Genomic DNA, 57,671 nt, shown 5'->3' on the forward strand with positions numbered 1-57,671 from the left:
CCTCCGGAGCTCCTCCCACATCGCAAAACTCGCCGCCGCCGCGAGGCCCCCGAGCAACGTGGCCCGCGCCTCCTCCGGCGCCGCCTCGATCTCGCGCCGGAAGACCGCGCCGATCGCCGCCCTGTGCAGCCGCGTAGCCTCGCGGAGCTGGCCCGCGACGAACGCCGAGTCGTGCGCGAAATGCAGGCCGGCGCGGCGCACGGGCGCGATCTGCTCGTGAAACCGTCCCAGCCCCTCGGCCACGCTCCGCGCCCGCTCCGCCGCCGTCCCCTCCTCGGAGAGCTTCGGCCAGATCGCCATGACCGTCTCCATGCGGCGCCGAACCGCGCACGAGAGCAGGTCGTCGAGGTCCGCGAAATGGTTGAAGAGCGCCCGCCGCGAGACCCCCGCGCGCTCGGCGATCTGCTCGGCCGAGGGCCGCAAGACGCCCTCCGAGAGCAGCCCGAGCAGCGCCTCCACGATCGCCTCCCGCGTACGCTCGGCGCGCGCGTGACGCCCATCGGTCTGCGTCTGCGGAAGTGCGGCCGCGCGTCTCACGAGGGCGACTCTACCTATCTGCACTCTGAGTGCAACATCTATTTTGCACGGCGAGTGCAGATTGTCCCGTGTTAGAGGGCTCGCATGCCCGACGTCCACCTCGAACGCGACGGCGCCGTCGCCACGCTCGTCCTCGACGATACGCGCCGAAAAAACGCCATGAGCCCCGAGCTCGGAGACGCCCTCGCCGCGCGGGTGCGGGAGGTCGCGCGAGACGCCTCGGTGCGCGCCGTCGTGCTCTCGGGCGCGGGGGACGCGTTCTCCGCGGGCGGCGACCTCGCCATGCTCGAGCGCCTGCGCGCCGCGAGCTTCGCGGAGGCGCGGGCCTTCATGCTCGGGTTTTACGCCCGGTATCTGTCGATCACGGAGCTCGACGTCCCCGTGGTCGCGGCCGTGCGGGGGCCGGCGATCGGCGCGGGGCTCTGCGTCGCGCTCGCCTGTGACCTCGTGATCGTCGACGAGGACAGCCGGCTCGCCCTGAATTTCGCCTCGCTCGGCCTGCACCCCGGCATGGGCGCGACGTACCTCGCGCCGCGACGCGCGGGCCCCGAGCGCGCCGCCGAGCTCCTCCTCACCGGACGCCGCTTCACGGGCCGCGACGCCGCCGCGTGGGGCATGGCCCTCGAAGCGGTCCCCGCCGAACACGTGCGCCCCCGCGCCGCGGAGCTCGCGGCCCAGATCGCCGGAAACGCCCCGCTCGTGGTCCGCGCGCTGAAAAAATCCCTCGGCCTCGACCGCGCCGCGCTCGCCGCTGCCCTCGACCGCGAGGCCTACGAGCAGGCCGTGAGTTATGCGAGCGAGGACCTCGGCGAGGGGTTACGCGCCGCGAGCGAGAAACGAAGACCCGCCTTTTCGGGCCGCTGATTCCGGCTTCTCCACGCGATTCGCCCCCGCACCGCAGGGACGGCCGCGGTCTTGCATGGCCCTTTGGCAATGCCACCGGACGGAACAGCGGTTCCGCTCCATTCGACAAGGGGGGACGATATCATGAAACGTACGCTGGGAGCGGCCCTCGCCGCGCTCGCGGGCGCCGTCATCGCGCTCGGCTCGGGCGAGGCGGCAGCCATGAACCTCTCCATCGACGACGCGACGATCGACGAGGTCGGCGACCTTTCGCTCGACATCTCCGAGATCTTCATGCCCCCGCGCACCGAGGTCCGGTACATCGGATATGCCCGCGCCGTGGCCACGTTCGTGTGCGTCAATCAGCGAGGCCGGCCCCTCGGAGGCCTCCACAACGAGCGCCGGGTGATCATGCCCATCGACGACGAGCTGCTCGCCCGCGCCGATTTTCGCGGCAATGTGCGCGCGACGCTCACGCTGAGCATCCAGGACCACATCCCCGAAATCAACTGCCCGGCCCGCACCTACGCGCAGCTCGCCCGCATCGTGTACACGAACATCCTCGTCCAGCGCCCGGGCGTGTTCACCACGGGGCGCGACGTCGCGCGGGAGTTCATTCCCACCGTGCGGCTCCGCCTCGACCGCGGGCGCTGACGATCCTCTTCAACGTGGCCGCGCGCCCGGGCGGGCGGCGGGCACGCGCATGCTGGCCCGCAGCGCGGCCCGCAGGTCCGGCCACGTGCGCGCGCCCCCGAGGTCGGCCGAGAGCGCGACGAGGATCTGCGCCACCCTCGGCTGCATCCCGGAGAGCGCGCCGTGCGCGCCGAGCAACTGCACCGCGCGCAGGATCCGCACGAGGTGCTCGGCCGCGGCGGCGTCCACCTCCTCCACGGCCGTGAGGTCGATGATCACGTGCTGGCTCTGCGTCCGCACCACGGCCTCGAGCAACCCTTGCATGATCCGCTCGGCGCGCTGATCGTCGAGCACGCCCACCACGGGCAGCGTCAAGACGCCGTCCCAGACCTCGATGATCGGGAGCGAGAGGTGCTGAATTTGCTCCTTTTGCTCCTCGATCACGCGCAGCTTCTCCTCGAGCTCCTGGACCGCCACCATCCGCGCGGTCACGTCGGTGACGAACCCCTCGAGCGCGACGATGGCCCCCGACGCGTCGTACACGCCGCGGCCGTGCTCCTCCATCCACCGCACCTCGCCCGATTTCTGGATGAAGCGATACTTGAGCTTGTAAGGCGCGCGCGCGTCGAGCGCGGCCTCCATCTCGGACCACACGCGCGCGCTGTCCTCCGCGTGCACGAGATCGGCGACGGAGACCGCGTTCTCGGCGAGCATCTCGTCGACCGTGTACCCGGTGATGAGCTCGCAGCCCGCGCTCGTGAACTCCATGGTCCACCGCGCGTCGTTGCGGCACCGATACACCATGCCCGGCAGGTTACCGAGCAACGTGCCGAGGAACCGCTCCCGCTCCCGCGCCTCCGCCTCGGCGCGCCAGAGCGCCGTCACGTCGTGCGCGACCACCCGGAACAGCCGCTCCTCGGGGAACGAGACGCCGCGCCATTCGAGCCAGCGTAGCTCCCCCTCGGGGCGCGTGATCGGCAGCGCGAAGGAGAGCACGTCCTCCGTCGCCCCGCGGGCGAGCGCGGCCAGGGCCTCCGCGCGGGCCTCGGGCGCGAAGAGCACCGCGAGCCCCGCGGCCCGGAGCTCGTCCTCGCCGCGCCCGACGGCCTGGCAAAACGCCCCGTTGGCGGAGAGGATCGCGCCGTCGAAATCAACGTCGAGGCACGGAGCGGACTGGAACCGAAAAAAACGGTCGGCGAGCGGATCTCGATTCGTCGTCATGGAAAACGCTGGTGGCTCCGACGGTCATCGAACCGCGCTGGTGACGTAAGGTCAAGAGCGACGATACAAAATGCGACGGCCCCAAAAGCGTCAACCGCGTAACGCTGCCATTGCGACGCCCGGGAGACGGCCCCACCCGGGTCTCGCGTAATACCGCAGGAGCCGCTCCGCCGTGACGGCCATGTTGCGGTGGTCGTAGAAGTACGGCGGCCGCGGGAACGTCGTCAGCGGGCCGCGGAGCACGGCCTTCTCGATGCGGCCGAGCATCACCGTGTTGTGGACGAAGCCCATGCCGCTCTTCACGTCGGCGAGGGTCACGCTCGGGTGCCCGCCCCAGGGCGCGGTGACCGTCCCGTAGACCAGGGCGGGCCAGTGATTCACCGCGACCGCCCCATAACGGAGCTCGTCGATGGCGCGCTCGAGGGCGGCGCCCACGGCGGGGTCGTCCTCGAGAATACTCGGACAAACGATCGACGCCGAGAGCGTGCCCCAGAGCGTGTCGTTGCAGAAGCGCGTCGCCGCGGCGAGGAACTCGGCCGGATCGTCCGAGCCGACCGACACCTCGCTCACGATGCCGCAGAAGGGCTCGGTGGAGAAGAGCGGCTCGTCCACGTTTGCGGCGTCGAGCCCGGTGATCAGCGTCCAGGGCAGGGCACCTTCGCCCGTCTCGCCCACGAACCGCACGAGATCGTGCCCCTTCACGAGCGCGGCGTGCCGCTCCTCGGCGCCCGGGTAATACGCCTTCCGCGGGCGCGCCTCGCCGAGGGCCCGCTGCAATTTGTCGAGGAACAGGTCCCGCTGCGCCCAGCCGCGGGCGAGCACCAGCATCTTGGCCGCGTTGCAGTTGAACGAGGCGTTGTTGACGATCTGCGTGGCCACGCTGCGCGCCTGGAACCAGAGCTCGTCCTCGGCGTAGAGGTAAGGCACGACGAGGACGGGGCTCACGTTGCCGAGCTCCGAGGTGATGGGCTTCTTCAGGACGGGATCGTTCGCGGCGCGCCGGGTCTCCTGCTCCGCCCCCGGCTTGCCCCACACGATGACGTCGTGCGTCCGCTGCGAGCCCGTCACGTGCACGTGCGAGACCATCCGATGCGCGGCGAGGTAGCTGCCGACCTCCGGCCCGCCGTGCACGATCCGGACGAAGCCCCGCGAGACGAGCGGCGCGAGCATGTCCTCCAGGATCGGACCGAGGTAGGCGTTCACCGGGCTCGTCTTCAGGATCACGACGCGCCCCTCGTTGAAGAGCGTGTGCAGGGTATCCATCGGCCCGATGCTCGCGACGTTGCCGGCGCCGAGCACGAGCGAGACGCCACCCTCGGGGTCGGCTTGCCGGTAAAACGTGGCCTGTTCGGCGCGGACGTCGCGGGGACGAACGCCACGCTCGAGGTGGACGTCGCAGGTGAAGCCCGAGAGAAGCGCGCCGTCCGAGCCTCGCATGGGGAAGACGCGGACCTTGGCGCGGCCGTCCTCGCGCTCGCGGACGGCGCGGAAGGGCAGCCTGGGCGCGCCGCGCGCAGCGATCTGGTCGAGGGCGTCGGCGAGGGCGGCGACGTTACTCGCGATGGTGCAGGGGCCGGCGAGCCACTCCTCGCCGGCGAGGGGGGCGGCGGGGTCGATGCCTTTTTCGAGGCAGCTCGCCTGGACCATTCGCAGGGCGGCGGCCTCGACGCGCGGCAGGACCTCTTCGCGGAGGATGCGGGCCTTGTCGCGCGGGGGCATCCGGGCGAAGGGGCGGGCGTTATCGCCGAGCTCGGCGAGGGCGCGGTCGAGATCGTTGTGGCTGGGCTCCACGCGGGGCGGAGGGAGGTCTTCGGCGACGCTGACGCTCATGGGGGGTCGGGAGGGTAGCCCAGGCGGCGCCGGGATTCGACCCGAACATGCCTGAGCGCGCTCGTCCCCGTGGCGCGCGGGGCTTTGCTCCGGTACATTCGCGGACGATGGCACGTCGTACTTCGCCCTGGATCTTGCTTGCCACGTTCGCCACGGCGCTCAGCGTGACCGAGACCGCGCCCGCGCAGCAGCCTGCGCCTCCCGCGACGGCGGCGCCCACCGCGGCCCCGCCCGCGCCGCCGCCGCCGCAGGCGCAGCCGCCGCAGCCGGGACAACCGCCGCCGCAGGCGCAGCCGCCGCAGGGCACGCCGCCGCAGCAGCCCGCGTATCCCCCGCAGCAGCCGGGGTATCCGCAGCAGCAACCGGGATATCCGCAGCAATACCCGCAGGGGTATCCGCAGCAACAGCCGGGTTACCCGCAGCAGCAACCTGGATATCCGCAACAATATCCGCAGGGGTATCCGCAGCAACAGCCGGGCTACCCGCAGCAGCAACCGGGCTACCCGGAGCAGCAGCCGGGTTACCCGCAGCAGCAGCCGGGTTACCCGCAGCAGCAGCCGGGGTATCCGCAGCAGCAGCCGGGGTATCCGCAACAATATCCGCAGGGGTACCCGCAGGGATATCCGCAGGGGTACCCGCAGGGGTATCCGCCGCCGCCCGGGTATCCTGCGGTCGCGGGCGCGGGCACGGGTCCGACGCCGCCGCCGCCGCCGCCGCCTCCGAAATGCTGCCGCTGGTCGGCCCGGGTGAACCCGTTCGACCTTCTCTTCCGGCGCCTGAGCTTCGAGGCGGAGGTGGCCGTGTGGGGCCCGATCGCGCTGCAGATCTCTCCGACGTGGATCTGGGGTTCACCGACGGAGAACCTCGACGCGAGCGGCTGGGCGCTGGCGGGCAACGTGGGCGTCTACTTCGAGGGCAAAGCGCTACGTGGCTTCTGGCTGAAGGGCCACGTGGGTTACGAGAGCTTCGACGCGACGGTGACGCACCCGCAGCTCTCGAACGTGACCGCGACGCAAAACGTGAGCTCGATGATCCTGGGCGCGATGATCGGCAATACGACGATCTTCACGCGCGACGGCGGCTTCTCGCTCTCCGGCGGCATCGGCATCGGCGTGGCCTTGGCCGACCCGGTGACGATCATCGCCGAATCGAAGGACCCACGGTTCCAGAGCGTCGGGGTGACGTTTTACGATAAAGAAGGGGCGATCCAGATTTTGGGGACGTTTGGGCTCGGGGTGACGTTCTGATCAGGGTGGGGTGAAGTCGGGCATGTTCGAGACTTTGCTCGGCTCCATCCCGTAGGCTCGACCCACCTTGTACGGGAGAAATTCGAGGCCCCAGAGCTCGTGCGACGCTGGGGCTTTCCAGCCTTCTGGGATCATGGTCTCGTAGGTCGCGCGTGCCATCGCGAGGCCGTCGAGGAGCGCCTCGATGAAATCCTCCCCGACGCCATGACGAACGGGCTCGTTTTCGGCTGAGTCGAACGCGAAAGCGCATCTCCACGTCCCGTCATCCGCGCGGACGGGCTCATACACGGTGAGGACGAGCTCGCGCACGCCGTCGGTCTCATCGGGTTGGCCGAGGGTTCGGGTCGCGAGGACCAAAAGGTCGCCGGGATTCGGCTCGACCGGAGGGAGAGCGGGAGGCTGGTACGACGCCGGCTTCTCGACGAATTGTGGCAAACCGGCGTGGCTCATCCCGCGCCAGCTCGACCGGTCCTCCGTGGGATGCTCGATGTAGCTGCGAGCGACCGTGAGGCAAGCGAGGAGCGCCTGGATGGAATCGACGCCCCGCGCGTGGAGGGTCTTCTGGTTGGGGGGCGGGCTGAATTGAAAGGCGCACTCCCAGTCATCCTGGTCGGTCTTGCGTGGGGCGAAGACGGTCAGGGAGACGTCCTTCACGACGCCGCTGTCGTCGCGGTACTGGAGGATGCGGGTGGCCAGGACGTCCATTCGGACCTCACTCCGCGTACGGAATCTTCTTCATGCAATCGGCGAGCTTCCTGCTGCACTCCGCGTAGCAGCGAGCGCCGAGCTTCCCCCTCGTGCACCAATCACGACATGCCTCGAACAACGTCTCGCACTCCTGCACGCGACGCTCGCGCTCCTCCTCGCTGATTCTGTTCGTCTGGATGGTGTCGCTCCCGCAGAGCCCAGGCTCATTCGTCCCGGCATCGGTCGTCGTCAAGGACGCCTGCTGGACGTCGATCGTCGACGAGGCGATGCCGAGCGAGCTGTACAGAAAAAGCGCACCGAGCCCCAAGATCAGCTTGGCCATGATCTCCCTCGCTGCTGCGCTCTCCGGTGCGCAGCGGTGGCACGCTAAAGGGAGGGATGGCCGAAGTCTAGAAAGTAACACGCTGTCGTCGTTCGACAGGTAGACGCGCGGTTCCGGCGTTGAGACTCGTGACGGCCTACTTCTTCCTGTCCCGAGCTTTACCGTTGACGCTTGCATCCATCTCGATTTCGCCCTCACCAAGCCGGATCTTGTTTACGCGGGTCAAGAAAGTCGCAAAGTCATCGACAGGATGTTTGACGGAGTCCCCCGATTGGAGGTCGAACAGATTCTTCGTCATGACCTGAATTACCGCATCGGGAACCGTCCCCTGCTTCTCATCCTGGTACTCGAATAACATCTCTGCGAACCAACTTGCGCGAGCCATGTCGAACTGGAGCACTTGATTTCGCGTCTCCAGATCGGCGTGTCGAGCCAGCCATGCGTTCGAGAAGCGCATGAAGTACAGCGCATTGAGCGCAAAAATCAGTATGCCGCTGGAGAACGGCGCAAGCGCCAGGAACCCGAGCTCTCCGTGCTTGAGCATCAGATAAACACCGAAGCCCGCGAGAGATGCCCCAAAGAGCGCAACGACGCCGCAGACAATGCGAATCGGCCAGATCTTGCCACTCGTCTCCCTCGAAAGCTCCACTTTCTTTTGCTCGCCGAGCGCCTTCTTGAGCTCCTGAAAGATCTCTCTACGAACGTGTGTACTGCGACGGTCGTCGAGTTTTTTCTTCTCCGCCTCGAACGCGGCACGCTCGTCTTGCAGCTTCGTTCGTTCGGTGTCGATCTCGGCGTGAGCCTTAGCTCGTTCCTCGTGTATCTCTGCGTGCAGCCTTGTCCGCTCCGACGCGATCTCTTCGCGCAGCTTCGCATGCTCGGCATGAACCTTCTCGGTGACTTGCTTGTCGATGGCCGCAACACTGGCGAGGAAGTGCTCGAGTCCCTCCTTCGTCGCGGCCCGGAGATCGATTGCCGAGTCGGTAAGGCGCCGTGTCACTTCCGACAAGAGTTCATGCGGAGCTGCCTGCCGGATTGCCACATCCGTCTGGAGCCGCTTTGCTGATGGAACAGCTTGATAGTGGGTCCCCACATTGTCAATCATGGCCATCATCTGCGTTATATCGCGAACTTGACCATGCAATGTCACCTTATCGTACAACGCCTCCCGCGCCAGAGTAAACACCAATTCGTTGTGACTAGATGCCAGGTAAATGACAGTGGTCTTCAGTTCACCGAGAGAAGACGTTTGCAACCACCCCAGTTGCACACGCAACCTTTCGAGCCCCAAGACAGCCTTTACATCATTCGGCTTGACGTTCTGTACGGGAACTTCAGCAACGCCTGCCGATGTGGTGATCGAAATCCGACTGATCCCATGCACGTGTGGGAGTCCGAGCGCAACACGAATCGCTTTCTCGATAGCCTCGCTGGCGGATTGTTTTTCTATGTAGAGTTCCACGGTTCAACGCCCCTTCGCCCCAACGGCGGCCTTCTACCCCACGGATACACGCAGCCGCACGGTTTGCCAAGTTCAGTCGGGACCGGGGGCCCGACGATGAACTTCCCGTCCCCCTCCGGCTCGACCACCTCATCGCCAAGGCTCCCCCATCTTCCCCCTTCCCCCCGCCCGCCCCCTGTGTTAAGCGCCCCCACATGTCCCCCTCCCCCCTCGACCCCGCCATTTACGCCCGCGCCCCGGTCATGACCGTGGAAGGTGCGATCACCTTGTCCCGCGTCGTCGCGGACGCCTGTCCCAAGACCATGTCTTCCTCCGTGAAGAAGGGCGCCAAGCGCCTCGTCGATACCGCCGAGGCTGCGCAGGTCGCATATACGGCGCGCAAGAAGGCGCTCACCCGGGGAAGCGACGAGGATTCGCGGCCCGTCGACCGAGCCGGGGACAATTCATGGAGCGCGCTGCGCGCTCGCATCCAGGCGTATACGCTGCTCCCCGAGGCCACCTATCCCGACGCGCGGCGCGCGGCCGATATCCTCGCCGAGCTCTTCGGCGAGGCCGGGCTCTCGTTCTTGACCGAGTCCTATCCCGAGCAATATGCCATCGCCGAGTCCGTCCTCCGGCGCATCGACGGCGAGGGGTTCGCGACCGATATCGAGCGGATCGCGGGCAAGGAGTTCCTCGACAACGTGCGCACGCAGCACGTCGCTTATGGCAAGATGGTCGCGAGCATGCTCCAGCGCGAGGCCGCGCTCGCCGAGGACCTCGGCGCGCACGTGCGGGCCATGGGCGAGGCGCTCGTCGATTACGCGACGAGGGTGCTCGCCACGGTGGAGCGAGATGAACCGGAGACGATCACGCGGGCCCGCAAGGCGCTACGCCCGATCGACGCGTTCCGGGAGGCCACGCAGAAGCGACCTTCGGGTGGAAACGCGATCGAACAGGCCGAAGGGTCTCCCGAGAACGGCTGAAACCGGGTTCGCGGAGGCCGATCGGCCTGTCCGAAGGCCCTTGCGAGGCGCGCGAAGAGGCCGGGAGGCCTTCGAAACAGCGGTTCAACGGCGTTTTCGGAGGCCGGGAGGTCTCGACGGCGCGGGTTCGAGGGCCTCTCAGGAAGCCTCCCGGCCTAGAAAGCACGGCTTCGAAGGCGTCGCGGAAGGCCAGGAGGGCTCCGGAACGAGGTTGGAAGGGGACACGAAGAGGCCGATCGGTCTGTTTCGAGGTGGTTTCAACCTGATCCGGGAGGTCGTTGGGCTTTCCGGATCACACTTTCAGGGGGGTACTCATGACCCATCACGACCCGACATCGCCACCGACAGACCTCCTCTGGCTTCGCCGCCTCTTCACGGCCTTCGCCCTGCTCGGCCTCTACCTCGCCGTCCGCGCCTTCCGATCCCCTGACCAATGGCCCGCGGGCCCGCACTTCGACATGCTGTACACCCTCGTGCTCCTGCCGCTCGTCGGGGGTGCGTGCGTGGCGGCGTATCGAGGTCACTTCCGCACGTTCATCCTGCTCGCCCTCGCAGATCGAGCGATCAGCGCCTTCGGCGCGCTCTTGTATTTCCTCAGAATGGCCCTGCCCAGCTCGATGTTCCATTCGAGCAAGCACCCCGATTACCTCGCCTGGAACCTCCTCGGCGCCTCCCTCTCGGCGGCCCTCCTCGTCTACCTGTCCCGCAAATACCCGCCGGACGTCCAGGCCCTCTCGACCCGAGCCCGCGTGCCCGGCGCCCTCCGCCTGCTCCAAGGGGGATTCCTCCTCGGGGCCGCGGCCATCACGATCGATATCGCGCCCGACCTCGGGAGGCACGTGACCGAGGAGAGTCCGCACGGGCATTCATGTCACTGGTTCTTCGCCCAGGCGCTGGTGATGGCTCTGCTGGCCTCTGCCTTCGTGGCGGGCATGCGGAGAAAGTGGGCGACCTTCGTCTCGCTCGGCTTCGTCGGCTCGACGCTCACGGCCTTCTACAACATCACCCACCTGATCATGGACAGCTTCCAGGACGAGATGCTGGGCACGGCGTACGACCCGGTCTACCTCTCCCGCAACCTGCCCGTCTTCGCCTTCGCGCTCTTCTCCGTCGTCTACCTCGCCCGCCGCTTCCCGCCCCGCCTGCCCTCGGCCTGACCTCTCAAAACAGAATCCGCCCCCCCGAAATCCGCACCCCCGTCGATTTCGGCGTCGCTTGCACCAGCTTGATCTCCGTCTTGTTCAGCAGCACGAGCGTGATCCCCGTCGCCACCAGCGCCGCGCCCACGCCGAGCGTGACGAATCCGCCTGTCGTGAGGGACTTGTTTTCCCCCTGCGTCACCTTTCCCTCCCCCGATAACGTCGCGCCGTCGGCACCGTAGCCGATGCCCAGCATGATCGCCCCGCCGATCATCGCCGCGCCGCCGAAGCCGCCGAACAAGAAGCCGAGCTGCCGGCCCAGGAAGCTCCCGCCGTCCACGTGCGCCACCACGTCGCCGCCCACGTCCGACAGGAAGAAGCTCCGCGACGGCACCATTCCGTCGCCGCCAAAGAAAAAGACCCGCTTCTGACGGCCGTCCACGATTTGATCACAAGGCGCCTCGCACGCCGTCCGCACGAGGATCCCCTCGCCCTCCCGGTCCGAGACCACCCCGTCGATCCGTAACAGCTTCACCCCCGGCCGGTCGGCCTCGATGTGTATCCGCGGCGTGCCTTTGCCGGGCGCCTCCACGGCCGGCTCTTTCGCCGGCTCCGCGGCCGGCGGCGTCCCCTCGGGTTTGGCGATGGCCGACGGCGGCGCCGTGGGCTCGGCGGCCTCGGGCACCTGCGGGTCCGGCGGCGCTTCTTGCCCCGGCACGGGTGGCGTGGGCGGCGCGCCCGGCGGCTGGGTCGGGCCGTCCTGCGGGCCCGGGATGGCCTGGGCAAACGCCGGCGCCACGAACGCATGAACGACGAGGACCGAGACGAGGCAGAACGAACGCATGGGGCTCTCCGATACCGGCGAAGGCCGCCCCCCGCAAGAGGAAATATGCGCCCTACCGCCGCCACTTCCGGCCGAACAGGAATCGTATCGCGCCGGGCGCCCGGCGCCGCCAGCTCTTTTCGTCGTGGGCGCCTCGCTTTGCTGCGACGAACTTCAGCGAAGACGCGTCATAACCACGCCGGGCGAATGTCTCCGCCAGCCGCTCGGCCGCTCGGAGCAGGCCACCGCCCGCCTCCTGCGCGCCCGCGTCGAGGTAGATGCGCGAGGCGCGCGGCCGCGGGTGCCCGTCGAGCCAGCCGAAAAGCGCACCTTGCCCGATCTGCAACGACGGCGACATGCTCATCACCAGGCCGAATCGATCGGGCGCGCGGTGGTGCACGTAAAGCGCCGCGAGCCCGCCCATCGAGCTGCCGCCCACGCCCGTGTCGAGAGGATCCGTCGAGACGCCGAAGTGGTGCTCGATATGCGGGCCGAGCCCGCCCCGCATCCAGTCGAGCAAGAGCTCGAGCCGCCCCGCCCCGCCGTGCGTCGGGAAGGGCGAGAGCTCGTCGATGCGCTCGTGCCCGCCATGATCGATGCCCACGATCACCGGCACCCGCTCGCCCCGCGCCGCGAGCCGCCCCGCCACCTCGTGCAGGTGCCAGCCGCCGGCGAACGAAGGTTCGTCGTGGAAGAGGTTCTGCCCGTCGAAGAGGTAAAACACGGGCGGCTTCGCCGTCCCCCGTCGCGGCGGGACGTATACGCGCACATGACGCGCCGAGAGGCCGGGGACGTGGAACGGACCGAGCAGATGCACGACGGGTTCGGACATGGGGGAGGTCGCGCGTGTTGTCCCACATTTCTGGCGGTCTTGCGAGGTCATACGCATGCATGGTAAAACCCGCAATGATGACCCACGAGATCGAGAGCTTGATTCGCGAGGCCGGGCTGCTGGAGGGCCTCGGGCAGGACGCGGCGGACGCCCTGCTCGAGCGGACCGTCGTCCAGCGCTACGAATCGGGCGCGCAGATCGTGCGGGAGGGCGAGATCGGGGACGCGGCGTTCGTCCTCGTGGAGGGTATTTGCCAGGTCTTCGGCGCGAGGCCGGGCGGGGGCGTCATCCGCCTGGCGCGCCTCGAGCCGGGGGCGCTCTTCGGCGAGCAGGCCCTGCTCGGCCGGGCGGGCGGGCGCAGGGCGGCCACCGTACGCGCGACGGGACCCGTCGCGGTGGCGCGTATCGCCGCCCAGGATTTCCGTAATGCCCTGCCGCCCGACCACCCCCGCCGCGAGGCCCTCGTGCGCCTCGGCGAGGAGCAGCTCCGCGATCGGCTCGTGCAGCAATCGAGCCTCTTCCGCACATTACGCGCCCTCGGCGGCGAACACGGCGGCCTCGACGCCGAGCTCGTCACCTACGAGCGCGGCGAGGCGCTCTTTTATCAGGGCGAGCCCGCCGACGCCGTGTACGTCGTCGTCTCCGGCGCCGTCGGCGTGTATGTCGACAAGGACGGGCGCCCGCAGCTCCTCACCCGCGTCGAGGCCGGCCATTGTGTCGGCGAGCGAGGCCTCCTGCGCCGCGAGTCCCGCGCGGCCACCGCCGTCGTCGAGGATCCGGTCACGGCCTTTCGAATCCCGGGGGATCGATTCCTCGCCCTCCTCGAGCGGTCGCCCGAGCTCCGCGAATACCTCGACAGCCTGGAGAGCGTCTACGAGCTGCCCCACCGCGGCTTCGTCACCATCTTCGCGGGCAGGTTCCTCGGCAAACCCTGCATCACCTCCCTCTACCACCTGCCCCGCGGCCGCCACGCCCTCGCCTCCCACGTCCCCGGCGAGGAGCTGCACCACCTCACCGTCAGCGAGCCGGGGCTCGAAGGCCCGCACGACGAGCGCGGCAAACACAGGTTCGTCGACGCGCGCCGCGGGCTCGAGCGCGAGATCGTGGTCACGCCCGACGACGGCCGCATCCTCTCGTTCACCGCCCGCGGCGACTGGGTCGATCTCCCGAAGCTTTATGCCCTCGCCCTCGAAGGTGGCTCCCTCTCGCCCTGGCAATGCGCCGCGTTCTCCGAGACGGGCTCCATCGACCTCGAATCACCGCCCTCGCTCGTGCCCGACGACGAGATCGTCTGCACCTGCCTGCGCGTGCGCAGGCGCGACCTGCGCCGCGCCATCCTCGCCGGCTGCAATACACCCGAGGCGATCCGCGACAAGACCCGCGCCGGCAGCGCGTGCGGCGCGTGCCTTCCCCGCATCGCCGACATGCTCGGCAAGAGCGCCTGGACCGCGGCCGAGATCGTCTCCACCGTCGACGTTTGCCCCGGCGTACGCGCCTTCCGCCTCGTCCCCCGGGGCGGCGCGCCGATCCCCGCCGAGCCCGGCCAGCACATCGTCATCCAGGCCGAGATCGACGGGCGCTTCATCGAGCGACCCTATACCCTCTCGGCGCCCACCACGAGCGGCCATTACGAGATCACCGTCAAGCGCCTCCAGGGCGGCGTGTTCACGACCTGGCTCTTCGAGCGCCGCCCCGAGGACGCCCTCATCCGCGTCTCCGCGCCCGGGGGCCATTTCACCCTGCCGCGGAACGATCGCCCCGTCGTCTACCTCGTCGCCGGCATCGGCGTCACGCCCGCGATCGCCGCGGTCCGGGCGATCCGCGAGGAGGGCGCGAGCCGCCGCGTCCACGTCGATTATTCGGCCCACAGCCCCGCGTCGGCTCCTTATGCCGACGAGCTCCACGCGCTCGCCGCCGCTTGCCCGAACGTCACGGCGCGTATTCGTTTCACCGAGGTCTGGGGCCGGCTCGGAAAGGACGAGCTCGCCTCGCTCGTCGAGGCCCACCCCGACGCCGAGTGGTTCCTCTGCGGCCCGATCCCTTATCTGCGCGCGATGAGCCAGCTCCTGCTCGAGCAAGGCGTGCTCGACACGCACCTGCACATCGAGGAGTTCATCGCGGGCAGCGTCGTCGTCGCCCAGCCCGGCCGCAGGCCCTCGTTGCTCGCGCCTCCGATGAGCGCTCCGCCCGTCCCCCTCTCACCCTCGTTCCCCACGAGCCTACTCCCGAAGGCCCCGCCGCCCGTCGCCATCACGTATGCCCCGAGCTCGCCCGCGCGCCCGGCCGCGCCCGCCGCCGCGGAGAAGCCACGCGCCGAGGGGGGTTGTCCCTTCGCGCACGGCACGCACCGCGAGGATGGCCTCGGCGTCATTCCGCCGATCGTCGCCGGGCAGGACAGCAGCGTCGCCGAGGAGGCGCGCGCCTACCTCGCCCAGTTTTACCGGGAAAAGGGGGCGCCTCGGGCCTTCGCGGTGCGGTGGGTCGAGGTCGCGGCCGAGCTCGAGCGCACGGGCACCTACGTCCAGACCTACGACGAGCTCTCCTTCGGCGCCAAGCTCGCCTGGCGCAACTCCACCCGCTGCGTCGGCCGCCTCTTCTGGTCCGGCCTCGAGGTGCGCGACATGCGCCACCTGAAGGACGAAGACGAGATCCTCTCGGCCCTGGTCGAGCACATCGAGCTCGCCACGCACGGGGGAAACCTGCGCGCCATGATGACCGTGCTCGCCCCCGCGGACCGCGCCGGCGAGGGGCCACGCGTGTGGAATGGCCAGCTCCTGCGATATGCGGGCTACCCGAACCCCGACGGCACCGTGACGGGGGATCCGATGAACGTCGAGCTCACCAGGAAGGCGCTCGAGCTCGGCTGGAAAGGCGGACCACGCACGCGCTTCGACCTCCTGCCGCTGATCGTAAAACTCCCCGGGCGGGCGCCTCGGTGGAAGGAGATCCCGCGGCGTGTCGTGCGGGAGGTGCCGCTCGTGCACCCCGACCTCCCCTGGTTCGCCTCCCTCGGCTTGAAATGGTACGCGCTGCCGGCCGTCGCCGAGCTCCTGCTCGACCTCGGCGGCGTGAAGTACACGGCCGCGCCTTTCAACGGCTGGTACATGGCGACCGAGATCGGCGCCCGCAACTTCAGCGATCCGCATCGGTACAACATGCTGCCGGTGATCGCCGACAGGCTCGGCCTCGACACCCAGCGCGCCTCTTCCTTGTGGCGGGATCGGGCGCAGGTCGAGCTCACGCGCGCCGTCGTGCACTCGTTCGAACGCGCGGGCGTCAAGATCGTCGACCACCACACGGCCTCGGAGGACTTCCTGCAGTTCGCGCAGGCCGAAGAGGGCGTGGGGCGCTGCGTGCACATGCGCTGGAGCTGGATCGTCCCGCCCATCGGCAGCAGCGCGACGTCCGTCTTCCACATGGACGAGGACCACCACCCCGACATCTCGCTCAAGCCGAACCTCTTCTATCAGCCGAAGCCGTGGGCGACGCCGGCCTGATCCTCCGCCCTCGCGTAGGCACGATTCCCACGCGGACACGTGTCATCTCGCTGGCGGCGCATACAAACCGGCAAGGTTTTGACGCGGATGCGGGCAGCCCTACGAAAATGCCAATGCCATGGCTCCGTTTTTCCGTCGGATTGTTGCTTTCGCGTGTCGAGACACACTATGCAAAACATAAAAAATCGGTAGTCTGTCTGCTGAGTATCTGCACCGGGGAGGTCAGCGTCCATGGCACCGCACGTCCTGCTCGTCGATGACAGCACCACGGTCCGCATGGTCATCGCCGCAGAGCTGCGCGAGGCCGGTTTTCGGGTCACGCCCGTGCCCACGCTGGACGCCGCGCGGCGCGCGTTCGCGCAGTACCGCGAGCGAGACCCTTTCCAGCTCGCCATCCTCGACGTGGTCCTGCCCGACGGCGACGGGATCGACCTGCTCCGCGAAATTCGCCAGGATCCGACGCTCGAGCGCCTGCCCGTCATGATCCTCTCGGGCGACGCGCGGTTCGGCTCCCGCCTGCGCGGGCTCGGCGTGGGCGCCGACGACTTCCTCGGCAAACCCCACTCGAAATCGTACCTCGTGAGCCGCGCCCACCTCCTCACCGGCAACACCCAGGCCCCGGCCGCCTCCCGCGCCTTTCGCGTGCTGCTCGTCGACGCCGACGCCGCCCTCCGCGAGGACCTCGCCAAGATCCTCCGCATCGGCCACGGCTGCGACGTCATCTCGCTCGACAGCGTCGATCAGGCCGCCCAGCTCCTCGAGGTCGAGGGCGCCAGCGTCGACGGATCCGTCGTCGACCGCCGGTGTTTCCTCCGCGTCCTCGGCCTCCTGCGCGGCAAGCAGCCGAACGGCGTGCCCATGATCGTGCTCGACGATTCCCCCTCGGCCACCTGGCCCCCCGCGACCACGGCGAAGCGGAATTCGGCCGTCGCCTCGGCCCTGGTCATGCCCCGCACGATCGACCCGGCCACCGTGGCCGAGGTCATGGCGCGCAGGCTGGTCGAGGAGGCCCCTCCGTCCGTCTCGTCGAGCGGCAAGCTCCCGATCGACACCATTGACGCTGTGCGTCGGCTCGCGCGAGGGGCCTGATCACTCACATCAAAATGACAGAAAGCTGAAACTCCCGGGTGGAGCCCCCGGGTAGCCTTCGTTGCCTTGTCCAAGTCCACCCTCGATCCGACCGCGCTCGACCTCGAGCTCGAAGTGGCGCCTTTCTCCTCGGTGCCCGCGCCCCCACGTCCGGCCCGGCCCGAGAACCTGTCGCGCAGCCTCTTCCACGTCGCCTCCGCGCTGCTCGCGCTCTTCATGCTCCGGATGGTCCCCAGCCGAGGGTGGCTGATCGCCGTGAGCGCCTCGCTCTGCGCGTGGGCCTGGTCCTGCGAGATCGCCCGGCGCCTGAGCCCGGCCGTCAACGAGTGGCTGATGCGGCTCTTCTCGAAGGTCGCCCACCCCCAGGAGCGACACCGGGTCAACTCGTCCACCTGGTACCTCACGGCCCTGCTCGGCCTGTCGATCTTCGCGCCGCTCCAGGCGGCCGAGCTCGGCGTCGTGGTCCTCGGCCTCGCCGACCCGGCGGCCGGCTTCATCGGCCGGCGCATCGGCCGCACCAAGATCCTCGCCAACCGCTCGCTCGAGGGCACGCTCGGCTTCTTCGCCGTCGGCACGCTCGCCGCGGTCGCGACCCTCGCCGTCTTCCACGGCCTGCCCCTGCCCGCGATGTTGCTCATCGCCTCCGCGGGCGCGGCCGCGGGCGCCGTCGCCGAGCTCGTCTCTTCCCGCCTCGACGACAACTTCACCATCCCGGTCACGGTCGCGGTCGCCGCCTCCATCGCGGGCGCGTTTGCCCCCGTGTCCTGATCTATCCTGGGCGCCTCATGCGCCCGCCCCTCTGCCTGCTCGCCTTCCTCTCTTGCCTCGCCGCGTGTGGCGACGAGGCTCCCCGCGGCGCCCCGCCTCCCGCGCCCGACGCGGGCCCGGATGCCGGCGCCTCCACGTGGCGCAGCGCGCTCTACCCCGAGGACTGGACGCCCTCCCTCACGGACCCCGAGGGCCACTTCCTCCACGACTTCTCCTACGCCGGCTACCACCACGGCGAAGCCCCGCCCGGCCCTCCCGCCGCCGCCCCGACCTTCGACGTCGTCACGCGTGGCGCCGACCCCAGCGGCCAGACCGACGCGACCTTGGCCGTACAAGCCACCATCGACGAGGCCGCGGCCGCGGGCGGCGGGATCGTCTCCTTCCCCGAGGGCCTCTATCGGATCGACGACAAGCTCGTGGTCTCCTCGTCCGGCGTGGTCCTGCGCGGCGCGGGCTCCACGAAGACGCGGCTCCATTTCACGCGGTCCGCGGGCATGAGCCACGACGCCCACCTCGCCTTCGTGGGCAAGGCCGAGCCGGACCTCGACCTCGCGCTCTCCGCGGATGTTCTGGCCCGCGCCGACGTCGTGGAGGTCGAGGACGCCGGCGACCTCGCGCCCGGCGACGACGTCCTGCTCGGCTGGGTGATCACGCCCGCCTTCATCGAGGAGCACAGCATGACGGGCACGTGGGAGGCCTTCAACGACACCTGGCAGCCCTTCTTTCGCAGGACCGTCCGCGCCGTCGACAAGGCCGCGGCCCCGCACCGGATCACGCTCGACGTCCCATTACGTTATCCCGCCAAACTCCGGGACCAGGCGAGCCTCCGCCGCGTCGCGGGCCTCTTGCGCGAGTGCGGCGTCGAATCTCTCGGCGTGTCGAACGCCGTCTCCTGGGCCGAGGCCTGGGCCGAGACGCAGGTGCACGCAATCGACCTCCGCCGCGTCGTCGATTGCTGGATCGAGGACGTCGCCTCGTTCCCCTCGCCCGCCGCGCCCGCCGAGGGCCCGGGCGGCGGCGCGCACCTCGCCTCGGGCGGTATCCTCGTCGAGGAGGCTTCGCGCGTCACCGTGCGGGGCGTCTCGCTCGGCCTCGCGCAGAACCGCGGCGGCGGCGGCAATGGTTACCTCTTCGAGATCCGCCGCTCGAGCGAGATCCTCGTCGCGGACAGCGAAGGCGACGGCGGCCGGCACAACTTCATCCAGAACTGGGGCTTCGGCACGACCGGCTGCGTCTTTTTGCGTATCGTGAGCAAGAACGGCGAGTCGCTCACCGACATGAACGACGCCTCGGGCTTCACGGGTTTGTCCGAATTCCACCACTCGCTCGCGACGGCCAACCTCGTCGACGCCTCGACCTTCGACGACGGCTTCTCCATCGTGAACCGCAACCACGAGAGCACGGGCGCCGGTCACACGGGCACCGAGAACGTGCTCTGGAACAACCGCGGCAAGGGCGCGCTCCGATCGCTCCAGTTCGGCGCGGGTTACGTGATCGGGACCGAGGGGCTCTACGTGACCACCGAGTCGCCGCTGCCGATGGCCGCGGGCACGCAGCCCGTCGACCGGGTCGAGGGGCTGGACGAGGGCGACACGCTCGAGCCGCCCTCGCTTTATGAAGATCAGCTCTTCCGCCGCCGCGCGCCGTGAGGCTCGAGCAGCGCGCGCAGGCTCGAGACGAGCTCCGCGTCGAAGGCATTCTTGGCGAGCGCGCCGTGCGCGCCGGACGCCTCCGCGAGCCGCGCGAGCGGTCCTGGCTCCATGTTGCTGCAGAGGAGCACGCGGGTCCTGCCCATCCCGGCCGCGTCGCGGATCATGCGGAGGACGAGCGGCCCGTCGAGCTTCGGCATATTGACGTCCAGCACGACGACGTCGCATCGCATATCGCGAATGGCCTGAAGGCAACCGAAGGGCCCTCGGTGGAAGCGCACGGCGAAGCCGGCCTCCTCCAGCCGTCGAGCCGCGACCATCCCGAACGTTGTGTCGTCATCGATGACGAGGACTCGAACTCGCTCCAAGGCCTTTCCTCCTGATTCCCGTCGTGGTGCCGAAGCCCACAACGGCATCGTCGTACGCCTGCGCGTCCTGGCCGCGAAAGCAGAGCCGACCCGAATGGTCCACGTTACACGTTCGGCGTCGGATTGAAAGTGAGAACATCCCCGAACATCGTGTCGGGAGTGTGTCGAATCCCGCTCGTTTCATCGGGATTCCCGAGGGATCGACCATTACTCGAGCTCCCGGCCACACCGACTCGCAGCGACGGCAGATCGAACGTGTCGCCCGACAGAAATGGTCAGCGACGAAAAACCCTGCAACAGGTTCCTCGTTCTCCTCGTTCGGCGACCCTCCCAGCAGACCTCGCGACGCAAGGGTTGCACGCGCCACGCATGGCTTGCGCGAAGGGGCTCGACAAGCAGGACCGGGGACCTGTATACGTCTTGGCAAAACTCTTGCCAGGCGCCGCAACCATGACCACGTCCCTCCTCGTCTCGACGCTGATGAAATCCCCCGTGCTGTCGGTCGCTCCCGACACGCTGGTCGATGAGGCCTACCTCTTGCTCGCGTCGCGACGCATCTCGTCGGCGCCCGTCGTCGACGCGGCGGGCAAGGCGCTCGGCGTGGTGTCGTTGACCGATCTCCTGCGCATCGGGCGGCTGCAGCCGGCCTCGCTCGCCGGCATCCAGCCGATCGACCTGCCCACCGAGCCCGTCTCGGACCACATGCACAAGGGCGTGATCACGGTCTCGCCGAACGCGCCCGTGACCGCGGCGGCGCGGGCGATGGCCGAGGAGCACGTGCATCGGGTCTACGTCGAGCAGGACGGCAAGCTCGTCGGCGTGTTCAGCATCGAGGAGGTGCTCTCCGCCGTGCGCGCGTTGCGCCTCGAAGGGCCGATCGGCGAGGTGATGACGAAGCCCGTGATCTCGCTCCCCGTCACGGCCACGATCGCCGACGCGACGTCGCGGCTCGACCGCGCCCAGGTGACGGGCCTCGTCATCCTCGACGAGTACAAGCACCCGGTCGGCGTCTTCACGCAGGTCGAGGCGCTCGCGGCGCGTAGCCTCGCGCCCGAGACGAAGGTCGAGGACGTGATGAACTACGCGATCCTGACCCAGCACGTGAAGACGCCGCTCTACCGCGCGGCGGCGCACGCCTACGAGTCACGCGCCCGCCGCGTGCTCGTGCTGGAGAACGGTGACCTCGTCGGTCTGATCACCGGCCTCGATTTCGCGCGGGTGCTCGCCGCGACCGCCTGATTCAATAAGGCTTCTGCCCGACGTAGTTCCCCGGCGGGTCGTAGTTACAAACCCAGTACTCCCAGTCCCCGCCCCCGAACGGCGAGCCCGTGCTGCATTTCGCCATCCCGCAGCCGAGCTTCGTCGTATTCGCCCACACGACCTGGGTGTAATGGCCACACACGGCCGAACACTCGTTCGACGCGTAAATGTAGTCCGCCTCCTCGGATACCCAGTTCGAGACCACCTGCGCCGCGGTCGAGCCGCCGGAGCTGGCATAGAGGTTCTCGCCGTACTCGTTATCGCTGTGCTCCCACACGCATTTTTCGGCGTAACCTTGGGCGACGGCCGCGATTTCGGGCGACCAGACGAGGGGCGGCAAAGGCTCGGGGGCGGGCGGATCGACGGCCGCGCGCGCCTCGTTGTGCGCCGCGGTGATGCCTTGCATGACGGCCGGCTCGCCCGCATTCGAGGCGCCCGCGCCGGCGCTGCCCCCGCCGCCCTCGTCGTCCGACGAGCAAGCCGCGGCGGCCACGAGGAATGGAACGAACACGAGCCCGTGGAAAGGTGAAAAGCGCTTCATGAAGGGATCGTCGCACGCCCCGCGGGCCGCGCGCAAGCCACCTCGGGGCAAGCAAGCCGCACGGGCTCCGGGACCCGGGAGAGCGCGGCGCGCCGCATCGCCTGCATCACCTCGCCGTTCCAGAGCGAGACGAGCGAATCCGACGCGAGCGAGCCGATCACCGGTGCCTCGTACGCGACGGGATGCACGCTGCCGTCCGGGTCGATACACGCCTGCTGCCATTCCATGCGGCAGGTGAGGAATCGCGTACGATTTGCGAAATCGTCGGCCGCGCGGAAGGCGCGGAGCGCGGGATCGTCGCCGGCGGCGCAGGGGCAGGCGCCGCGCGGATCGAGGTGATCGACGAGCACGACGCCCCGAGGCGCGAGGATCGCGCCGAGCTCACGGACGGCCGCGGTGGCCCGCCCGCCACGCGGCTCGATCCACTCGGCTTGCGCCCGCGTCGTACACGGAAAGACCTCCTCGACCTTGAGCCAATCCACCCCGAGGGAAGCCGCGAGCCTGCCGAGCTCGGGCAATTCGTCCACATTCGATGCGGTCACGACCGTCGAGATCCCGATCCGCACGTCGAGCCCGCGCGCCACGCGGCGCCGGACCAGGCCCTCGACGTTCTTCACGATCGTCGCGAGACGCCCGCCGAGCCGGAGCCCGTCGTTCGTCCGCGGCGTCGCTCCGTCGAGGGAGATGGAGAGGCTCGTCAGTCCGAGATCACAGAGCGCCTCGAATCGCGCCTCGTCGAGCGCCATTCCATTCGACAGCAAATGCACGTCCGCCCGGCCCGGACGGCCTGCGCGGGCCCTCTGGATCGCGCCGAGCACCTCCGGGAAGATGGGCGCGACGATCGCCTCGCCGCCGTGCACGAAGCCCACGTAATCGGCCGCCGCGAACGGCTCTCGCAGCGCGTCGAGCAGCCACGGCTGCATCGTACGAGCGCTCCCGCCTCGGGTCTTCTCCGGGGCGTCCGTGATGCAATGGGCGCAGCGCAGGTTGCAGCGCTCGGTCACGGTCACGTAAAGCCGCGCGGGCGACGGCGCGATCACCTTCCCCGCGTGAAATGCGTCGTCCGACGCTCCCGCGCCCGCGGGCCCCTCGATCGAAGGGGCCACCGCACGCTCGCGTGACCCCGCCGCTCGTGGCGCCGCCGGCCTCGCCGCCGAGAACCATTGCCCCGCGCCGCCCGCGCGCCCCACGAGCCGCCCCGATTCCAGCCGAAACACGTAGGCGACCCGCCGCGCCGACGCGGGCAGCCGCGCCTCGAAGACGACGTGCTCGTCCTCCTCCGCCACGATATCCATCACCTGCTCGCGCGCCCCCGCGCCCTCGTCCCACCGAACGACGAGATACGCGCCGTGCCCGCGCCGCAGGGCCGCGCGAATTCGCAGCCGACCGTCGCTCTCCACCGCCACGAAGGGGCTCACCGGCGCGTGCAGGATCGGCTCGTCCGCGCCGCCCACCACGAGCACGTTGTTCCGCAAGCCGCCGCGCGAGCGCGTCCGCGGGTTCTCCGGGTCGAGCTCCCAGCGCGCGCCCTCGACGAGCAGCTTGTACGCGTGGACGCCGATCCCGAGCTCGATCGTCGCCTCGAACGACCCGTCCTCCCGCCGCGCCATCGGCGTCCCGCGAAATGCGGACCATTCCCCGCAGAGCGAGGCGAACGCCGCGGGCTGCGCGGGCCGGTAGGAAAACGTCACGGGGACGGTCGCCACGCGCCCACGATACGCGAATCCGGGCCGCGTGGGAGAGCGTCCGGTCACGCCCCACTTCTTCAGCCGCAGCGTATCGCTGCCCCGAGAACCTTGAAGAGCGGCCCCCTCTTGTCTCTTCCCTGCCACGCGGCTCCGCGGTACCCTTCGCCGGAGGCCATGGACGAACGCTGTCCGCATCCTGGGCGATCCCGAGCGCGCTTGCTCGGGTTTTCAGCCGCAATCGCCGTCTTCGGCGCTTCGGTCACCGCATGCGTCGGCGTCATCGGCGACGCGGACGACGGCACCGGCGAGGCCGAATCCCTCGTCCTCGCCGCGCCCGCGCTGCCGCGGCTCACGGCCGAGCAGTACCGGAACACGCTCTTCGACCTCTTCGGCCCGAGCATGCCGAAGGCGCCGCTCGAGGACGACACGAAGCCGTTCCTCTTCTACAACATCGGCGCTTCGAGCACGACGCTCTCGGAGTTCGGCGTCCAGCAGTACGAGGAGTCCGCCGACGCCATCACGCGGTACGCGTTCGCCGATCCCGCCCGCCGCGCGGCCCTCGTCGGCTGCGAGCCCGCCGCGCCCGGCGACGCTTGTGTCGAGGGATTCCTGCGCCGCTTCGGCCGGCGCGTGTTGCGGCGCCCGCTCACGAGCGACGAGCTCGGCCGCTGGGTCACGGTCTCGCAGACGCTCGCGGATCCGAGCGCCTGGGAGGGCCTGCGCCTCGCCGTCTCCGGCCTGCTCCAATCCCCGTTTTTCCTTTATCGTGTCGAGGTCGGCGTGGCCGACGAGGCTTCGCCCGGGCGTCGCAAGCTCACGGGGTACGAAATGGCGACGCGCCTCGCGTTTCTCCTGTGGAACCAGGCCCCGGACGACGCGCTGCTCGACGCCGCCGAGAAAGGCGAGCTCGACGAACCCGAGGGCGTGGCCGTGGCCGCCGAGCGCCTGCTCGACGATCCGAAGGCGCGCGCGGCCATGCAGACGTTTTTCCGGCAATACCTCGACCTCGGCCGCATCGACGGGATCCAGCGTGATCCGGCCGCGTATCCGTATTTCACGCCCACGATCGCCGACGCGATGCGCCGGGAGGTCGAGCTGCTCGTCGACGACGTCGTCTTCGAGAGCCGCGGCGACGCGCGCAGCATCTTCAGCACCCGGAAGACCTTCGTCAATGCGGACCTCGCGGCGCTTTATGGCGTCGACGCGCCCGGCGCGACCCCGAGCACGTTCGTCCCGGTGGAGCTGCCCGCGGACGGCCCGCGCGCCGGCCTGCTCACGCTCGGCGCGTTCCTGACGATGAACGCCCACGAGACGCGCACCTCGCCGACGGCGCGCGGCAAATACGTCCGCGAGCGCGTGCTTTGCCTCGAGGTCCCCGCCCCGCCCCCGGGCGTCGACACGACGCTCGATCCGCCGATGGGGGATCCGAAGACCGTACGCGAGCAAATGGAGGCGCACCGCAACAACCCCGCCTGCGCCGCGTGCCACCAGTTCATGGACCCGCCCGGCTTCCTCTTCGAGCATTTCGACTCGTCGGGGTACTACCGCACCGTCTTCGAGGGCGACCTGCCCATCGATTCGTCCGGGGATCTCGACGGCAAACCCCTCGCGAACGCGCGCGAGCTCGCCGCCGTCCTCGAGACCGAGCCCCGCGTCGGCCGTTGCATGGTGCAGCAGCTCTATCGCCACGCGCAGGGGCGCGTCGAGACGAAGGGCGAGAGGCTCGCGCTCGAGGACCTCGCGTCGCGCTTCGAAAGCGCCTCCTTCGATTTCCGTACCCTCCTGATCGAGCTCGTCACGCACGACGCCTTTCGTCACATCGGCGAAGAGGAGAGCCCGTGAAGACCACGCCCCTTTCCCGTCGAACCTTCCTCCGGGGCGCCGTCGGCGGCACCGCGGTCGCCCTCGCCTTGCCCACGCTCGAAGCGATGCTCGGCGCGCGCGGCGCCGAGGCGGCGTCCACGGGGCCGATCTTCGGCGTCTTCTTCTGGGGCGGCGGTTTGCCCTGGCACGACGGGCACGGCGCGCCCCAGGCGGGCCACCCCGACCTCTGGACGCCGAGCACGACCGGCAAGGAGTATACGCCGAGCGAGCTGCTCACGCCGCTCGCGCCCTTCCAGCCGAGCGTGGTGACGGGCTTGACCCCGCACACGGAGGTGCCGGACCTGCCCCCGGGCCAGAGCGACGGCCACATGCGTGGCTTCATGGTCGCGATGACCGGCGATCGTATTCGCCCCGAGGGGTTCGATCACCCCTCGCACACGCTCACCGCGCTCCGCCCGACGCTCGATCAGCACGTCGCGAAGCACTCGGCCTTTTATGGCCCCGAGGTCCCGCGCTTCCGCTCGCTCGTCCTCGGCGCGAGCAACGCGCGCTTCCACGATTACGGTCACTGGAACGCGATCTCGTACAATGGCCCCGACGACCTGAACCCGCCGATCATGAACCCCGGGCAGCTCTACGATCTCCTGTTCGGCGTGGCCGCCGACACGGCCGGATTGAAGCGCCGGGCGCTCTTGCTCGACGCGGTGATGGAGGACGCGAAGAGCCTCTCGGCGCGCGTCGGCGCCGCGGACAAACAGCGCATCGAGGCGCACCTCGACCACCTGAACCAGGTCAAGAACCGCCTCGATTTCTCGGGCGAGGCCTGCGCGCCCCCGGGCAAACCCGCGCCGAGCGAGGATCTCATCACGAAGACCGACATCATGGCCTCGCTGCTCGCCTCGGCGCTCGCCTGCAACATGACGCGGGTCTTCTCCTTCATGCTGAGCTCGCCCGCGACGACCCACGTCTTCTCGAACCTCGGCGTGCCCAACGATTTCCACGCCACGGTCCACGAGGGCGCCTGGGAGCACACGCGGGCCGGCATTCTCTACCAGATGCAGGCGTTCGCGGCGTTCCTCGCGCGGCTCCAGGCCGTCGTCGAGCCCACGGGCGGCACGCTGCTCGATCGGGCGCTCGTGTTCGGCCTCTCCGAGTATGGCGAGGGGTATCAGCACAGCGTCGCCGAGATGCCCTGCGTCCTCGCGGGCGGCGCGAACGGCAAGATCCGCAGAAACGTCCACGTCCGCGACCCGGGCGGCAACTGGAGCAAGGCCCACGTGACCATGCTGCGCGGGATCGGCCTGGAGACGCCGAGCTTCGGCTGGAATGGCGGCCAGACGTCCGAGGCCTTCGGCGACATTCTCGTGTGAGGCGCGCGGCATTGCATTCCACGACAAGACCCCTCGGCGCCGCGGCGTCGCTCCTCGCCTGCTCGCTCGTCTTCCCGCGCGCCGCCTCCGCCGTCCAGCCCACGGGATACCTCGACGCCGCCGGATGTGACGTCATCGCCGGCTGGGCCCAGGATCCCGACGTCCCGGACCAAAGCATCGACGTGCACGTCTATTATGGCGCCCCCGCCGGCACCCCCGGCACGCCCGCCGTCGCCGTGCACGCGAACGTCCACCGCGACGACCTCTGCGTCGCCATCGGCTCCTGCGCGCATGGCTTTTACGCCCCCTCGCCGCTCGCCCTGCACGACGGCAATGCCCGCGATGTCTACGCGTATGGCATCGACACGGGCGGCGAGGGCAATCCGACGCTCGGGAGCAGCCCCCGCACGCTTCAATGCCCGCCCGCCGCGCAGTCCGGCGTGCGCCGCAAGGTCGACGGCGCCCCCACGTACGACGCCTGGCGATTCTCCTCCTTCTGGGACCTCTTGCCCCTGCCCGCGGCCGAGGCGGACCTGCTCCCCGACGGCCCGGATATCCCCGCCAAACCCGAGCTCGTCCAGGCCGACGACGGCACCGGACAAACCTGGCTCCTCGACGGCGGAGTGCGCCGGCTCGTCTCGCCGGGCGCCGCGGCGCCCTGGCGCCTCGACCTCGGAAAGGCCGCAATTCGCCCTGCGGCCGAGGTCTACGCCCTCACCGAGGGAACGCCGCTGCGCCCGCGCCCCGTCCTTTTTATTCGTGGCGCGCTGTACCTCGTCGACGACCCGCAACCCGTGGTCCCGGGCGGCGCGAGCTCGTCCTCCGGGGCGGGCGGCGCAGGCGGCGCAGGCGGCGCAGGCGGCGGCTGGGGTGAAGGCGGCGAGGGCGGCGAGGACACGGCGCCGGACGGACCTTCGGGCGGGACGTGCAAGATGGGCCCGCCCGGCACGACGAATTCGTATTGGTTTTTCCTGCCAATCTTCGGCGTGATGGCGTCCGCGGCGCGGCGCAGGCGAAGGTAAGCCTCGGCGGCATCCGCTCGGCCACGCCCCGCCGGGGGGCGCGAAGAAATCAGACCGCGAGCACGTCCCGCAGATCGAGCCCCGGGATCGAAGAAGCGTGCTCGCGCACGAGCTTTCGCACCCCCTCGGCCAGCACGTCCTCGATCTTGCGCCGCACGAGCCCAGGCACGAGCGTGGCCTCGGACGCCGGCCCCGCGGCGGCGAGCGCGAGCCCCGGGTCGAGCGGGACCTCCGAGCCCGCAAAACGCACCACCCCCGCGACCACGCGCACCAGCGATTCGAGCCCCGAGACCTCCTCCAGCGCCCCGCGCAGCCGCATCCGCGAAAGCGCCACGCCCCCGCCCCGATCGACGCGGATCTCGACGAGCTCCACGAGCGGGGCCCCGCCGTGCACGACCGTCACGGCCTCGCTCGTGATCGTGATCGATTGCAGGTTCGCGGCGCGGACGCGCGCCTCGTTCGAGGCCTCGGCCGCGATCGACGCGAGGTCTCCGCTCCCTTTGATTTCCACGTGGATCGATCCGCCGGCCTCCACCTCGAGGCCCGCGCCGCCCTGCTCGTGCACGAATCTCTCGCGCAGCGCGAGCGTCGCCTCGATCGCGGGATCCCCGAGATCCGCGGCGGAGACGTCCGAGGTGCCGGTCGAAGGTGTTTTGCGGAAATTGTCTGCGATCGCCTCCAGGGTCGCGAGCGCGGCTTCGTCCTGCATCGGATCGTAGCCTGGTTGCGCCATCTTCGTGCCGCGGAGGCCCGCGGCGAGCAGCTCCACGATCTGCTTTTTGGCATCCGCCGTGAAATCCACGAGCCCCTCGCCCGGGCCGTCGATGGGGGAGACCCACGCCTCGATGCGCGCGTCTTCGAACCGGACGTCCGCGCCCCCGAACAGCATGTTCTTCGCGGGCCACAATGCATCGATGACGATCGGCGGATCACAGCGCAGCGTGAGCGCTTCCTGCGTGATCCGGAGCCTCACGCGGCTCGCGAGCTCGGTGCGGAGCTCGCGGCTCCACGTGCGGCTCAGGTTCTTGCCGCGAGGCAGCGTGAAAGACAGCCCGATGTCGCGAAGCTCCACCACCGGGGGGAGCCTCCCGAGGAGCTCTTTCGTGGTCGCGTCCGCCATGTCCGCCCCCTGCTCGCGCAAAAATCGCGAAGCGGATGAACTTTCTACCGCTCGCGGGAACCAAACGCAAGCACACTCTCGGGCAGGATTTCTTCGGCGCCCGAGGTTGACATCCGACCACCTGTCACTAACACGACTGCGCCATGAATCTTCGCCACTTCTTGATTAGGACCGCGATCCCTTCCCTCACCCTCGCCCTCCCGGCCCTCGTGGGCTGCGGCGGCACCGAGCCCGACGCGCCCGGAGCGCCCCAGGAAGAGCTCCTCGCCCCCCCGGAAGCGGGCAAAGGCGTGCAATTCAAGATGGTCACGAAGCTCGAGGCCGGCACCGAGGCCGAGCATTGTATGTTCGTGAAGGCGCCCGCCGAGGGCATGTACGTGCAGCGCGACGAGGTGCGTTACTCGAAGGGCAGCCACCACTTCCTGCTCTACCAGACGAGCTACGAAGAGATCCCGACCGCGAAGCAGGACGGGACGGCCGTCGACACGAGCGGCGTGTTCGACTGCTCCGACGGCGCCACGAATGGCTGGGCGGTGGAGAAGCTCGTCGCCGGCTCGCAGAACGCGGACGGCGCCTCGATGTTGAGCTTCCCCGAGGGCGTGGCCATGAAGGTGCGCCCCGGCGCGGTGCTCCTCATGAATGCGCATTACATCAATGCCTCGACGACCACCATCGAGCCCGAGGTCCGGGTGAACCTCTACACGGTCCCCGAGGCGGAGGTGCAGACGGAGGGCGACATCCTCTTCCTCTACAACCCCTTCATCCACGTCGGCCCGATGGGCCAGTCCCGCGCGCGCATGCGCTGCCCGGTGCACAAGGACATCACGATCTCGAACGTGCAATCCCACATGCACGCGCGCGGCGTCTCGTACGCCGCGTCGATCGTGGGGGACGCGGAGCCGTTTTACACGAGCAACGAGTGGGAGGACGTACCCGTCAAGGACTTCGGCGCGGGGCTCCAGGTCAAGGCGGGCTCGTGGTTCGATTACCAGTGCGACTACACGAACACGGAGATGAAGGACGTCTACCAGGGCCCGCGCTCGACCGACGAGATGTGTATGCTCATCGGCTCGTATTATCCGGCCGATTTCGCGACGGCGAACTGCCTCACCGAGGTGGGTGACCCCAACGACCCGAGCAAGTTCGCCGCCGAGTGGGTCGGCAATGGCAAGGCCACCTGCGCCGAGTCGTTCGCGTGCGTGCAGGAGTCCCTCAACAAGGGCTTCAACGACATGATGCCCTGCGTGACGAACTCGGACGCCGCGATCTCGAGGGAGTTCTCCACCGCATTGCTCTGCTTCTTCCAGAACGCCGGCCCGGGCAAGGACCCCGCGATGGCCTGCCAGACCGAGTTCGCCGCCTGCCTCGCGAAGTGACCCTCTCGCTCCCCCTCTCCCCCGCCTAATCGAGCGACAAGAGCCCCCGCCGCGCCGCGAGCAGGATCGCGCCCACGTGCACGCCGTGGATGATCTGCCCGCGCTCGATGGCGGGCACGATTTCCTTCGGCTCCACCAGCGCCACGTGAATGTGCTCGGCCGGGTCCATCCGCTGCGCGGAGGCCAGGCGCGCGCCTCTCGCGAAGAAAAAATGGGCGCGGTTCGTGTGCCGGCTCGGCTCCGTGTTCGTCGTCAGGAGCGGCAGCCACGTCTCGGCGACGAAGCCCGTCTCCTCCTCGAGCTCGCGCCGCGCAGCTTGCTCAGCCGTCTCTCCCGCGTCGATCACCCCCGCCGGCAGCTCGCGGCTCACGCGCGCCGCCCCGTGCCGGTACTGATCCACGAAGACCACCTGCCCCGCCTCCGTCACCGCCAGCACCGAAGCCCAGTCCGGCGCCTCGATCACGTGAAACTCTTCGATCTCGCCGCCGTGCGGCAGGGCGATGCGCTGCTCGTGGACCGTCAGCCATCGTCGAGCGACGATCGCGCGGCTCTGCGTCACGTTCCAGGGCTTCATGCGCCCTTCCCTACCCCTCCTCCGTGACGCCTGCAAGCCCGCCCGCTCGCCTCCCCGACGTGGACCCGGGCACCTTCCTCTTCGTCCTCCGGGTTTTTCCTGAATATACACGATTCTAATGAAACCTTGGGGCTCCAAAGGAATTTCGTTGGCATCGGCACCCTGAACGGTGAAATCGTGCGCTTGCATTGACGCGCGTGCTCGCATTCTGCTCTCTTGCGTCATCCACGATCAATGCCCCGGTGGCTCCGCCCTGGATGCGAGAGCCATGGAGGAAATGCGATGAGCGCTTTTGGGTCGAAGAAAATCGGCTTTGCGGGCCGGTCCATGGTTGCATTCGTCCTCGTCTCCGGCGCGCTCGGCGCCGGCTGCGCCGGGGAGACGAGCGAGGAGATGATCGCCGATACGTACGCGAGCTTCGAGGAGTTCGAGGCGGCGACGTACCGCGAGCCCGACACGGGCATCTACATCGTCGACGGCGACACCCCCGTCGACGACATCAAGAAGCTGCAAGAGTTTTACGAGACGCACGTTCGCCACGGCGCGCTCATCGTCCACCGCGCGGGCGGCCAGGACGCGAAGTGGGACGACGTGAAGAAGCTCGACCTCGAGTACTGCGTGAGCACGACCTTCGGGAACCGGTACAGCGCGGCCGTCCAGGCCATGCAGGCCGCGACGCTCGCCTGGGAGCAGGTCGCGAACGTCAAATTCAAGTACCTCTCCACCGAGGACGGGAACTGCACCGCGTCGAACAACAACGTCCTCTTCGACGTGCGCCCCGTGAACTCGAACGGCCAGTACCTCGCGCGCGCGTTTTTCCCGGGCGACTCGCGCAGCAGCCGCAACGTGCTCATCGACAGCGGCGCGTTCCAGAACCAGGGACCGACGTCGCTCACCGGCATCCTGCGCCACGAGCTCGGCCACGTCCTCGGCTTCCGCCACGAGCACACCCGCCCCGAGGCCGGGAAATGCTTCGAGGACAACCAGTGGCGCGAGCTCACCTCCTACGACGCGAAGTCGGTCATGCATTACCCGCAATGCAATGGCACGGGCGACCAGACCCTGAGCCTGACCGAAAAGGACAAGCAGGGCGCCGTCCTGCTCTACGGCGCGCCCGGCGGCGCGCCCCCGGCCCCGGAGCCCGGTGATCCCGGCGGCGAGCCCGCTCCCGGTGATCCCGGCGGCGAGCCGGCCCCCGGCGATCCTCCGGCCCCCGGCGGCACGCCCTCCACGCAGACCTACAGCGGCAACGTGAGCAAGAACCAGGTCGTGCAGATCGCGCCGCTCTCCGTGGCCGAAGGGACGACGTTCGAGGTCACGATGACCGGCAAGGGCGACCCCGACCTCTACGTCCGCTTCGGCGCGCAGCCCTCGGCCAGCAAATGGGCATGCCGGCCCTACAAGACCGGCCCGAACGAGTCCTGCAGCTTGACCGTTCCGGCAGGACAAACGCAGGCGTTCATCGCCGTGCACGGCTACAGCTGGGGCCAGTACCAGCTCTCGGTGAATTACACGGCTCCCTGAGCCTCACGCGACGAAGCCCGGCTCCGCTCCGCGCCCCCTCCCGCCGCGCGGAGCCGTCGCTTGTCCGGACGCGCCGGCCCGCCTCGCCGAAACGCGGACGAAGTCGTTGAACGGGACGGCGCGTTTCCGTACCATCCCGCCCGCATCTCCCTCCCCTCCCTGTTCGAGGCGAATCGATGAAACGCTCGGGATCCTTCTGGCCCCTCGTCGGGGTCTCTCTCCTCGTCACGTTCCAGGCCGGCTGCGGCGACGACAGCCCTCCGAACCCGCCGCCCACCGCGGACGCCGGGACCGACGCGGGCCCCGAATGCCCGCCCTCGCAGCAGCCGGACGGGCTCGGCGGTTGCGTCGACGATCCGACCGCCTGCACGCCCACCACCTGCGGCGGACATGGGACGTGCGACGATACGAGCGGCGCCCCGGTCTGCACCTGCGACCCCGGATACGCCGGTGAACATTGCGAGCCCTGCAGCCCCGGCACCCACGAGGAGAACGGGTCCTGCGTGCCCGACGCGACGTGTATGCCCACGACCTGCGGCGGACACGGCACGTGTATCGACACGGGCGGCGGCAACCTGAGCTGCACGTGTGATCCAGGCTGGGCTCCGCCGAACTGCGGGACGTGTGACGATACGATGGGGTATCACCCCGATGGCACGGGCGGCTGCACGCAGGATCCCTGCCTGCCGAACCCCTGCACCGACCCGAACAAGACCACCTGCAGCGCGCCGAATGGAACGCCCGAGTGCGGCTGCGACGCCGGGTATCACGCGGAGGGAGACACCTGCGTCGTCGATCAGGTCTGCGTGGCCGATAGCTGCGGCGGGCACGGCGCCTGCTCGGACGCCGGCGGCATCGTCGTCTGCACCTGCGATCCGGGCCATACCGGCGCCACCTGCGCGGAGTGCGACGCGGGCGCGGGATATCACCCCGACGGCGCGGGCGGCTGCACGCAGGATCCCTGCTTGCCGAACCCGTGCGCCGAGCCCAACGAGACCATCTGCACGCCGAACGGCTCGCTCGCGGTCTGCAGCTGCGATCCCGGTTATCACGCCGACGGCCAGGGCGGCTGCACCGACGACCCCTGCAAGCCGAACCCCTGCATCGCCATGAACCAGGCGTGCAAGAACGAAGGCGGCGTGGCCGAATGTTACACGCCCGTCTGCGACGACGGAAACCCCTGCACGGACGATACGGTCGTCAATGGCGCGTGCACCTTCACGACGCTGCCGAACGGCGCGGCCTGCTCCACGACGCTTTGCTCGACCGGACAAACCTGCCAGGCAGGCGCCTGCACGGGCGGCGCGGCCGTGACGTGTGACGACGGAAACCCCTGCACCGTGGACAGTTGCAACGCGCTCGCGGGCTGCGCGAACACCGTCGACGACACCATCGTCCCGGATGACGGCGTCTTCTGCACCACCGACGTCTGCCAGAACGGCGCGCCCAAACACACCACGACGAACGCGCTCTGCGACGACGACCTCTATTGCACGGGCGCCGAGAGCTGCGCGCCCTCGAACCCGAGCGCCGACGGCAACGGCTGCATCCACACGAACGTGCCTGCGCCGCCGCCCGCGCCCGGCCCCTGCGCCTCGTATGGCGCCTGCGACGAGGCCACGCAGAGCTTCCCGCTGGTCCCGAAGCCCGCGGGCAGCGCTTGCAACGACGGCATCGCCTGCACGCAGGGCGACACCTGCGACGCCGCCGGCCTCTGCAAGGGAACACCAAGCGCGAATTGCGGCGGCTCCCTCGATTGCTCGACGACCACGCCGATGCCCGATGGCATCGACGTCCCGATGGGCACCGTCTCCGGCGCCATCACGCTCGCGGGACAAGCGCTGCCCGCGAGCAGCTACTACGCCGGCGCCACGTTTTACCTGAAGGCCCGGGACACGGGCGCCCTCCACTCCGTGGCGTATTTCAACTACAGCGGCAGCGGCTACCAGCTCAATGGCCCCACCTGGACCGCGAGCTTCCTGCCCGGCGTCTACGACCTCTGGTACCGGAAAAACTACGACAGCCAGTACAACACCGTCACCTCCACCAGCGTCGGCGATCCCAACCCGAACGGCATGCGGATCCTCCAGACGAACCTCCTCCTCGGCGCGGGCGCGAGCACGCTGAACATCGACGTCCCGATGGCCACGGTCTCCGGCGCGATCACGCTCGGGGGACAACCCTTGCCCGCGAGCAGCTATTATGCCGGCGCCTCGCTTTACCTCAAGGCCAAGGACACCGGCGCGCTCCACACCGTCGCCTCCTTCAACTACAGCGGCAGCGGCTACCAGCTCAATGGCCCCACCTGGACCGCGAGCCTCCTGCCCGGCGATTACGAGCTCTGGTACCGGAAAAACTACGACAGCCAGTACAACACCGTCACCGCCACCAGCAGCGGCGATCCCAACCCGAACGGCATGCGCCGCCTGAGCTCGGCCGTCACGATCACGCCCGGCGCGAACACGTTGAACGTCGACATCCCCTTGGCCACGGTCTCCGGCACGATCACGCTCGGGGGACAACCCTTGCCCGCGAGCAGTTATTATGCCGGCGCAGTGCTCGTCCTCAAAGCGAAGGACACCGGCGCCCTCCACACCGTCGCCTCCTTCAACTACAGCGGCAGCGGCTACCAGCTCAATGGCCCCACCTGGACCGCGAGCCTCCTGCCCGGCGATTACGAGCTCTGGTACCGCAAGAACTACGACAGCCAGTACAACACCGTCACCGCCACCAGCAGCGGCGATCCCAACCCGAACGGCATGCGCCGCCTGAGCGCGAACGTCACCATCACGCCCGGCGCGAACACGCTGAACGTCGACATCCCGGTGGCCACGGTCTCCGGTACGATCACCCTCGGGGGGCAGCCGCTGCCCGCGAGCAGTTATTACGCCGGCGCCGCGCTCGTCCTCAAGGCAAAAGACACCGGCGCCATCCATACCGTCGCCTCCTTCAATTACAGCGGCCGCGGCTACCAGCTCAATGGCCCCACCTGGACCGCGAGCCTCCTGCCCGGCGATTACGAGCTCTGGTACCGCAAGAACTACGACAGCCAGTACAACACCGTCAACGCCACCAGCGTCGGCGATCCCAACCCGAACGGCATGCGCCGCCTGAGCTCGACCGTCACGATCACGCCCGGCGCGAACACGCTGAACGTCGACGTCCCCTTGGCCACGATCTCCGGCACGATCACGCTCGACGGACAGCCGCTGCCCGCGAGCAGCTATTATGCCGGCGCCGCGTTCGTCCTCAAGGCGAAGGACACCGGCGCCCTCCACACCGTCGCCTCCTTCAACTACAGCGGCAGCGGCTACCAGCTCAATGGCCCCACCTGGACCGCGAGCCTCCTGCCCGGCGATTACGAGCTCTGGTACCGCAAGAACTACGACAGCCAGTACAACACCGTCAACGCCACCAGCGTCGGCGATCCCAACCCGAACGGCATGCGGATCCTCGATCTCGACGTCACGATCACGCCCGGCAGCAACACGCTCGACATCGACGTGCCCATGACGAGCCTCTCGGCCCCGATCACGCTCGCAGGCGGACCGATCCCGCCGACGAGTTATTACGCCGGCGCCACGTTCATCCTGCGCGCGGTCGATACGGGCGCCCTGCATTCCGTGGCCTACTTCAACTACAGCGGCAGCGGCTACCAGCTCAATGGCCCCACCTGGACCGCGAGCCTCCTTCCCGGCGTCTACGATCTCCTTTACCGAAAGAACTGGGACAGCCAGTACGACACGGTCAACGCCACCAGCGTCGGTGATCCCAACCCGAACGGCATGCGCAGGCTCGCGGCCTGTCTCGCCGTGCCTTGAAGCCACCTCGCCCCGTCCGTCCGCGCGGTTGACCGCGCCCCCGCCCTGGATTATCCCCGCGCGATGCGAACGCGCTCGGCCACGCTCCTCGCCCCCCTCTTTCTGCTCGTCGTCGCCTGCGGCGGCAGCCCCGCGCAAGATACGAAGACCGCCGCCGACGCGAACGGCAAGCCCCCGGAGTGCGAGGCGGTCGGCGCGCGGATGAAGGCCGTCGACGATCGACCGGCGGGCAAGGGCCCGGCCGAGGAAATGCGCTCGCTCGCGGGCGCCCTCGTCAAGCTCGCCGGCGAGCTGAAGAACGAGCCCATCGAGACGCCCGACCTCCGCACCGCCGTCGACGAGCTCGCCGCCGAGGCCGAGAGCTTCGGCGGCAAGGTGCAGGCGATGGGCGGGACGTTCGACGAGATGCAGCAGATCACCGTCGACCTCGGCGCCTGGGAGAAGAAGGTGACGGCCACGGCGAACGCCTTCGATCAGACCTGCGAGACCGGCCCGAAGGCCGAGTGCGAGACCATCGGCCGCGAGCTCCAGACGATCCCGCGCCTCGAAGGCGAGAAGTTCGCCGAGCACGCCGCGGCGCTCGAGACGTTCATCGCCGCGATGAAGAAGCTCCAGGTCAGGGACACGAAGGTCAAGTCGAGCCTCTCCGCCATGCTCGGCGCGCTCGAGGAGGGCGTGCCGTCGATGCGCAGGCTCTCGGCCCTGCTCGCCGAGCCGAAGAAGCTCGACCCCGCGGCCCAGGAGCTCAAGACGAAGGTGAACCGCGTCCGTACGATCTGCGGCTTGCCGCCGAAGGAGTGAACCTCCTCGATCCCTCGATCGGCCTTCGATGTCCGCGCCCGCCCAAGCCCTCGGCGTGCCCGCGCCCGCGAAACCGTCCGGGCTCCGCGCCTTCTTCGCCCTCGATCTCCTCGACAACCGCTACCCGGCGCTCCACGGCCTGCGCGTCCTCGCGATCGTCAGCGTCGTGCAGTACCACGTCACCTGGATCTTCTGGGGTGAACAAGGCATCCCGCTCGATCGCTTCTTCGTCGATCGATCCCTCTCGATCTTCTTCGGGATGGATCTCTTCTTCCTGCTGAGCGGCTTCCTCATCGGCTCCATCCTGCTCCGCTCCTTGCAGAAGAGCGGCACCCAGGATCTGCGCCGCTTCTACCTGCGCCGCGTCCTGCGCACGTTCCCCTCGTACTACGTGGTGCTCACGATCCTCGCGCTCGCGCTCCCGCTCACGGCGACGCAACGCGCGCATCTGCCCTACGAATACGCCTACCTCACGAACTTCGTCTCGCTGCACCGGCCCGACATCATCATGTTCTGGGGCTGGTCGCTCTCGCTCGAGGAGCAGTTCTACCTCACGGTCCCGCTGCTCTTCTTCGTGCTCCACCGCCTCCGCGACGAGCGCGCGCGCTTCGGCCTGCTCGCCGCGTTGTTCTTCGTGGCGCTCGTGGTGCGCCTCGTCATCTTCTACCGCTACCGGCCGTGGAACGATTTCATCCTCTACGGCGCGCTCTACTTCCGCACGTACACGCGCTTCGACACGCTCGTCGCGGGCATCCTCCTCGCCTTCTTGCATCAGCGCCACGGCGAGGCCGTCGGCCGCTTCTTGTCGCGGCCTTTCCATCGCGCGCTGCTCGCGCTCCCGGCGCTCACGTGCCTCTGGTTGCTCCTGAACCCCGCGATGTTCGGCGAGGAGCACGTCCAGCTCGTGCACGTCTTCTGCTGGGGCACCGTGACGAGCCTCATGTACCTCTGCGCGCTGCCGCTCCTGCTCCACGGCGACGGATGGATCCACCGCGGCCTCTCGGCGCCCTTCTTCCGTCGCGCCGCGACGCTCGGTTACGGCGTCTACCTCGTGCACATCCCGATCATCGACCACGTCATCGTGCCCGCCGCGAAGGTCCTGCACGAGCGGCGCGTCCCGCACCTGCTCCTCTGGCCCGCGGCCCTCGTGGCCACGATGTTGCTCTCGTTTTTGATCGGCTACGTGATGCACGTGCTCATCGAGAAGCCTGCGCTCCGGCTCCGTGAGCGCTTCGCCGGCTAAGGATCAAACGGCCTACCGAACCCCCGCGGCGGCAGCTCCGCGAACGAAAAACCCTTCCGACCCTCGGTGATCCAGGTGAGCGAGGGGGACTCGAGATCCCGGTCGAGCTCGAAGCGCGCCGCGCGCGGGCCGCGGGGGCCGACGTCGAGCACCGTGACGCGCACGCCCGGCACCGTGAAGACGTCTCCCGGGGCGATCGGCGCGTCGCTGCTGCGGAAGAGCGCGCCGGGGCCCATCGGGAAGAGGCTGTGCTCCGGAGGCACGCGGACGTCGAGCGTCCGCGCGTCGCGCCGGAGGACGAGCACGTGGCCCGTCTGCGAGAGGATCCGGAAACGCGCGGGCAAACGGCCGCGCTCGTCGAGGGCGAACGGCAGGAAAAACGCGCTCGCCATGCAGCGGATCACCACGACCTCGGCGTCCTCGGGCGCCTCGATCTTCCCGCGCAGCTCGGCCGCGTTCACGGTGAAAGCGTCCGCGGAGCGCTGCTGCCTCCGCCCGATGAGCCACGCGGTCCCGGGGCCGTGCACGAGGTGCGCGAAGCCGAGCGCGATCGCGGCGAGGGCCGTGAGCTGCGCCGACGCGCGGCGTGGTCCGCTCGCCTCGGCGTCGCTCGACGCGGAGAACCAGGCGTGATCGAGCAACATGCCGACCGCGGGCGCGACGCCGAGCAAGCTCGCGCCGAGCACGCGCGGCGAGGGCACGACGGGCAGCACCGGCACGAGCGCGAGCAAGGATCCGAGCAAGAGCCACGCGATCCGCGGGCGACGCGTGTCGTCCTGCGCTTCGAACGCGCGCTTGAGCGGCACGAAGACCAGGGCCGCGGTGCCGAGCGCGAGCAGCACGGGCAGGGCGATCGAGGTGTTACCCGGCAGGAGCGTCTCGTCGTCGAGCGCGAGCCACGCGTCCGCGAGGAGCGTGAAGAACCGGCGCGGAACGGCGTACAAAAACGCGGTCGTCTCGCGGAACGGGTCCGTGTAGAAGCCCGAGCCGAACGAGCCGTAGCCGCCCCGGTGCCGCAAGAAGAGGTAACCCGCCGCGGGCAAGACGAAGGTCGAGACGAACGCCGCGCGCCGGAGGAGGCTCTCGCGGCTGCCCACGATCTCGAGGGCGAGCACGTAGCCGCCGAAGCAGACCGCGTACTCCCCGGAGAAGAGCGAGAGCGTGAACAGCGAGGTCGCGAGCGCGGCGTCGCCGAGCCTCCGCCCCTCGCGCCATCGCACGTGCGCGGCGAGGCCCGCGATCCCGAACGTCAGCGAGAGCAGCACCTCGCGGTTGGCGAGCCAAGCCAGCGGGATCGCGTGGGCGGGCGCGAGCGCGAAGACCGCCGTGGCGATCGCGGCGGCCCTCGGCGCGAGCGCGCGCCGGAAGAGGGCACGCGCGCCGAGCACCATCGCCGCCCACCAGGCGAACGAGTGCAGGTGCATCAGGAGCGGGGCGCCGCCGAACGCTTTGTGCTCAAAATATCGGAGCGCGCTCGCGAGAGGGCGAAAGAAGCGGATCTCGAGCTCGGGGTGCGCCCACCAGGGGAGCATGCCGCGCTCGACGAGGCTCGAGCGATCCGCGTCGTTGATGAAGTCGTAGAGCTCGAACGGGCCACGCTCGCCGGGGAACGTGCCCTCGATCATCGACGCCTGGAGGTAATCGTCGAGCAGGTAGGGCGTACGAATCGCGGGCGCGTAGACGATGACGCCGAGCAGCAAAACGAGGGCGAGGCCGAGCCAGGCCGGGCGACGTTTCGTCACTTCTGACAACGCTGCAATTGTCGCACGGGGCTGCGGCGCGCGGGAAGGCCTGGGGGCCGCGTCGTTCGTCATTGTCGAGATCGGCGAAGAGGGAGTTGTGGACGGCCCGGCATTCGGGTAACGTCAGACCACAAACTCGTGAAATACGCTAGCGTCACCTGGTTGGTCCTTGGTCTCTTCGCCGCGAGCTTCACGGCCTGCGCGACGGCCGAGCGGCCGGAGTTCGGCAACCAGCCTTCCGGCGGCGACGGCGGCTTCGGCGGAGAAGGCGGCGGATGGGGCGAGGGCGGCGGCGGCGAAGGCGGCTTCGGCGGGGCGGGACCCGCCAGCAGCTCGTCGAGCAGCTCGTCGAGCAGCTCCTCCAGCGGCGGCGGGCCGATGTGCACCTCGCAGTGCACCGCGGACTTCGACTGCCAGAACACCTGCCCCGCGGCCCCGCAAGGCGCCTCCAACTGCTGCGACGTCCCGACCGGAAGCTGTTACACGGTCGGCTCGTTGACCTGCCCGACGGGGACGGGCGGCAGCGGCGGCACGCCAATGTATTGACGGTTCGGCGCCCTCAGAAGCGCCGATCCACCCGGACGGCGATCGTCGGCCCGAGGCCCCAGGCGGCCCCGCGGCACGGCTCGATGTCGCCGTACTGGCAAGGAAACCGATCCACCACCCACACGAGGCCCGTCGACGCTCCGATCGCGAGTGATCCCGGCCCGCCGTTCCCCACGATCCATTGCCGCACGCCGAGGGTCGCATAGGCCCAGAGGTCGACGCCATATCCGCCGTCCAGGGTGATCGCGAGTCGCCGCGTCACGGGCACGTCGACGCCGCCCGTCAGGTGCGAGAGCGCGAATTGCGCCTGCTGCGTGTAGTAATTGCGGATGTAGGAGTAACCCATCTCCAGCCGCAGGTTCGCGCCGTCCAGGCTCCCGAGGCGCATCGCCGGGGCCACGGAGAGGCCGCTCGGGCCGAAATACTGCATTCGTCCGCCGACACCGAGGCCCACCTCGACGTAATCGGAGGAGAAGGCCACGCGCGCGCGGGCGTGCACGATCGTGCCCGGCCCCTCGGGGACGAGGACGAACGCAAACGGAGAGAGCTCGACGCCGATCTTGAAGGGCCGCTGGAAATAATACTCGACCGAGAGGTCCCCGAGCGCGCCCCCGCCCGGCCCGAGCAGGTTGAAGAAGGGGCGCACGGTGCCCTGCACGCGCACCATGTTCCGCGCGAGCGGCGGGAGCATCAGCGGGCGCTTGGCCTCGGGCGCGGCCGCCTGCTCGGCGGCGTCGGCCCGCGTCGCCCCCGCGGCGAGGGCGAACACGAGGGCGGCGGCGTGGACGGCCGAGCGCCTCATCCGTGGACCCTCGCCACCTCGAGCTCCTCGGCGTGACGGAGCAAGGAGCCGAGGCGCTCCTCGTGCGAGCGCGTGTCGATGCGGTCGAGGCCGATGGCGCCGGCGCGGATCGCCGCGTCGATACCCGGTTGGCTGGTAAAACGAAAGCTGACCGCCTCGACGCGCCTGCGATCGAGCTCGATACGCGGCAGCTTGCCCATGGGCCCCGGGGGGAAACCCACCCGCGCGGGGTCGATACACGAGGAGAGGTCGGCCGTCGCGTCCATGCGCGGCCCCAGGCTCTCGATGCCGAAGCGCGTGGCGAGCGTGGAGGCGATCGAGACGTGCTCGAGCACGGTGGAGACGACCTCGCCCCGGCGAACGGAGGGGCCGATCACGAGCGAGGGGACGCGGAAGCCGAGCTGGCGGAACGCCGGGCGCGGATCGACCGTCGTCGGCGGAGGGACGTGGTCGTAGAAGCCGCCGTATTCGTCGAACGTGACGAGGAGGAGCGAGCGGCCCCATTGCGGGCTCTCCTGCATCGAGCGCACGATGCTGCCGAGGAGCGCCTCGCCGAGGGCGAGGCTGTGCGGCGGGTGGAGATCGGACGACCAGAAATCGGGGTCGATGAGGCAAAAATTGGGCAGGTTGCCGGCGCGGGCCTCCTGGAAGAAGGCCTCGATCCGCGCGGAGACCATCGGCTCGTTGCCGCCGAGCGGCCGCCCCCGGAAACCCGCGTGGTACCAGAGCGCGGGCCCGGCGGTGTAGGCCTTCGCGGACCAGCAGCCCTTGCCGAGCTTCTCCCATAACGTCGCCGGCCCGTCCGTGATCGGGTCATTCGTGGTGAGGCCGTTCGACGTCGCGGCGTGGAGGAAAAACCGGTTCGGCCAGGTCGGCCCGAGCACGGACGAGAACCAGCGGTCGCAGACCACGTATTGGTCGGCCAGCGCGTAAAACAGCGGGATCTGGCTGCGATCGTGGTACGTCATCGCGTCGCTCTGCCGCAACGCGGACCCGATGTTCGCCCGGACGAACCCGTCGTTTTTCCCCTCGGCGAAGGCCTGGTGCGCCGCGTCCCAGGAGTGCAGCGGGCCGTGATGCTCGCAGGCCACCTCCGGCCGGTGCATGGCGATGACGTTGCCCTCGTCGTCCTCGTTCGTCTCGTCGCCGAGGAGCCCGTCGACGGCGTCGCGCGCCGGGTAATCGGGATCGAGCGCGAGCGCCCCGAAGAAGTGGTCGAAGGAGCGGTTCTCCAGCATCAGGACCACGAACGTGTCGATCCCGGCGAGCAATCGCTTCGCCGTCGGCGCGCCATGGGCGTCGAAATCGGGGACCACGTCCGGCGACGCGGGGCCGGTCTCGCAACGATCGGGCCCCGGCGCGCACCCGCCCCCGAGCGCCGCGGCGCCGATCCCGGCCCCGAGCCCCTGCAGCGCCACGCGCCGCGAGACCTGCCCCGAGGGCCCTCGTGAAGAATTTCGTCGTGCCATACCTGAGCTCGGTCAACATCAGCACGACTTCGAGGACGAGCAAGCTCGATCGTCCCGGAGGCACGATTTATGACGACGGGAATCCGCGGATCTTACGTTACGGAGTGACAGGGAGTGATATCGCGCCGGGGGGCCTCGAACGCGCGCTCAGGTGGGGCCGCAGATTCCCGGAATGCCCGGGATGCTCGCCGGGGCCCTCGGGTTCGGCCGAGCGGCGCGCGCCGTCGGGGCCGCTGGGAGCCCGGTGAGCTTCGCGTGGAGCGTGAGCGCCTGCGCGACCACCTGATCCATGTTGTAATAGCGGTACGTCGCGAGCCTCCCGACGAAATGGACGTTGGGCGTGGCCGCGGCGAGCGCCTCGTATTTGCGGTAGAGCTCGACGTTCTCGGGCCGCGGGATCGGGTAGCAGGGGTCGCCCTCGGCGCGTGGGTATTCGTAGACGAGGCTCGTCTTCGGGTGCTCCTGCCCCGTGAGGTACTTGAACTCCGTCACGCGCGTGTACGGGTGCTCGTTCGGGTGGTTCACCACCGGCGCCGGCTGGAAGACCTCCACGCTTTTCGTCTCGAACCGGAACTCGAGGGAGCGGTACGGGAGCTTGCCGTAACAAAAATCGAAATAGGCGTCGACCGGCCCCGTGTAGATGACCCGGTCGTGGGGGATGTCCCTCTCGACCTCGCGAAAGTCCACGCCGAGCATGATCTTGATGTTCGGGTGGTCGAGCATGCGCTCGAACATCCGCGTGTAGCCGTGGAGCGGCATCGACTGATAGGTGTCCGTGAAATACCGGTCGTCGCGGCTCGTGCGGACCGGGATGGGCGCGGTCACCGAGGCGTCGAGCTCGGAGGGATCCAGGCCCCATTGCTTGCGCGTGTAGCTCCGGAAGAACTTCTCGTAGAGCTCGCGACCGACCTTGCTGACGATGGCGTCCTCGCTCGTCCGGACCCGCTCGACCTTCTCCGCCCGCTCGGCGAAAAACGCCTCGAGCTCGAACGACGTCAGGCGCAGGTTGTACAGGCGATTGATGGTATCGAGGTTGATCGGGATCGGGACGAGCTGCCCGTCGACGGACGCGAGCACCCGGTGCTGGTACGGCCTCCACGCGGTGAACTGCGAGAGGTAATCGAAGACCTCCTTCGAGCTCGTGTGGAAGATGTGGGGGCCGTACGCGTGGACGAGCAATCCATCGTCATTGTAATGGTCATACGCGTTGCCCCCGATGTGGCGGCGCTTGTCGATGAGGAGGACCCTCTTGCCGGACCCACGCGCGAGCCGCTCGGCGAGCACGCTCCCCGAGAACCCTGCGCCCACGATCAGCCAGTCGAACATGCATCCTCCGCGGCCCTCCACGATCGACGAGCCGCCGGGCGGGCTCGGCATGCGAGCGACGAGGGCATGCGTGTCCTCCTAGGGCTCGCGGCGCGGGCGGGAAGCCCCTTCCATCACGCTCGCGGCTCAGAGGCCGGTCGGATACGTCTCCGGCGCCTCGCCGGCTTCCCAGCGCGCTGTTTTCTCGAGCGGCTCGACCGCCCGCGTCACGTCGAAATGAATGACCGCGTCGAACTGGGCGGCGAGGTCGGCGTAGAAATAATGACTCGCCCGCTCGGTCGCCGGCATGTAGACGACCCCGATGGCCCGCTCGAGCCGCTCGACGTGGAGCGGCGAGAGCCTCGGATCCCGCAAGAGGAGCGCGAAGCGGTCGAGGCCCGTGGCGTGCAGGACCGCCTCGTAGCTGTCGGGGCGGGCCGGCCGCACGCGTTTTTGCTCCACCTCGGCGCCCCAGCCCGACGCGGCCGAGACCATCCCCGCATAGGTGGTGAATCCGATCGAAAATGCGTCCGGGTGTCGCTCCCGGACGAGCTGGCCCACGTTGAGCTCGCCCTCGCGGGACATCTCGGTCGCGCGCGCGTCGCCGAGGTGCGAGTTGTGCGCCCATACGACGATCTTCGCGGGGGCATCGTGGTGACGCCCGAGGTGCGCCCGCAGCGCGTCGAGGGTCTCGGCCATGTGCTCGTCGCGCAGGTTCCACGAGGCGGCGCCGCCCCGGAACATCGCGCGGTAATATCGCTCCGCGTTCTTCACGAGGCGCGCGTTCTGCTCGGCGAAGAACGCTTCGTCCTCGCCGTCCGCGTCCGGCGCGCGGCGGGCGTATTCGGGCGCGCGCCGCTGGAGCTCGAGGAGCTGCCGGACGACCTCGTCCTCGCACGACTCGGCCATCCCGAGGCTCGTCGCATACCCGTACGCCTGCGTGTCGTGCCCGAAGACCTCGAAGCAGCCGTAACGTCGCCGCGCGCGCTCGGCGCCTTCGGGGTCGATCCGATCGAGATAAGCGAGGACGGCCTCGATCGACGTGTTCAGGCTGTAGAGGTCGAGCCCGTAGAACCCGGCCGCGTGGTGGGGGTGGGCGTCGTTGTGCTCCCGGAGCCACCGCACGAAATCGAGCACGTCGGTGTTTCGCCACATCCAGGCGGGGAAACGCTCGAACCCGCCGAGCGCCTCGAGCGGCCCGGGATCCGGGCCCCTGCCTCGGACGAAACGATTGATACGATAGGCGTCGGGCCAGTCCGCCTCGACCGCGACGGCGCAGAAACCCTTCTCCTCGACGAGCCGGCGCGTCAGGCGCGCGCGCTCGCTGTAGAACTCGTGCGTCCCATGCGACGCCTCGCCGAGCAGCACGAGCGTCGAATCCCCGATCGCATGGAGCAATGCATCATGATCGTGCCGCGCCCCCTCGAGCGGGAGCGCGCACGCCGCCACGGCGCGCGGCAGAGCCTCCTGGAACGACGCATGCGCAGCCATGGGCAAGTCATGGTCCGTCACGGTCGAAATTACAAGCCGTCATTGAAGCGCGCGTGCCCTTCGAGCGCGCGCCCCCGGGGTCGTGCACGCGCCCGCCGTCGCCCCTCGACGCCGCCCGCGCGCCCGCGATCCAGGCCGTGGATCCACGGTTCTGGCGCGCCCCCGTGTGAGAACGGAATGTTCGCCTAAGTAAAACTTCACATGAACGTGGCGGAATCATGTTTGGCTGGGCCCTCGGCTGTGGCATAGTCACGGCATGCCCAGAAGAAAGACGGCTGCTCCCTTCACTTCCAAGATTGGCGCTCGTATCCGCGCGCTTCGCGTCGAGCGGAACCTGTCCCTGGCCCAGCTCGCGGACGCGGGTGGCCTATCGAAGGGCCATCTCTCCAGCGTCGAGCACGGGCTCGCGGCGATCACGGTCGAGACGCTCGAGCGCATCGCGCGCGCGCTCGAGGCCTTGCCGATGGATCTGGTGACGTTCCCCGAGGAGGACGATCGCGGCCGGATCGCCGACATCGTGCGCAGGTTGCCGAAGAAGGACCTGCCCAAGGTCCGGCGCGAGATGCTGGCGCGTGTCCCGGCGGAGGAGAAAGCGCCCACGCGTCGACGCTCGAGCGCGCGCGCTTAGAGCGAACGAGGCGCGGGGGCGCTTCGACTCAGGGATCGCCCGGCAGCTTGGGTATTTTTTCGTAATATCTCGGGTCCGACGGCTGCGTCTCCGGGGGCGTCGGCGTGTGGAGCGAGTGCGGGGGGATATTCCCCTCGGCGTCCGCCGTCGGCGCCCGAGGCGGGCTGTTCGGCGGCACCTCGGGCTCGCTTCGATCGTCGGGCCTCGATTTTTCCTTCCGCATCACGATTCTCTCCTGTCTGCCGCGGACGCGCCTCTCGCGCCTCGATGCGCTCGGGATGCATCGCGCATGCCCCCGGCGCTCGTGCCCGTCCGCCTCCCTGGCTGCGACCCGGCGCGAGGGTACGAACCTCGGTTTGTCGGAGAGCCGCCGACGAACGAAGAAGGGCGGCAGGTTCGTCGCGGAGAGGGCACGTTCGTCCAGGAACGTGTCCTGCATGCAGAACCGCCGCTCGAGCATGGGTGATCAGGGTTTGCCCGCGGACTGGGTTCGTCCGTGTGAAACCGAGGCAGCCGAGGACTTCCCGCCGCGCGTCCCGGTGACGTCCACGAGCCTGCGCAGCGTCGGCTACAACCCCGAGACGCGCGAGCTCGACCTGGAGTTCAAGGAGGGCAGGCTCTACCGCTACAGCGAGGTGCCTCCGGAGGTGCACGAGGGCCTCCTCCACGCGCCCTCGCTGGGGAGGTATTTCCTGGCGAACATCCGGGGGCAATACGCCTGCGAGCGGCTCTGCTGAAGCGCTCGCTCAGCGCGGATCGAGCTTGAGCAGCGGCGCGCTCGCGATCGGGCTCCAGGTGAACTCGCCGGCGAGCGAGTACACGAGCGCGACCGGGATCTCGTACCGATCCAGCGTGTACGTGATCGTCACCTCGAGGTCGTCGCTGCCCGTGACGAGCGCCTTGCACGCCTCGCCCACGGCCTTTCCATTCGACGCGCTCTTCGTCCCGCGGTTCGTCGCGATCTTCACGTCGGCGCACGGGAAGGCCTTCGCGAGCTTCTCGCGCTCGCCCTTGAGGCCATTCTTGTATTTCGTCTCGGCGGCGCTCTTCGCGGCCTTCGCCTTCGCCTCGGCCGCCTTCGCCTCGGCCACCGCCGCGGCGTCGCCGCCGTCCACCTGCGAAAGGTCCGCGGACGCCTTCTCGTATTCGCTCGACGCGATGTCGAACGGCACCCGCAGCCGCCTGTCGATGCCGTCGCCCTGCAGGTGCAGGTTCCACGTCACGCTGAGCTTGCGTTGCCCCTTGGAGAGCGCCGTGTCGTCCGCGTGCTCGGTGATCGAGGCGCTCTTCACCGACCCGGTGAGCTCGTTCTTGGTGAAGCTCACCTCCGGCATCGCCCCCGGCACGTCCTCTCGCGTGATCCCGAGCAGGCTGAGCTTCGCCTTCGCCATGTCCTGGTAGACGACCTTGTTCTCCTTGACGTACACGAGGACGTTGCCCGACGCGTGCACCGCCTCGCCGGACGGGAGTTTTACCATTTGCAGCGTCATCGACTGCGGCGGCAGATCGAATTCGAGCGGCGGGCTCTCGAGGATGTCGGCCCGCGTGTACCGGATCGGATACCGCAGCTCGAGGTGCGTGAGCGGCACGGCGGGCGCGTCCTTGCTGGCGTCCTTGGCCGCCGTCATCGAGAGGACGTTGTACCGCGCGCTCCGATTGCCCTCCGCCTCCTCGCGGACGGGCACGAACGCCACGTGCCCGGACGCCTTGTCCCGGATCCGCACGGCGTCGCCGACGAGCGCGAGATCGAAGTCCGCCTCGTCGAACGTGGAGGCGTACGATTTCACGAACACCTTGTTCGCCTTGACCAGGACGCGTCCCCGGATCTGCGAGGGCGGCATGTCCGCGAGCACGACCGACTCGCACTCGTTTTTCCGCGCCACGAACCGGATCCGCTCGCCCGGCCGCCATACCCGCTCGTTCGTGGAGCTGCTCTCGTTCTTCCAGGCGGTGGGCTTCTCTCCCGTGAAGGGATCGGCCTTCGCGCCCTCGGGGACGTTGTTGAAATGGAGCGTGTACGTCGTGTTGTAATAATCGCCCACCGAGTCGGGGCCGAACTTGCACTCGACCTCGCGGTCCCCATTGAGGAACCGCACGTTCCCCTCCAACCACGCGTCCGAGAGGACCTCCCCCGTGTCGTTCGTCGCCTCGACGATGACGCCCACGCCATACGCCGAGTTCTGGTCGCGGGTGCTGTAGGTGCCGTTGTCGCGCACGTTCGGCATGGCGCGCTCGGACGAGAACGGGTGGAAGAGCTGCAGGTCCTTCACGCTGACCTGGATGGTCCCGGTCGAGGGGGGCGTCGTCGGCTGCGCGACCGCCCCGCCGCCGCTCTCCCCGGAAGGCGCGGCGCCGCTCCCCGCGGGCGCGGCGGCCGACGGAGCGCCGGAGGTCGCCGGCGTCGCGCTCCCCGCGGCGCCCTCCTTGTTGCCACAGCCCGAGCCGGCCCCGACGAGGGCGGCGAGGAGAACCCAGCTCATGCAAAAATGATTGTCCGGACGCATCGCGGGCCACGGTCTGCGAAGTGGCCAGGCCTTGTCAAGCGATTTTGCGCCCGGACACTACGCGCCGATACAGCGACGGTCTACCCCGCTCGCCCGCGGCGACGTCGTACGACAATCCCGAGCAAGAGCGTCACCGCGGAGACCGGGAGGCCTGGCGTCGTGGGCCCGCTCGTCCGGCAACTGCAGCCGCCGCTCAGGCTCGGGTCGATGCCAGGCGCGCCCCCACCCGCGCCGGTATTCGAGCCGCCGCTTTCGCCCGTGCCTCCGATTCCGCCTGCGCCGCCGCCGCCGCCGCCGCCGCCGCCGCTTCCGCCGCTTCCGCCGCCGCCGCCGCCGCTTCCGCCGCCGCCGCCGCTTCCGCCGCCGCCGCTCCCGCCTGCGCCCACGGTCCCGTCGGACATACACGCGCCGTCCTGGCACGTGCCGCCCCCGCAGGAAATGCCATCTGGTTTGGCCGGGTACGAGCAGACACCATTCACGGGATCACAGGCGCCCTCCTCGTGGCAATCGTCGATCGGCGCGCAGACGACCGGGTCTGCCCCGACGCACACGCCCTCCTGGCACGTGTCGACCTGGCTGCAAGCATCCCCATCACTACACGACGTGCCGCTGAGCAGCGCGCAGATGCCATTCGTGGCGGCGCCGGCCGAGACGGAGCACGCGTCGCAGGCGCCCGCATCGCAGGCCGTGTCGCAGCAGACGCCGTCGACGCAGAAGCTGCTCTCGCAATCGAGGTCGGACCCGCAAGCCGCGCCGAGCAGGCTCGTGCCGGTGTAGAGCTCGGCGGCGTCGATGCCGATACCGGCGTTCAGCCCGCCCGCGACGAGGACCGCGCCATTGTCGAGCAGCGCGGCCGCGTGGTGATGATGCTTGGCGGCGAGCGTCCCCGCGGACGTCCAGGTGTTCGTGTCGGCATGGTAGAGCTCCGCGGTGCCCGACACCGAGCCGTCCGAGAGCAGCCCGCCCACGACGAGCACCCGGCCGCCCGGGAGGGCCGTGGCCGTGTGGAGGTGCCGCCCGCTGCCCATCGTCCCCGCAGACGACCAGGTATTCGTCTCCGGATCGTAGAGCTCCGCGCTCGCGAGGACCGCATTGGCGGTCGTCGTCCCTCCGGCGACCAGGACCTTGCCCGACGACAGAAGCGTCGCCGTGGCGACCTGGCGGGCCGTATTCATCGGGGCGACGGGGGACCAGGTGTTCGTCGCCGGATCATAGAGGTCCACCGAGCTGTGCGGCGACGACAGCGAGGTCGACGCGCCGCCGATGGCGAGCACCTTGCCATCCAGGAGCGACACGAGCGCGTGCTGGACACGCGGCACGCTCATCGACCCGGCCGGTGACCAGGTATTGGTCGCCGGATCGTAGATCTCCGCCGAGGCGTGCGCGGCGCCGCCGATGTTGCTGCCGCCCGCGGCCATCACCTTGCCATTGCCGAGCGCCGTCACCGAGACGAGGCAACGGCCGACGGAGAGCGGAGCCGCGATGAACCACTCGCCCTTCTCGGAAGAATGAACCTCGGTCACCTCGAGGCAACCGGCGCCGCCGTCCCAGCCGCCGGTCACGAGCACGCTGCCATCCGGGAGCGACGCCGACTGGTGGCCCGCGCGCCCATAAGCCGCAGGCTTCGCGAAGGACCACGCCCCGGTCGAGGGATCGTACACCTCGCTGGAGGTCAAATACCCGGCGCCGAACCCCGAGGCCACGAGGACCTTGCCGCCCGGGATCACGTTCATCGTGTGATATCCGCGCGCCTCACCGAGCGCGCCGGTCGGCGTCCACGCCGGATCGACGAGCACCTCCTCGCCGCCTCCGTCGACCCATACCTCGATCGTCCCCGCGCGTGGCGCGACGAGGCGCGCCGAGACCGGCCGGCCCGACGCCGCGAACGCCTCCGGCGCCGTCACGCGGATACGCGCGGCGCCCCTTTCGTCGACGAGCACCACCGCGTCCCCCGCCTGCCGCACCTCGGCGCCCTCGAGCGTCCACACCACGGCCGGCCGCTCCGACGTGGCGACGCCACGCTCGAGCCACAACCATTCCTCGTATCCCGTCGGGGTCACCGTCCAGAAGGAAGTCCCGTCCACCCGCCCGTAGGCCACGGCATGCGCGGCCACCGCGCCCTCGCCTGCCGCGCCGATCTCGCGCACGTGTACCTCGAAACCCCCGGGGAGCGCGAAACGCACGGGGTCCTCGGCGCGGCGAGGCAAACGCACGGAGAGCCCACCCGGCGCGGGCCACGCGCCTCCACGCGCCTCCACGATCGGGCCACCCACGGGGGAGGCCGGCGAGCGCACGATGGGCGCCTTTTGCGCGCCGCCCGGCGCCGGGGAAAAACCCTCGTCGATCCCCACGAAGCGCCCGTCCGCGTCGAGGATCCGCGCCGCCTGCGCCGGGAAACGCTCGCGCAGCGCCGTCACCTCGTGCAGAATCACGCTGGGCTTGGAATCGGCGTTCGCCGGGCCGGAGGAGCCTTCGCGCGGCACCTCGCCGCTGCAACCCGCGCCGCCCCAGGCCGCGCCGAGCGGGACCAGGAGGAGCGGGGTGAGCAAGGCGCGCCGGTGCGAGCGGATCGATAACATCACGGTGAAGCTCCTCGCGCGAGTAGGCAAGCGCGTCATCGAAGACCCGGGGACACGCGGCGTCAAGCCCCTCTCGTGTCAATGGGCGCGCCCGCTTTCGTGCCGCACGGAACCGACCTCGACGGCGCTTGACGGCTCGCATGAAACTCCGTGAGATTGAATCCCTCCCCGCCATCCCGGCGAGGGACACGCGCTGGAGATTGTCATGCTTGCCAGAATCTCTCGTTCGGCTTCATTCGCCGCCGCCCCTGTGATCCTCGGAGTCCTCGGGGCGTTCGCGCTCGCGCAGGGCTGCGGCTCCGAGCCCAACCCGAGCACGAGCGGACCGACCTCGACGGGCACCAACGTGGGCGGCGCGGGCGGCGCAGGCGGCGGCGTCGGGGGCGCGGGCGGCGTCGGAGGCGCCGGCGGCAGCGGCGGCGCCGACGCGGGCCCGATGTGGGATCCGACGGTGGGATGGACCAACTTCCAGGAGAGCGCCGACACGCAAAAGATTCACGTATCGAGCGCAGACGGCAACGACGAGAACGACGGCCTCACGCCGGAGACCGCCGTCAAGACCATCAACAAGGGCAAGCAGCTCTTGCGCGACGGATATCCCGATTGGCTGCTCTTGAAGCGCGGCGACGCCTGGAACGAGGGGCTCGGCACGTGGACGCTCTCGGGCCGGAGCGCCTCCGAGCCGATGCTCGTCTCCACCTACGGCGAGGCCGAGGCGCGGCCCTTGCTGAAGACGGGCGCGAAGCGCGGGCTCTACGCCGACCCCGGCAGCACGCTCGGGCACCTCGCCTTCGTGGGCCTGCATTTTTACGCGCATACCCGCGACCCCGATGGCCCCGATTTCGTGGGCCCCGCGGGCGACGAGGGCGTGATGTGGCTGGCCCAGGGCGAGGACCTCCTCTTCGAGGATCTGATGGTCGAGGCCTACACGGGCAACGTCAGCATCCAGGGCATTCAAGGCAAGATCACGAACGTCCGGCTGCGCCGCTCGGTCATCGTCGACGCCTACGAGATCGAAGACCCCGATCCGGACGTCCAGCTCGACAACTCCGAGGGCCTCTATGCGCAGAACGTCGACGTGCTCGTGCTCGAGGGGAACATCTTCGATCACAATGGCTGGAGCTCGCTCGTCCCGGGGGCGAACGCGACGAACTTCAACCACAACATGTACATCCAGTCGTCGTGTTCGAAGGTGACGATCCGCGGCAACATCTCGACACGCGCGGCGAGCCACGGGTTCCAGGCGCGCGCGGGCGGCGTCGTCGAGGGCAACCTCGTCATCGACAACCCGATCGGCTTCTCGTTCGGGCTCACGAACGGCTCGGCGACGCCGGTCCCCGGCGGCGTCACGGGCAGCGTGATCGGCAACGTCGTGCGCGACTCGGGCGACATCACGGCGGCCGAGCCTCGCGGGGTCGGGATCCAGATCGGCAACATCAAGTCGGCGGTCATCGAGGGCAACATCCTCGCGCACGACAAGACGGAGGGCGGAAATCACGTCGCGTTCGAGCTCACCCGCAAATACGACCCGATGCAGGTGCCGAACGAGGCGATCACGGAGCTCACGATCCGGGACAACGTCGTCTACGACTGGCGCGGCGGGATCCGCTTCTCCACGACCGCCCTCGTCAACGTGAAGGTGGAGGGCAACGATTTCCAGTCGCCGCTCCGGGGCGAGGAGCTCGTGCGCTTCTTCAACCAGGGCTACAACGCGGGCGTGACCTTCGCGAAGAACCGCTGGTACTCGAGCGCGCCCGAGAAGGGCTGGTTCGAGCTCGGCGCGAACGCGACGGGCCAATCGTATAGCGAGTGGCTCACGACCTCGAGCGAGACCGAGTCCTCGAACACCGCCGCCTCGTACCTCGACCCGGAGCGCAAGCTCGGCACGTACCACGCGTCGATCGGCGAGGAGGGCACGTTCGAGGCGTACCTGGCCGAGGCCCGCAAGCAATCCCGCAAGAATTATCGATACGCGTACACCGCGGCGGGGCCGATCGTTTACATCCGCGAGGGTTTCGGCAAGAACTAGCCGCCCGCCTTCACGGCCGCGGCGGCGGCGCCTCGAACCCCATGGCCACGAGCAGGCGCTCGAAATCCTCGAAAGGCATACTCCCGCCCGTCGCGCCCGGGTGCCCGTGGCCCGAGTCTCCGGTGAGCGGCGCGCCGACGCCGTGCAAATACCGCAAGAGGTCCCGCTCGGCGCGGCTCCGCATCGCGAAGTTCACGCGGCCCGGCAAGTAATCGTAATTCGCCGCGATCACGATCCGATCCGCGAACCGCGCGGCCGCGCGCTGGGCCACGAGCGGGTGCACCCGCGCGCCCGAGCGGAAGGGCAAGACCACGACGTTTCCCCCGAAATAGGGCCTCGCGCGCGCACACCGGAGGACCTCCGCCGCGACCTCGGCCCGCGCCTCCCGGAGCTTCTCCACCCCCGGCACGCGCCCCTTCGCCACGTCCGCCGGATCCCGCGCGCGGAGCAGCACCTCCCAGGCCGACGTGATGTCGTGCGCGGCCGAGCGCCGCGGCGCATTGAGCAGCACGATCGCCTCCCGCAGGCTCGTGCGTGAAACCCCGCCCATCATCCGCTTCACCACGTCCGGCATGGGCTCGGCCCCGAGGTCCGCGACCGCGCCGAGCAGGCCGAGCCAGGCGCAATCCTGCAATGCGGCGACCTCGCGGAAGAGGTGCCACGCGAGCAGGCTCGTCGCCGCCACGGGCGGGTGGCCAAAGGCGCTCACCACGGTCGCGCCCGGCGGAAAACCACGCAGAGGCGCGTGATGATCGACGAGCAAGGTCGGAAGCCCCGCGACGATCGGCTCGCCGCGGCTGCCCATGTCGAGCACCACGAGCACGTCCGGCCGCGCGGCCACGATACGCGCCCGCAGCGCGTCCGTATGCACGTGCTCCCCCTTGCCCGGCAAGACGGCCACCACCTCGGCCCCCAGCCTCTCGAGCGCTCGAAGCGCGATCGCCCCCGCGGACAAACCGTCCACGTCCCCGTCGGGCACGAGCACGAAGCGACCACGCGTGTTCGCGCGGAGGAGCGCGCGCCCGGCCTCCATCGCCGCGGGATCCGCGGGCCATGCCTCGGCTCGTTCGTCCCTCGCTTCCCTCGTCTCGGCCGCGGCTCCCATGAAAACCACATCGGGCCCGGCCCGCGACTCGAATAGGGCTCCCGGATCGGGGGCGCCGGCGCTAGACGCTCGCCTCCATGGAAACGTTTCGCCTCGGCTACGTGGCCCAGAGTTTGTCCTTGAAGATCGGCGCGAGCCACACCTGCCGCGTCGCCAACGCCACGCCCGCGCGCCTGCTCGACCTCGTCGCCCAGAACCTCGCGGAGCTCGAGCAGATCCTCCTTTTCAACGAGAAACACGGGATCCAGGTCTTCCGCATCGGCTCGGGGCTCGTCCCGCTCGCCTCGCACCCCGTGAACGAGCTCCGCTGGTGGAGGCACTTCCCGCGGGATTTCGACCGCATCGGCGAGATCGCGAGGCGCTCGGGCCAGCGGCTCTCCCTCCACCCCTCCCCGGCCGGCGCCTCGCTCGCCTCGGCGCGCCCCGAGGTCCGGGAGGCCGCGGAGAAGGAGCTGCTTTATGCCACGCGGGTCCTCGACATGCTCGGCCAGGGCCCCGAGGCGCGTGTCGTGCTCCACGTCGGCGGGGCCGCGCCCGATCGGCTCACCGCAATGGTCGCCGCGCACCGGATGCTCGACGCCTTGCCCGACGACGCCCGCCGCCGCATCGCCATCGAGCACGACGACCGCACCTGGAGCGCCCGCGAGGTCTTCCCGCTCGCCCGCGAGCACGGCCTGCCGTTCCTCGCGGATCCGCTGCACAACGCGGTGTTGCCCTCGGATCCCGTGGTCCCCATCGCCGAGCTCTTCCGGATGGCCAATTCGACCTGGCTGCCGCTCGGCCTCAGGCCCAAGCACCACCTCGCCAGCCAGAGGCCGGACGGCCCGCCCGGCGCGCACGCCGATTACATCGACCCCAAGGATTACCGCGATGCCGTGGCGGCGCTCGAGGTGCCGAGCGATTTCATGATCGAGGCCAAGCAGAAGGACCTCGCGCTCTTCGAGCTCCGGCGCACGCGCCTCGAGCCGGCAAAGGTGAAGCCGAAGCGCGCCCGCGCCGCCGCTTGACCGCCCTCCCGAGAGAAACGGCACCCACGCCCCGGGGCAGCCGTGTTATGGGACGGCATGCTCCCCCTTCCTCCCGAGGACGCAGGGCTCCCCACGATTCACCGGCTGCTCGTCCGGTTCGACGATGCCCTCACGAAGCTCGGCGTTCGCCCGAACGCCATGGAGCTCGAGCGCCCCACGTTCCTCGTGCACGAGGCCCTCTCCGGGCAGTCCCGCGAATTCCACAGCCACGAGCACGTCCTCACGATCACGGAGGGGACGGGCCCCATCGAGACCCTCGCCGGCATCTTCCACGACGTCGTGTACGTGCAGGTGGATCAGGGGTTTCCGCGGATGGTGAACGACCTGCTCCGCCCCCTGCTCACGCCCGTCGACGGGACCGGTTATCGGCTCGGCCTCGGCGTGCTGGAGGATCCGACCACGGAGCTCGTGGCCCGGGTCTTCGGCCGCGAGCCCGGCGACGAGCTCACCCCGTACTCGGGCCTGAACGAGCTCGCGAGCGCCTTCGTCGCCGCCAAGTGCCTCTCGCCGCTGCTCTCGCCTCGCCACATCGCCGAGATCGCCGCGGGGATCGAGGCGACGATCCCGTTCCGCGAGGCGGCGGCCTTCGACCGCCTGGTCGGGCGCCTGCGCGACCTCGGGATCCCCGCGCTCGACGCGAATGCCTGCGAGGACGCGGTGCGCACGGCGGTGCGGCTCGCGAACCGCGACGTCGAGAACTTCGCCGAGGCCGATCCGGCGCGGTTCCTCGACAACACCTGGCGTCTCTTGCCCGAGACGAACCCCGCCCTCCACATGCCGAACGCCTATCGCAACGGCGAGTATCGCCTCGCCTTGCAGCGCATGGAGGGCTTCCTCGCGTCCCTCGAGGCAGAGCGGGTCTTCCATTCGTTCCGCGGCGAACCCTCGCCCGAGGTGCACGCCAGGAGGATCGCCCAGGCCCGCCGCAACATGACGCTCGCCGTACGATACCTCCGGGCCAAGCTCTACACGATCGCGCTCGTGGAGGCGTTTGCCTGCGCGACGGGCGGCGACGCGCCGATCGAGCTCTTCCTCGGGGGCCTGCCCGACGAGCACAACACGAACCCCCTGCGGGCCGAGCTCTTCCTGCAGCGGGCCCCGGGCGCCGCCGAGGACCTCGATCCCGTCCTGCTCCGCCTGCTCGAGGAGGGCCGCGCGAGCCCTTCGAGCTTCGACCTCGGCGCCTCCCCGTACACGGCGTTCCTCTACCGGGCGTTCGGCGAGCGCGCGCTCATGGAGCGGCTCGAATCCACGCGGCCGTGGATCCGGGGCAGGGTGCCGGCGAGTCATTGGCTGGCGAACCAGGCGTGCCCTCCGGTGGCCGCGCTCGCCCGCGCCATCGCCCGCGTGACCATGACGAGGCGCGAGGCGCTCGAAAAACTCGCCGACGAGATGAGCGCGGCCGTGGGCCGAGAACACCATTGACGTCGCTCCCGGGGGACGCGTAGCCTGCTTATACGGAGCGGGATCCCGGGTTTTCCTCGGCAGAGCCCCCGCGAAGGACGAGACGTCCCATGAGGTTTCGCACGATTCGACGGCTGCTCGCGGCGACGGTTCTGGTGGGTGGCCTCGCTGCGGTCGCCGCCGCCCCCATCCGGCGCGCGCACGCGGCCGTTCCGCTGACGATCACCAACCAGGGACGCCTCTTCGACGCGAACGACACGCCGATCAACGGCCCGCTCACCGTGAGGTTCGCGATCTACGACGCGCCGGACGCGCAGGCGCCGCTGTGGAGCGAGGAGCACACGATCGAGTTCGACGAGGGGTTCTACTCGGTGTCCCTCGGCTCGCTCGTGCCCTTCGACAAGGTGTTCGACGGCTCGGTCCGGTACCTCGGGATCACGATCGAGAGCGACCCCGAGCTCTTGCCGCGCGCGCCCATCCAGAGCGTGCCCTATGCATTGCTCGCGAACGACGTCAACGGGGACATCCACCCGACGACCGTCACGATCAACGGCACCGAGGTCATCAATAACAACGGCGAGTGGGTCGGCCCGCCGACGGGCCTCGTCGGGCCGACGGGGCCGATGGGGCCGACGGGCGCCGACGGGCCCGTGGGTCCGGTGGGCGCGACGGGCGTGATGGGTCCGGTGGGCCCCGAGGGTCCGATGGGTCCGGTCGGGCCGATGGGGCCGACGGGCGCGATGGGGCCGATCGGGCCGATCGGTCCGATCGGGCCGGTGGGCGCGACCGGCGCGACCGGCGCGACGGGCGTGACGGGTGCGGTGGGTCCGATGGGGCCGATGGGCGCGACGGGGCCGATGGGTCCGCAAGGAGATGTAGGCCCCACCGGGCCGGTTGGACCCATGGGGCCACAGGGTATCACCGGTCCTCAGGGTGAGATCG

46 protein-coding genes and 1 pseudogene (2 of these 47 cut by a window edge) are annotated in these 57,671 nt (G+C 69.4%); 25 read left to right on the forward strand and 22 right to left on the reverse strand.

Features of this window, described 5'->3' with window-relative positions; translation table 11 throughout:
* Window positions 1–537, reverse strand: the 5' portion of a protein-coding gene (locus tag GF068_RS26080; RefSeq protein WP_170319677.1) for a TetR family transcriptional regulator. The gene continues 96 nt to the left of window position 1, outside the view; only the first 537 of its 633 coding nucleotides appear in the window; the start codon lies at window positions 535–537; its stop codon lies off the left edge, out of view.
* Between the two features lie 84 nt (window positions 538–621).
* On the opposite strand from GF068_RS26080, the gene GF068_RS26085 reads away from it, so the two are divergent.
* A complete protein-coding gene (locus GF068_RS26085; protein ID WP_153822152.1) occupies window positions 622–1,401 on the forward strand; it encodes an enoyl-CoA hydratase/isomerase family protein in 780 nt (259 codons plus the stop codon).
* Between the two features lie 123 nt (window positions 1,402–1,524).
* Entirely contained in the window at window positions 1,525–2,034 is a 510-nt protein-coding gene (locus GF068_RS26090; RefSeq protein WP_153822153.1) for a hypothetical protein, read from the forward strand.
* A gap of 9 nt (window positions 2,035–2,043) precedes the next feature.
* Here the strand turns inward: GF068_RS26090 and GF068_RS26095 are convergent, their stop codons facing one another.
* Both GF068_RS26095 and GF068_RS26100 read right to left on the reverse strand, forming a co-directional pair.
* The gene (locus tag GF068_RS26095; RefSeq protein WP_153822154.1) at window positions 2,044–3,234 is read right to left on the reverse strand and encodes a PAS domain-containing protein; all 1,191 of its coding nucleotides are present in this window, start codon (window positions 3,232–3,234) and stop codon (window positions 2,044–2,046) included.
* 90 nt (window positions 3,235–3,324) lie between these two features.
* Entirely contained in the window at window positions 3,325–5,064 is a 1,740-nt protein-coding gene (locus GF068_RS26100) for an aldehyde dehydrogenase family protein (RefSeq protein WP_153822155.1), read from the reverse strand.
* 107 nt (window positions 5,065–5,171) lie between these two features.
* Between GF068_RS26100 and GF068_RS44380 the strand changes: the two genes are divergently transcribed.
* Window positions 5,172–6,311: a hypothetical protein gene (locus tag GF068_RS44380; RefSeq protein ID WP_206079554.1), complete on the forward strand. Its 1,140-nt coding sequence runs from the start codon at window positions 5,172–5,174 to the stop codon at window positions 6,309–6,311.
* Here the strand turns inward: GF068_RS44380 and GF068_RS26110 are convergent, their stop codons facing one another.
* From GF068_RS26110 to GF068_RS26120, 3 genes are all read right to left on the reverse strand, one after another.
* Window positions 6,312–7,016 (reverse strand): DUF6968 family protein, encoded by a 705-nt coding sequence (locus tag GF068_RS26110; RefSeq protein ID WP_153822156.1) that lies wholly within the window; start codon window positions 7,014–7,016, stop codon window positions 6,312–6,314.
* A gap of 7 nt (window positions 7,017–7,023) precedes the next feature.
* A complete protein-coding gene (locus GF068_RS26115; protein WP_153822157.1) occupies window positions 7,024–7,341 on the reverse strand; it encodes a hypothetical protein in 318 nt (105 codons plus the stop codon).
* 136 nt (window positions 7,342–7,477) lie between these two features.
* Window positions 7,478–8,803, reverse strand: a complete 1,326-nt coding sequence (locus tag GF068_RS26120; RefSeq protein ID WP_153822158.1) for a hypothetical protein — start codon at window positions 8,801–8,803, stop codon at window positions 7,478–7,480.
* A gap of 194 nt (window positions 8,804–8,997) precedes the next feature.
* Between GF068_RS26120 and GF068_RS26125 the strand changes: the two genes are divergently transcribed.
* Window positions 8,998–9,768, forward strand: a complete 771-nt coding sequence (locus GF068_RS26125; protein WP_153822159.1) for a hypothetical protein — start codon at window positions 8,998–9,000, stop codon at window positions 9,766–9,768.
* Window positions 9,769–10,082: 314 nt separating this feature from the next.
* Window positions 10,083–10,925: a hypothetical protein gene (locus GF068_RS26130; RefSeq protein WP_153822160.1), complete on the forward strand. Its 843-nt coding sequence runs from the start codon at window positions 10,083–10,085 to the stop codon at window positions 10,923–10,925.
* A gap of 4 nt (window positions 10,926–10,929) precedes the next feature.
* On the opposite strand, the gene GF068_RS26135 is transcribed toward GF068_RS26130, so the two are convergent.
* Entirely contained in the window at window positions 10,930–11,751 is an 822-nt protein-coding gene (locus GF068_RS26135; RefSeq protein WP_153822161.1) for a hypothetical protein, read from the reverse strand.
* A gap of 52 nt (window positions 11,752–11,803) precedes the next feature.
* On the reverse strand, window positions 11,804–12,562 hold the full coding sequence (locus GF068_RS26140) for an alpha/beta hydrolase (protein WP_170319678.1): 759 nt from the start codon (window positions 12,560–12,562) through the stop codon (window positions 11,804–11,806).
* Window positions 12,563–12,621: 59 nt separating this feature from the next.
* On the opposite strand from GF068_RS26140, the gene GF068_RS26145 reads away from it, so the two are divergent.
* The 4 genes from GF068_RS26145 (at window position 12,622) to GF068_RS26160 (ending at window position 19,565) form a co-directional block, all read left to right on the forward strand.
* Window positions 12,622–16,059, forward strand: coding sequence for a nitric oxide synthase oxygenase (locus GF068_RS26145; protein ID WP_153822163.1), 3,438 nt, complete (start codon window positions 12,622–12,624; stop codon window positions 16,057–16,059).
* A gap of 231 nt (window positions 16,060–16,290) precedes the next feature.
* Window positions 16,291–17,148 carry a response regulator gene (locus GF068_RS26150; RefSeq protein ID WP_153822164.1) on the forward strand — a complete coding sequence of 286 codons (858 nt, stop codon included), beginning with the start codon at window positions 16,291–16,293 and terminating at the stop codon, window positions 17,146–17,148.
* A 66-nt stretch (window positions 17,149–17,214) separates the two neighbouring features.
* Entirely contained in the window at window positions 17,215–17,916 is a 702-nt protein-coding gene (locus GF068_RS26155) for a diacylglycerol/polyprenol kinase family protein (RefSeq protein ID WP_153822165.1), read from the forward strand.
* 17 nt (window positions 17,917–17,933) lie between these two features.
* Window positions 17,934–19,565: a glycosyl hydrolase family 28-related protein gene (locus GF068_RS26160; protein ID WP_153822166.1), complete on the forward strand. Its 1,632-nt coding sequence runs from the start codon at window positions 17,934–17,936 to the stop codon at window positions 19,563–19,565.
* On the opposite strand, the gene GF068_RS26165 is transcribed toward GF068_RS26160, so the two are convergent.
* Window positions 19,538–19,933 carry a response regulator gene (locus tag GF068_RS26165; protein WP_170319679.1) on the reverse strand — a complete coding sequence of 132 codons (396 nt, stop codon included), beginning with the start codon at window positions 19,931–19,933 and terminating at the stop codon, window positions 19,538–19,540. The two genes, GF068_RS26160 and GF068_RS26165, sit on opposite strands and share 28 nt — an antisense overlap.
* A gap of 450 nt (window positions 19,934–20,383) precedes the next feature.
* On the opposite strand from GF068_RS26165, the gene GF068_RS26170 reads away from it, so the two are divergent.
* Window positions 20,384–21,172 carry a CBS domain-containing protein gene (locus tag GF068_RS26170; RefSeq protein WP_170319680.1) on the forward strand — a complete coding sequence of 263 codons (789 nt, stop codon included), beginning with the start codon at window positions 20,384–20,386 and terminating at the stop codon, window positions 21,170–21,172.
* Between the two features lies 1 nt (window position 21,173).
* On the opposite strand, the gene GF068_RS26175 is transcribed toward GF068_RS26170, so the two are convergent.
* Window positions 21,174–21,734 carry a CAP domain-containing protein gene (locus tag GF068_RS26175; protein WP_153822169.1) on the reverse strand — a complete coding sequence of 187 codons (561 nt, stop codon included), beginning with the start codon at window positions 21,732–21,734 and terminating at the stop codon, window positions 21,174–21,176.
* On the reverse strand, window positions 21,731–23,440 hold the full coding sequence (locus tag GF068_RS26180; protein WP_170319681.1) for a radical SAM protein: 1,710 nt from the start codon (window positions 23,438–23,440) through the stop codon (window positions 21,731–21,733). Before GF068_RS26180 ends, GF068_RS26175 begins: the two co-directional genes overlap by 4 nt.
* A gap of 198 nt (window positions 23,441–23,638) precedes the next feature.
* Here GF068_RS26180 and GF068_RS26185 point away from each other — a divergent pair, with 198 nt between their 5' ends.
* From GF068_RS26185 to GF068_RS26195, 3 genes are read left to right on the forward strand one after another with little or no spacing between them, the layout of a single operon-like run.
* A complete protein-coding gene (locus GF068_RS26185; RefSeq protein WP_170319682.1) occupies window positions 23,639–25,264 on the forward strand; it encodes a DUF1592 domain-containing protein in 1,626 nt (541 codons plus the stop codon).
* Window positions 25,261–26,616, forward strand: a complete 1,356-nt coding sequence (locus tag GF068_RS26190; RefSeq protein ID WP_153822172.1) for a DUF1552 domain-containing protein — start codon at window positions 25,261–25,263, stop codon at window positions 26,614–26,616. Before GF068_RS26185 ends, GF068_RS26190 begins: the two co-directional genes overlap by 4 nt.
* An 11-nt stretch (window positions 26,617–26,627) precedes the next feature.
* Complete coding sequence (locus GF068_RS26195; RefSeq protein WP_153822173.1) at window positions 26,628–27,638, forward strand: hypothetical protein; 1,011 nt, start codon at window positions 26,628–26,630, stop codon at window positions 27,636–27,638.
* Window positions 27,639–27,687: 49 nt separating this feature from the next.
* Here GF068_RS26195 and GF068_RS26200 read toward each other — a convergent pair whose 3' ends face one another.
* A complete protein-coding gene (locus GF068_RS26200; protein ID WP_153822174.1) occupies window positions 27,688–28,758 on the reverse strand; it encodes a hypothetical protein in 1,071 nt (356 codons plus the stop codon).
* Window positions 28,759–28,901: 143 nt separating this feature from the next.
* On the opposite strand from GF068_RS26200, the gene GF068_RS26205 reads away from it, so the two are divergent.
* The gene (locus tag GF068_RS26205) at window positions 28,902–30,134 is read left to right on the forward strand and encodes a monooxygenase (RefSeq protein WP_153822175.1); all 1,233 of its coding nucleotides are present in this window, start codon (window positions 28,902–28,904) and stop codon (window positions 30,132–30,134) included.
* Between the two features lie 25 nt (window positions 30,135–30,159).
* Here GF068_RS26205 and GF068_RS26210 read toward each other — a convergent pair whose 3' ends face one another.
* Window positions 30,160–30,708: an NUDIX hydrolase gene (locus GF068_RS26210; protein ID WP_153822176.1), complete on the reverse strand. Its 549-nt coding sequence runs from the start codon at window positions 30,706–30,708 to the stop codon at window positions 30,160–30,162.
* Between the two features lie 327 nt (window positions 30,709–31,035).
* Between GF068_RS26210 and GF068_RS26215 the strand changes: the two genes are divergently transcribed.
* From GF068_RS26215 to GF068_RS26230, 4 genes are all read left to right on the forward strand, one after another.
* Complete coding sequence (locus GF068_RS26215; protein ID WP_153822177.1) at window positions 31,036–32,232, forward strand: M57 family metalloprotease; 1,197 nt, start codon at window positions 31,036–31,038, stop codon at window positions 32,230–32,232.
* A 176-nt stretch (window positions 32,233–32,408) separates the two neighbouring features.
* Window positions 32,409–36,053: a calcium-binding EGF-like domain-containing protein gene (locus tag GF068_RS26220; protein WP_153822178.1), complete on the forward strand. Its 3,645-nt coding sequence runs from the start codon at window positions 32,409–32,411 to the stop codon at window positions 36,051–36,053.
* A gap of 63 nt (window positions 36,054–36,116) precedes the next feature.
* Window positions 36,117–36,854, forward strand: a complete 738-nt coding sequence (locus GF068_RS26225; protein WP_153822179.1) for a hypothetical protein — start codon at window positions 36,117–36,119, stop codon at window positions 36,852–36,854.
* A 28-nt stretch (window positions 36,855–36,882) separates the two neighbouring features.
* Entirely contained in the window at window positions 36,883–38,097 is a 1,215-nt protein-coding gene (locus GF068_RS26230) for an acyltransferase family protein (RefSeq protein ID WP_153822180.1), read from the forward strand.
* Here the strand turns inward: GF068_RS26230 and GF068_RS26235 are convergent.
* The gene (locus tag GF068_RS26235; protein WP_153822181.1) at window positions 38,094–39,839 is read right to left on the reverse strand and encodes a hypothetical protein; all 1,746 of its coding nucleotides are present in this window, start codon (window positions 39,837–39,839) and stop codon (window positions 38,094–38,096) included. The two genes, GF068_RS26230 and GF068_RS26235, sit on opposite strands and share 4 nt — an antisense overlap.
* A 138-nt stretch (window positions 39,840–39,977) precedes the next feature.
* Between GF068_RS26235 and GF068_RS26240 the strand changes: the two genes are divergently transcribed.
* Complete coding sequence (locus tag GF068_RS26240) at window positions 39,978–40,385, forward strand: hypothetical protein (RefSeq protein ID WP_153822182.1); 408 nt, start codon at window positions 39,978–39,980, stop codon at window positions 40,383–40,385.
* 13 nt (window positions 40,386–40,398) lie between these two features.
* Here the strand turns inward: GF068_RS26240 and GF068_RS26245 are convergent, their stop codons facing one another.
* From GF068_RS26245 to GF068_RS26260, 4 genes are all read right to left on the reverse strand, one after another.
* Entirely contained in the window at window positions 40,399–41,187 is a 789-nt protein-coding gene (locus GF068_RS26245; protein ID WP_153822183.1) for a hypothetical protein, read from the reverse strand.
* Window positions 41,184–42,656: an alkaline phosphatase family protein gene (locus GF068_RS26250; protein WP_153822184.1), complete on the reverse strand. Its 1,473-nt coding sequence runs from the start codon at window positions 42,654–42,656 to the stop codon at window positions 41,184–41,186. The genes GF068_RS26245 and GF068_RS26250 overlap by 4 nt, the downstream gene beginning before the upstream one ends.
* Window positions 42,657–42,803: 147 nt before the next feature.
* Window positions 42,804–43,982, reverse strand: coding sequence for a UDP-galactopyranose mutase (gene glf / locus GF068_RS26255; protein ID WP_153822278.1), 1,179 nt, complete (start codon window positions 43,980–43,982; stop codon window positions 42,804–42,806).
* Window positions 43,983–44,108: 126 nt separating this feature from the next.
* On the reverse strand, window positions 44,109–45,452 hold the full coding sequence (locus GF068_RS26260) for an erythromycin esterase family protein (RefSeq protein ID WP_153822185.1): 1,344 nt from the start codon (window positions 45,450–45,452) through the stop codon (window positions 44,109–44,111).
* Window positions 45,453–45,708: 256 nt separating this feature from the next.
* Between GF068_RS26260 and GF068_RS26265 the strand changes: the two genes are divergently transcribed.
* Window positions 45,709–46,080, forward strand: coding sequence for a helix-turn-helix domain-containing protein (locus GF068_RS26265; RefSeq protein ID WP_153822186.1), 372 nt, complete (start codon window positions 45,709–45,711; stop codon window positions 46,078–46,080).
* 28 nt (window positions 46,081–46,108) lie between these two features.
* On the opposite strand, the gene GF068_RS26270 is transcribed toward GF068_RS26265, so the two are convergent.
* On the reverse strand, window positions 46,109–46,306 hold the full coding sequence (locus GF068_RS26270; RefSeq protein ID WP_153822187.1) for a hypothetical protein: 198 nt from the start codon (window positions 46,304–46,306) through the stop codon (window positions 46,109–46,111).
* A gap of 211 nt (window positions 46,307–46,517) precedes the next feature.
* Between GF068_RS26270 and GF068_RS26275 the strand changes: the two genes are divergently transcribed.
* Window positions 46,518–46,817, forward strand: a complete 300-nt coding sequence (locus GF068_RS26275; protein ID WP_206079555.1) for a KTSC domain-containing protein — start codon at window positions 46,518–46,520, stop codon at window positions 46,815–46,817.
* Window positions 46,818–46,826: 9 nt separating this feature from the next.
* On the opposite strand, the gene GF068_RS26280 is transcribed toward GF068_RS26275, so the two are convergent.
* The gene (locus GF068_RS26280) at window positions 46,827–48,560 is read right to left on the reverse strand and encodes a hypothetical protein (RefSeq protein ID WP_153822188.1); all 1,734 of its coding nucleotides are present in this window, start codon (window positions 48,558–48,560) and stop codon (window positions 46,827–46,829) included.
* A gap of 104 nt (window positions 48,561–48,664) precedes the next feature.
* The gene (locus GF068_RS44385; RefSeq protein WP_240807452.1) at window positions 48,665–51,163 is read right to left on the reverse strand and encodes a Kelch repeat-containing protein; all 2,499 of its coding nucleotides are present in this window, start codon (window positions 51,161–51,163) and stop codon (window positions 48,665–48,667) included.
* 250 nt (window positions 51,164–51,413) lie between these two features.
* On the opposite strand from GF068_RS44385, the gene GF068_RS26290 reads away from it, so the two are divergent.
* Entirely contained in the window at window positions 51,414–53,192 is a 1,779-nt protein-coding gene (locus GF068_RS26290; protein WP_153822190.1) for a right-handed parallel beta-helix repeat-containing protein, read from the forward strand.
* 10 nt (window positions 53,193–53,202) lie between these two features.
* Here GF068_RS26290 and GF068_RS26295 read toward each other — a convergent pair whose 3' ends face one another.
* Complete coding sequence (locus tag GF068_RS26295) at window positions 53,203–54,297, reverse strand: DHH family phosphoesterase (protein ID WP_240807393.1); 1,095 nt, start codon at window positions 54,295–54,297, stop codon at window positions 53,203–53,205.
* A 77-nt stretch (window positions 54,298–54,374) separates the two neighbouring features.
* On the opposite strand from GF068_RS26295, the gene uvsE reads away from it, so the two are divergent.
* From uvsE to GF068_RS47595, 3 genes and pseudogenes are all read left to right on the forward strand, one after another.
* Complete coding sequence (gene uvsE, locus GF068_RS26300; protein ID WP_153822191.1) at window positions 54,375–55,304, forward strand: UV DNA damage repair endonuclease UvsE; 930 nt, start codon at window positions 54,375–54,377, stop codon at window positions 55,302–55,304.
* Between the two features lie 57 nt (window positions 55,305–55,361).
* The gene (locus tag GF068_RS26305) at window positions 55,362–56,750 is read left to right on the forward strand and encodes a hypothetical protein (protein ID WP_153822192.1); all 1,389 of its coding nucleotides are present in this window, start codon (window positions 55,362–55,364) and stop codon (window positions 56,748–56,750) included.
* 578 nt (window positions 56,751–57,328) lie between these two features.
* Window positions 57,329–57,671: pseudogene (locus tag GF068_RS47595) on the forward strand (collagen-like protein); its annotated part runs 788 nt beyond the window's last position; the annotation flags it as partial.

This window comes from Polyangium spumosum, assembly GCF_009649845.1.
GTDB classification, from domain to species: Bacteria; Myxococcota_A; Polyangia; order Polyangiales; family Polyangiaceae; genus Polyangium; species Polyangium spumosum.

Bases quoted from the DNA above. Each gene is read 5' to 3' on its own strand.
- GF068_RS26085 (WP_153822152.1), top strand. From the start codon at position 622: ATGCCCGACGTCCACCTCGAACGCGACGGCGCCGTCGCCACGCTCGTC.
- GF068_RS26090 (WP_153822153.1), top strand. From the start codon at position 1,525: ATGAAACGTACGCTGGGAGCGGCCCTCGCCGCGCTCGCGGGCGCCGTC.
- GF068_RS26095 (WP_153822154.1), bottom strand. From the start codon at position 3,234: ATGACGACGAATCGAGATCCGCTCGCCGACCGTTTTTTTCGGTTCCAG.
- GF068_RS26100 (WP_153822155.1), bottom strand. From the start codon at position 5,064: ATGAGCGTCAGCGTCGCCGAAGACCTCCCTCCGCCCCGCGTGGAGCCC.
- GF068_RS44380 (WP_206079554.1), top strand. From the start codon at position 5,172: ATGGCACGTCGTACTTCGCCCTGGATCTTGCTTGCCACGTTCGCCACG.
- GF068_RS26110 (WP_153822156.1), bottom strand. From the start codon at position 7,016: ATGGACGTCCTGGCCACCCGCATCCTCCAGTACCGCGACGACAGCGGC.
- GF068_RS26115 (WP_153822157.1), bottom strand. From the start codon at position 7,341: ATGGCCAAGCTGATCTTGGGGCTCGGTGCGCTTTTTCTGTACAGCTCG.
- GF068_RS26125 (WP_153822159.1), top strand. From the start codon at position 8,998: ATGTCCCCCTCCCCCCTCGACCCCGCCATTTACGCCCGCGCCCCGGTC.
- GF068_RS26130 (WP_153822160.1), top strand. From the start codon at position 10,083: ATGACCCATCACGACCCGACATCGCCACCGACAGACCTCCTCTGGCTT.
- GF068_RS26135 (WP_153822161.1), bottom strand. From the start codon at position 11,751: ATGCGTTCGTTCTGCCTCGTCTCGGTCCTCGTCGTTCATGCGTTCGTG.
- GF068_RS26140 (WP_170319678.1), bottom strand. From the start codon at position 12,562: ATGTCCGAACCCGTCGTGCATCTGCTCGGTCCGTTCCACGTCCCCGGC.
- GF068_RS26145 (WP_153822163.1), top strand. From the start codon at position 12,622: ATGGTAAAACCCGCAATGATGACCCACGAGATCGAGAGCTTGATTCGC.
- GF068_RS26150 (WP_153822164.1), top strand. From the start codon at position 16,291: ATGGCACCGCACGTCCTGCTCGTCGATGACAGCACCACGGTCCGCATG.
- GF068_RS26160 (WP_153822166.1), top strand. From the start codon at position 17,934: ATGCGCCCGCCCCTCTGCCTGCTCGCCTTCCTCTCTTGCCTCGCCGCG.
- GF068_RS26170 (WP_170319680.1), top strand. From the start codon at position 20,384: ATGACCACGTCCCTCCTCGTCTCGACGCTGATGAAATCCCCCGTGCTG.
- GF068_RS26175 (WP_153822169.1), bottom strand. From the start codon at position 21,734: ATGAAGCGCTTTTCACCTTTCCACGGGCTCGTGTTCGTTCCATTCCTC.
- GF068_RS26200 (WP_153822174.1), bottom strand. From the start codon at position 28,758: ATGGCGGACGCGACCACGAAAGAGCTCCTCGGGAGGCTCCCCCCGGTG.
- GF068_RS26205 (WP_153822175.1), top strand. From the start codon at position 28,902: ATGAATCTTCGCCACTTCTTGATTAGGACCGCGATCCCTTCCCTCACC.
- GF068_RS26210 (WP_153822176.1), bottom strand. From the start codon at position 30,708: ATGAAGCCCTGGAACGTGACGCAGAGCCGCGCGATCGTCGCTCGACGA.
- GF068_RS26215 (WP_153822177.1), top strand. From the start codon at position 31,036: ATGGTTGCATTCGTCCTCGTCTCCGGCGCGCTCGGCGCCGGCTGCGCC.
- GF068_RS26220 (WP_153822178.1), top strand. From the start codon at position 32,409: ATGAAACGCTCGGGATCCTTCTGGCCCCTCGTCGGGGTCTCTCTCCTC.
- GF068_RS26225 (WP_153822179.1), top strand. From the start codon at position 36,117: ATGCGAACGCGCTCGGCCACGCTCCTCGCCCCCCTCTTTCTGCTCGTC.
- GF068_RS26230 (WP_153822180.1), top strand. From the start codon at position 36,883: ATGTCCGCGCCCGCCCAAGCCCTCGGCGTGCCCGCGCCCGCGAAACCG.
- GF068_RS26245 (WP_153822183.1), bottom strand. From the start codon at position 41,187: ATGAGGCGCTCGGCCGTCCACGCCGCCGCCCTCGTGTTCGCCCTCGCC.
- GF068_RS26250 (WP_153822184.1), bottom strand. From the start codon at position 42,656: ATGGCACGACGAAATTCTTCACGAGGGCCCTCGGGGCAGGTCTCGCGG.
- glf (WP_153822278.1), bottom strand. From the start codon at position 43,982: ATGTTCGACTGGCTGATCGTGGGCGCAGGGTTCTCGGGGAGCGTGCTC.
- GF068_RS26260 (WP_153822185.1), bottom strand. From the start codon at position 45,452: ATGGCTGCGCATGCGTCGTTCCAGGAGGCTCTGCCGCGCGCCGTGGCG.
- GF068_RS26265 (WP_153822186.1), top strand. From the start codon at position 45,709: ATGCCCAGAAGAAAGACGGCTGCTCCCTTCACTTCCAAGATTGGCGCT.
- GF068_RS26275 (WP_206079555.1), top strand. From the start codon at position 46,518: ATGCAGAACCGCCGCTCGAGCATGGGTGATCAGGGTTTGCCCGCGGAC.
- GF068_RS26280 (WP_153822188.1), bottom strand. From the start codon at position 48,560: ATGAGCTGGGTTCTCCTCGCCGCCCTCGTCGGGGCCGGCTCGGGCTGT.
- GF068_RS44385 (WP_240807452.1), bottom strand. From the start codon at position 51,163: ATGTTATCGATCCGCTCGCACCGGCGCGCCTTGCTCACCCCGCTCCTC.
- GF068_RS26295 (WP_240807393.1), bottom strand. From the start codon at position 54,297: ATGGGAGCCGCGGCCGAGACGAGGGAAGCGAGGGACGAACGAGCCGAG.
- uvsE (WP_153822191.1), top strand. From the start codon at position 54,375: ATGGAAACGTTTCGCCTCGGCTACGTGGCCCAGAGTTTGTCCTTGAAG.
- GF068_RS26305 (WP_153822192.1), top strand. From the start codon at position 55,362: ATGCTCCCCCTTCCTCCCGAGGACGCAGGGCTCCCCACGATTCACCGG.